Source organism: Pseudomonas sp. FW306-02-D09B (genome assembly GCF_058782685.1).
The window spans coordinates 1-43,613 of the sequence record NZ_JBYSXY010000029.1 but is presented as its reverse complement, the minus strand read 5'-3'; the positions used below and the strand labels follow the sequence as shown (position 1 = coordinate 43,613).

Here is a 43,613-nt window from a genome sequence, read left to right as displayed (position 1 = left end):
GCTTGCCGGCGATGGCGTCCGTGAGATCGCCATCGCCGGCAAGCCGTGCTCCTACAGCATCTGCGCAAGCCCTCGATCTCGATCCCCCGAAACCGGAACCGACTCCTACGGCGATTGGGTTTTTTACCAGTCGATCGAGTAGCTCATGCTCAACGTACGGCCTTCGGCGTTGGCGAACGGCGCTTTGGCGTTGGCCTGGGCGAACAGGTTGACGTAGGTACGGTCGGTCAGGTTGTACACCCCACCTTCGAGACGCCCGACCGGCAATCGCACCGAGCCCAGCAGGTCCACCAGCGTATAGCCCTTGATGTCGCGCCCGTTGTTGTCCTTGGCGGCGGCGTCGTAGCTGGCCAGGCGCATGCCTTGCAAGCGCAGGGTGTAGTCATCTTCGGTGTAGCCGACGAACAGCGTGGTCTTGGCCGGTGAGATGCGTGTCGCCGGCAGGTCGATCCATTTGCCGTTCTGCTCGGTCTCGCCTTTGGCCCACGCGTATGTGCCCCCCACCGACCAGTGATCGGTCGCGCGGTAGGTCAGGCTGTTTTCGATGCCGCGCACCCGTTCCTTCTGGTTGATCAGGCGCAGGACGCGATCATTGGCATCGTAGAACTGGGTCACGTCCGAGGTGTTTTCATACACGGTGACGTCGGCCTGCCACTGGTCCCAGTTACCGCGCCAGCCCAACTCGTAGCTGTCGACCTTGATGGCCTGGGCGTTGAGGCTCTGGATGTCGAAAGTGCTGTTGACGTCACGCAAGAAGCGCTGGATATCCGGCAGCGAAAAACCCTGGCTGTAATTGGCGAAGAGGTCCTGATTTTCACTCAGGTGATAGACCGCACCGAGGTTATAGAGCGTGGCGTCATATTTGAGGGTGTCGCCGGGCAGGGTGGCGCGGACACCGGTCTGGACGATCTGACCGTAGGCGATGCTGTCGGCGACCTCACTTTCGATCCACTCGCGACGCACACCGCCACGCAAGGTCCAGTCGCCAACGTCCCAGGACATTTGCCCGAACAGCGCCTTGGTGGTGGTTTCGAGATCCGGGCCCATCTCGTAGGTGGTGCCGGTCTTGGTGTAAGTCAGCCCTTTGAGGGTGTACTGGTCGCCACGTTGGCGCGAGCGCTCGTGATCGTAGTCGGCGCCCCAGACCAGATTGCCCGTAGCGCTGCCGATGGCCGGCAACGGCGTGTCGATGGCCGCGCGCAAGCCGTAGACATCCTGCACGCTGTTGTTGTCGGCGATCCCGGCCTTGCCCCGCGACAGGTCCGGGAAGAACAGCGCGTCGGCCCGGCGCCAGTAGCTTTCCAGTTGCAGGCCCTGACCGTAGAAGTCCTTGTCGGTGTAGTTGAGGTTGACCGCCTGGTTATGGGTGTAGGGCTGGTCGTCGAGTTTCAGCCCTTTGACCGCTACGGCTTGCTGCAGGTTTTTCGGGTCTTTGGTGAAGTCCGTGTCTTGCTGGTCCTTGTAGTCCTGCAGCGACAGGCTGAGTTTTTTATCGGCATCCAGTTCATAACCGAAACGACCTTGCAGGTCATAGGTTTCGGTGTCCATGTTGCTGCCCTGAGAGGTGTCCTGAGGGATGCGCTTGCCGTTGCCATCAAACTGATCGTTGCGCTGGGTCAGGTCGGCGGAGACGTACCAGTCCAGCGCGTCCTTGCGCCCGGTCGCACTCTGGAAAGCTTCATAGGCGAAACCTTTGCTGTTGAGGTTGTTGCCGCTGGTCAGGCCCAGTTTGCTGCTGTAGGCAATGTCCTGGCCCTGATTGCGCTTGGTGATGATGTTGATGATGCCGCCCGAAGCGCCGGCACCGTAGATGCTGCTGGCGCCGGAAATCACTTCGATGCGCTCGATGCTGGCCGGCGCGATGCTGTTGAGCTGGCGGAAGTTGTCGCGCGTAGCGTTCTGCGATACGCCGTCGATCAACACCAGCATGTTGCGCCCGCGCAGGGTCTGGCCGAAGTTGCTCATCCCGCCGCTGGACGGCGCAAGACCGGGCACCAATTGCCCAAGAATGTCGGAGACCCGGCGACCCGCGCCGCTTTGCTCGCGGACTTGCTGTTCGTCGATGACCTGGACCGAGCCTGGAATCGAGGCGATGCTCGCCTCGCTACGAGTTGCGGAGACGACGGTGGCTTGCATGTTCAGGGTGCCGGGTTGCTGCTCGGCCTCCTCGGCCCAGGTTTGGGCGCTGAAGGAGCCAAGCAGCGGAATCAACAGAGAAAGTTTGGTTCGGGTCATGACGTGGTCTTTTTTTAGTTTTGATAAGTGTGGGTGGATAAGGGTGTTGGGCCGGGTGTGGAGGTGAAGGACCGCACCCAGCGAATTCCGATGGCGGCCAGCGCATAAGTCAGCGCCACCAGCCAGAAACTGTGCGCCAGCCCGACCAGCCCCATGCCGATCCCGCCGAGTACGGCACCGAGCAAGGCGCCAGCCTTGGCCGCGCTGTTACCGAGGCCGAGGGCAAAACCCTGTTGGCTTGAAGCAACGGTGTTGGCGATCAGTGCATAGGCGACCGGCAGCAGGGCGCCTTGCCAGACACCCCAGACCAGCCGGCTGACGAGGAACCCCAGCCATTCGTTGGCCAGTGCCGTGGCCGCCAGTGTCAGGGCGCACAGCCAGGCGACGCCCTCGATGACGCGCAAGGTGTAGGCCGGTTGCCAGCGGTCGAACAGGCGTCCCCACAGCGGGGCGGAAATGGCCAGGGTCGCGGCGCTCGCCGCATAAGTGGCGCCGATCAGCCAGCTCGGTGCGTGCAGAATCTCGGCGACGTACAGCGCATAGAACGGCTGCGGCATCATCTTCGCGGCCTGAATCAACACGATCACCAGCAAAATTCCACCGAGCCAGCCTTTGGGCAGGGCCACTGGCGCGACTGGTTTTTTCGTCGAGGCCCGGGCCTTGTCGGCCGGCAGGAAAAAACTCCCCAGTGCGCACAGCAGGCAAATCGCCGTCGCGCCATAACAGAGCAGGGCGAATCCCGAGATATCCATCAACCAGCCGCCCAGCACCGGGCCGATCAGCGAGCCGACGGCGGTCGCCGATTGCAGGCGGGCCAGGGTGTGGCCGCGCCGGGAACTGTCGCAGCAGGCCAGGGCATAGGCTTGCGCGGCGGCGAGAAACCCGGCCAATGCGCCTTGCATCACGCGAATGCCCACCAGCAGCCACGGGTCGACGGTGATGGCCGCCAACCCTTGGCACAACGCCAATGCCAGCAACGCCCGAACGATCATCGGCTTGTGCCCGGTGCGATCACCCAACTGGCCCCACACGGGAGTCAGGAGCATGGCGGCGAGCATCGGGCCGGCATAGACCAGCGCCGATAACAGCGCGGTGTAGCCGGCGCCCTCTGGCCCGAGCAGATGGCGGATCTGCAAGGGCCAGAACGGGCCGCTCATTTCCATGGCACCCATGGAGACCAACTGGATGACGATCAGCAGTCGCAACGCGCGACTGTCAGCGAGCATGGGCGCTGGATCGCAGTGGGTTGCTCAAGCGTCCGACGATGTCGGCGTGGCTGTCGTGCAAGCGCATGCGCATGAACGATTTGGCCGGCCAGTCCTGTTCCAGCAAGGCCGCGCGCTCGCTGTCCCAGCGTGCCGGTTCGACGTGTTCGCGCAAGGCGTCGAAGCACTCTGCAACGTGCGCTGCCAATCGCTCCCACAGGAGGTTTTCCGATACGTTCCAGTGACGGGCGCAGAGCAACGTCAGCTCGCCGAGGTGGCACATGAACGTGGTGTGCAGGAGTTTGTCGCGGACAAAACCGGACTCGTCGTACAGGGTCATTTTCGGATCGTGCAGCTGGATATCCAGACCCTTGGCATGCAGGGTCTTGCGATCGATGCGGATGTCGCCGAAGTCACGCAGTAACAGCCGATTCAACTGCCCGTCAGCGCCCATCACCATGAAGCTGTTTTGCTGGTGCGCTTCGAACGCCACGCCATACATCAGGTAAATGCCCAACAGGCTCGGTACGGCAATCGACAGGTAGTCATCGAAGAACGCCAGCATGGCCTCGCTGTCGTCACGGCCCTGAGCCAGGCGTACCCAATCGCGCAGCAACGGTTGTTCGAATTCGTTGACGGCGAACAGGCTGCCGACCGGTATCGCCAACTCGCCTGCTTGCAGCAGGGTCAGCGGGTTGTCGCGGTACAGCACGGCGGCATGCCGGGACAGTTCGTCATTGGCCGGTTGTGGCGCGTAATGCACGCCGATGCGCTCCGGCACGATGTTCAGCAGACGCTGAATCTGCGGCTCCTGATCGAGAATATCCAGCAACAGCTGACTGATGCGCGGCCCCATCCGGGCCGAGCGCGGCGACACGGTGCGCTGCACGCTGGTCAGGCGCAAGGCCACCGGCAACTTGACCATCGGCGCAACGCGACTGGCCTCCGGTACGACCGTGCGGAACGACATGGTCGGATGGCCAGTGAAGGCCACGATGTCGGTGACGATCAGCAGGTTGTCGGCGATTTCGTTGGCGAACGATTTTGGCAGCTCTTCATCGGCTTGCCATGGGTGCGACGGGAGCGGGAGGTAGTCCGTTACTTCCAGGCCCAGTTGCTGCAAATGGCGCTGTAATTGTTCGGCGGCCTGCGGGAAGTGACCTTGCCACCACTCCCAGTAATCGGCGCTGCCGGCCAGCGTTTCGACGTGGGCGTATTGGCGGTGCAGGGCGCACAGCACAACAGGGAAGCTCGCTTCGAACTCCGGCGAGAAAGCGATGACCTGAGTGGCGCTCAAGCCCAGTTTGGTCTTGTAGTTGGGGTGCCACGGATGGCCGAGCGTGCCCCACTGTTCGAGCAACGACGTCGGGTTCCGCTGACCGGGGCTGGTTTTGAGCCAGGCGAGCAGGTTGTCGTCGTGTTCGGTGCCGATCTGCTCTCTCAGACGTTCGGTCCATCCATGGTGGAACGCCAGGCACAGGGTGTCGTTGCTGTAGCTGTCATCCAGCTCGCGGGCCAGACGTTCCAGTACTTGCGGGGAGGCGGGCGGGTTCAGCTGGGTGGAGAGATGGGCGAGCAGTTCGCTGGGCAGCTGGATCTTGTGCGGCAGTGCGTCGGGGGTGTGCAGGACGATGCTGCCGCGCACATCCCAACTGTTCATCCTGCCGCCGGACAGATGATCGAAGCACAGGTGTGCGCCGTTGCCCAGCGGCAACCAGCAGCGGCGGTTGTCATCGTATTCGCAGGTGTCGGGGTTGATCAGGTCTTCACGAAACAGCGCCTGGATCAGGCGTTGAAAACAGCGCTGGGCGGCGGGTTCCAGCGCATTGCTCAAATGATCGAGGGTGATGCGGTGGGACTGGAAAGCCTGGGTGCCAAGGGCTTCGCTCCAGTGTGCGAGCAGTTGCTGCTGTTGTTGCGTGTAGGCGCGCATCAGGTCCGACTCCTTCTGGACAGTTGTTTAGCTGAATGCGCGCTGAGAATACCGTCTAAAAATAATAATGCAAATGATAGTAATTCCTACTTGTGGTGTGGGAAAGCTCCTATTCAGAGGCCGGCTTAGTCTTTGCTCAAGACGATGTAGTGCTCACCGACCTTCTGCGCATAGCCCTCCACCACGTGCTGACACAACGCCACGATCTCCTCGACCCATTCCGCGCCGACCCGCCATGACACCACCACTTGCAGGTTGGGCGGGCGTTGGTCGATGGCCAGCAAGGTCAATTCGCCCCGGGCCAGTTCTTCACTGACCAGCACCGGCGGCAAGGCTCCAATGCCGAAACCGTCACGCAGCAATCGGGTAATCGCCGACACCGAGTTCACACAATTGAGCTTTGGCGCGAGTACGCCATTGGCCTGCATCAGGCTGAGCACGTCCTGATGCGGGTGAGAGTTTTTCGAGTAGGTGATGATCCGTTCACGGGCCAGTTCAGCGACGCTCGCATAGTTGCGGTTGTAGATCGAATGGCTGGCGACGATCCAGCCCATCGGGTGGCTGGCCAGTTCCAGGCTGCGCACGCTTTCCTGGCGCAGCAGGTCAGTTTGCAGAATCAGGTCGAGAAAACCTTTTTGCAGCTGATCGCAGAGATTCAGCGAGGTATCGGCGACCAACTCGATTTCTACCAGCGGATAGTGATCGGTCATTTGCGCCACCAGCGGGCTGAGCCAGGTGTGAATGACCGTGTCCATCACGCCGATGCGAACCCGTCCGACCTTGCTTGAGCGGGTTTCCAGCGACTGCTTGAGCGCTTGCATGGTGTCGATCATTTGCTCGGCGTAATCGAGCACCTTCACGCCTTCGGGCGTCAGCTTCACGCCGCGTGAATCACGCAGGAACAGCTTCACCCCAAGCTCGCTTTCAAGCACCGCGATGCGGCTGGAAATCGAGGCCTGGGTGGTGAAGAGCTTGTCGGCAGTCAGGCGAAAGCTTTTCAGCCGGGCGACCCAAACGAAGGTTTCGAGAAATTTGAGGTTCATGCGATCAACTTTTTCTTATGCCTTGGCAGGGTTTTTATTAGTTGGACGAGCAGGGCGCCGTCGTCGAAAAATGCGCCGAACCCACGATAGGCGTCGTCGGTGTTCAGAACAATACCAATAAAATTCAGTTGGAGATTTGCCATGAGTGCGCCCGACACGCTCGATGTCGCCAAACCCAAGATCGAGAGCCGCCCCGGCCCGTTCGACTGGTACCGCAACATCAATCAGCAGGAACGCCGAACCTTCTGGAGCTGCAAGGTCGGCTATGGCCTGGACGGCATGGACACCCAAATGCTGAGCTTTGTGGTGCCGACACTGATCGCCATGTGGGGCATCACCACTGGCCAAGCGGGGCTGATCCACACCAGCACGCTGATCGCTTCGGCGATTGGCGGTTGGGTCGCCGGGATTCTCTCTGACCGCATCGGTCGCGTGCGCACCTTGCAACTGACGGTGCTGTGGTTCGCCTTCTTCACCTTCCTCTGCGGGTTCGCGCAAAACTACGAACAACTGTTGATTGCCCGAACCTTGATGGGCTTCGGTTTCGGTGGCGAATGGACCGCCGGCGCGGTACTGATGGGCGAGGTGATCCGCGCCAAGGACCGCGGCAAGGCGGTGGGCATGGTGCAATCCGGTTGGGCCCTGGGCTGGGGCCTGACGGCGATTCTCTATGCGCTGCTGTTCTCGGTCCTGCCGCCGGAGGATGCCTGGCGTGCGCTGTTCATCCTCGGCATTGTGCCGGCAATTTTCGTGATCTTCGTCCGCCGGTTGGTCAAGGACCCGGAAATCTACCGCCAGGCCAAGGCCCGGCAGGAACCGAGCAACCCGTCGAAGTTCTACGAGATCTTCGCCCCCGGCATGCTCAGCACCACGCTTCGCGCATCCTTGCTGACCACTGGCGCCCTGGGCGGTTACTACGCGATCACTTCCTGGCTGCCGACCTTCCTGAAAAACGAGCGCGGACTGAGCGTGCTCGGCACCGGCGGTTATCTGGCGATGGTGATTCTCGGGTCTTACGCTGGCTATGTGATCAGCGCCTACCTGACCGACATTCTGGGTCGCAAGAAGAACTTCATTCTGTTCGCGGTCGGCTCGTTCACCATTGTGCTGCTCTACACCCAACTGCCGGTCAGCAACGGCGTGATGCTCTGGCTGGGTTTTCCGCTGGGGTTCTTCGCCTCGGGGATTTTCAGTGGCATGGGCGCGTTTCTCACCGAGCTGTTTCCAACGCGGATTCGCGGTTCGGGCCAGGGCTTTTGCTACAACATTGGCCGGGCACTGGCGGCGCTGTTTCCGCTGCTGATCGGTTTGCTCAGCCAGAAAGTACCGCTGAGTGTCGGAATCGGCGCGTTTGCGGCGGTGTCCTACGGTGTAGTGATCCTGGCGGCGTTGAGCCTGCCGGAAACCCGTGGCAAGCAACTCGACGCGCAGTAACTGATAATCTGGAGACCGCTCGAACGTCCCCGGTTAAAACGATAAAACCCTCAGGAGTACTCACCGTGAGCCGCCTGCTATTGAACTGCGATATCGGCGAAAGCTTTGGTCACTGGACCATGGGGCTGGATGCCGAAGTGATGCCGTACATCGATTGCGCCAACATTGCCTGCGGTTTCCATGCCGGTGACCCGAGCATCATGCGCAAGACCGTCAGCCTGGCGCTGAGCCATGGCGTGCAGATCGGTGCGCATCCGGCCTATCAGGATCTGGTGGGGTTTGGCCGCCGTTCCATGGCCTACACTGCGCAGGAACTTCAGGATCTGCTGCACTACCAGATCGGTGCGCTGGACGGCATTTGCCGGGCGCAGGGAACTCGCGTCAGTTATGTCAAACCCCACGGTGCGATGTACAACGACATGATGGCCAACCCGGCGCAACTGCGGGCGGTGATTCAGGCTGTCGCGGCGTATGACCCTCAACTGCCGTTGATGCTGATGGCCACCCGTGACAACCACGCGGCTCAACTGATGGGCGACGAGTACGGGGTGACGCTGTGGTTCGAAGCGTTCGCCGACCGCGCCTATGACAGCGCCGGGCATCTGGTTTCGCGGCAGTTGCCGGGTTCGGTGCATCACGATCCCGAGATAATCATTCAACAGGCACTGACCATCGCTCGCGGTGACAACCTTGTCGCCAGCGACGGCAGCGCTTTGCATTTGCAGGCCAACACCCTCTGCGTACACGGCGACAACGCCAGTTCGGTGGCAGCTGTGCAGCGGATCCGTGAAGCGTTGAATCAGCAGAGCGCGCCATGAAGCCACGGGTTGAAGTGGTGGCCATCGATTGCCTGATGGTGCGGCTATTCGATGAAATCGCCGAAGCCAACATGCCGTGGATGCTCGCCGCCAGCGAGCGACTGCGTGCAGGATTCGCCGGGCATTTGATCGATCTGGTACCGTCTTATACAACCCTGATGGTGCATTACGACCTGCTCGCCTTGAGTCCGGCTCAGGCGCGGGAGCTGATCGCCGAAGCCTTGACCGATCTGAGCCCCAACGCACGGGCCAGTGGTCAATGCCATGTGTTGCCGGTCTGGTATGACCTCAGTGTCGGGCCTGAGCTGAGCCTGCTTTCGCAGCGCAGCGGGCTGGCCATGGAGGAGGTGATTCGTCGCCACAGCGAGCGTGAGTATCAAGTGTTCGCGCTGGGGTTTGCGCCGGGGTTTGCCTTTATGGGACTGGTTGAAGAAGTGCTGGCCGCGCCCCGATTGAATACCCCGCGCAAGCGCGTGGCGGCCGGCAGCGTGGGGATTGCCGAGCGGCAGACCGCGGCTTATCCGGTGGTGTCGCCGGGTGGCTGGAACCTGATCGGTCGCACCCCGGCCAAACTGTTTGACCGCGAATGTGAGGGCTACAGCCTGATGCAACCGGGCGATACGGTGCGTTTTGCAGCGGTCAGTCATGCCGAATTCGTCAATCTGGGCGGCGACGATACGCCGCTGGAGGTGCTGGCATGAGCCGTTTGACGATCGAAGCCAGCACGCCGTTGTGCCTGCTGCAGGATGCCGGCCGGTTTGGTGTGCGGCATCTGGGCGTGACCCAGGGCGGTGCGGCGGATTGGCTGTCGATGTCCTGGGCCAACTGGCTGCTGGGCAATTCGCTGGAGGCCGCGGTGATTGAAGTCACCCTCGGCGGTTTGACCCTGGAGGCGCGAGACGATTGTTGTCTGGCGCTGGCGGGGGCGGACCTCGGTGCGCTACTCGACGGCCAGCCGCTGGCGCCGTGGCGCAGTTTTCAGCTGAAAAAAGGCCAGCGTTTGCAATTTACCCAACCGGTGCACGGTGCCCGCGCCTATCTGGCGGCGCCTGGCGGTTTCAACGCGCCCAAGGTGTTGGGCAGTTGTGCGACGGTGGTGCGTGAGGAACTCGGTGGTCTCGACGGTTTTGGCCGCCCCCTGGCACGCGCTGCCGAATTGGGTTATTCGGGGCCGGCGCAGGCTCTGCGGGAGGTACCGCGCGCGCAGCGACCGGACTTCACGCTGAATCAGCCGCTGGATCTGGTGCTCGGTGCGCAACATGGCGAGTTCAGCGGGCAAAGCCTGTTCGACGCCTTCAACCGTGTCTGGACCCTCGACAGTCGTGCCGACCGCATGGGCATCCGTTTGCTGGGGACGGCGTTGCAGTACCAAGGCAAACCGATGATTTCCGAAGGCATCCCGCTGGGCGCGGTTCAAGTGCCACCGGACGGGCAGCCGATCGTGCTGCTCAATGATCGGCAGACCATTGGCGGTTATCCACGGTTAGGCGCGTTGACGCCGTTGGCGTTGGCACGACTGGCGCAGTGTTTGCCGGGGCAGCAGATTCGATTGGCGCCGATGGTGCAGGAAACGGCGCATCGGCAGCAGGTCGAGTATTTGCGCAGGTTTCTTTAAGCACAGCCGAGCATTGTGGCGAGGGGGCTTGCCCCCGTTGGGTCGCAAAGCGACCCTAAAACCTGTGGCGTGGTTCTATCGGGTAAACGCATGCAGCCGATTTGCGACTGCTGCGCAGCCGAACGGGGCGCTGCGGCGTTCCGACAAGCCCCCTCGCCACAGAGAACGCAGTTATTTGGAGAGAAATCGCATCCCTTCTTCCAGCCCGCGCAAGGTTAGCGGGAACATCTGGTCCTCGATCAGATCGCGCACGATCTTGGTCGAGGAGGTGTAGCCCCAGGTGTCTTTCGGGTACGGATTGATCCAGATGAGCTTCTTGTACTTCTCCATGAAGCGCTGCATCCACACGTAACCGGCTTCTTCGTTCCAGTGCTCGACGCTGCCGCCGGCCTGGGTGATTTCGTAAGGCGCCATGGCGGCATCGCCGACGAAGATCACTTTGTAGTCGGCGCCGTACTTATGCAGCAGGTCCATGGTGGCCGTGCGTTCCGAGCCACGGCGCATGTTGTTCTTCCACACCGATTCATAAATGAAGTTGTGGAAGTAGAAGTACTCCAGGTGCTTGAACTCGGTCTTGCAGGCCGAGAACAGCTCCTCGCAGATCTTCACATGGGCGTCCATCGAGCCGCCGATGTCGAACAGCAGCAACAGCTTGATGTTGTTGCGGCGTTCCGGGCGCATTTGAATATTCAGCAACCCTGCGTCACGCGCGGTGTGGTCGATGGTGCCGTCGATGTCCAGCTCGTCCGCCGCACCCTGGCGGGCGAATTTGCGTAGCCTGCGCAGCGCCACCTTGATGTTGCGCGTGCCCAACTCGACCTGATCGTCGAGGTTCTTGTACTCGCGCTGGTCCCAGACCTTGACCGCTTTGCCCTGGCGTTTTCCGGCATCGCCGACCCGGATGCCTTCCGGGTTGAAACCGCCGGAACCGAACGGGCTGGTACCACCGGTGCCGATCCACTTGTTGCCGCCGGCATGACGTTCTTTCTGTTCTTCGAGACGCTTCTTGAATTCTTCGATCAGCTTGTCGAGGCCACCGAGGGACTGGATCTGCGCGCGTTCTTCATCGGTCAGCGAACGTTCGAATTCCTTGCGCAACCAGTCTTCGGGAATCAGCGCCTGAAGGTGATCGTCGAGTTTTTCCAGGCCATTGAAGTAGGCACTGAACGCTCGGTCAAACTTGTCGAAATGCCGTTCGTCCTTCACCAGAATCGCCCGCGACAAGTAATAAAACTCGTCCATGTCGGCGAAGGTCACGCGCTGTTTCAGCGCGTTGATCAGGTCCAGCAACTCACGCACCGAGACCGGTACCTTGGCTGCACGCATTTCATTGAACAGGTTGAGCAGCATGGCTTTCGCCCTTGATCTTGTAAGAAGAGTATCAGCGGGTGCCGCGACGGCTCATGAACGCCAGACGCTCAAGCAACTGCACGTCCTGTTCGTTCTTCACCAGGGCGCCGGCCAGTGGCGGGATGGCCTTGGTCGGATCGCGTTCGCGCAGTACCGCTTCGCCGATGTTGTCGGCCATCAGCAATTTGAGCCAGTCGACCAGTTCGGACGTCGATGGCTTCTTCTTCAGGCCAGGGACCTTGCGCACATCGAAGAACACGTCCAGCGCCTCGCTGACCAGGTCTTTCTTGATGTCCGGGTAGTGCACGTCGACGATTTTTTGCAGGGTGACGCGGTCCGGGAAGGCGATGTAGTGGAAGAAGCAACGGCGCAGGAAGGCGTCCGGCAGCTCTTTCTCGTTGTTGGAGGTAATGATGATGATCGGACGCTGCTTGGCCTTGATGGTCTCGTCGATCTCGTAAACGTAGAACTCCATCTTGTCGAGTTCTTGCAGCAGGTCGTTCGGGAACTCGATGTCGGCCTTGTCGATTTCATCGATCAGCAGAATCACCCGCTCTTCGGACTCAAAGGCCTCCCACAGCTTGCCCTTTTTCAGGTAGTTGCGGATGTCATGGACCTTGTCCACACCCAACTGCGAGTCACGCAGGCGGCTGACCGCGTCGTACTCGTACAGGCCCTGGTGAGCCTTGGTGGTGGACTTGATGTGCCAGGTGATCAAGCGTGCACCGAAGGATTCGGCCAGTTGCTCGGCGAGCATGGTCTTGCCGGTGCCGGGTTCGCCCTTGACCAGCAAGGGCCGCTCCAGGGTGATGGCGGCGTTGACCGCCAGCTTCAGGTCATCGGTGGCGACATATGCGCGGGTGCCTTCGAACTTCATCGGTAATTCCTCGAACGGTAACGCCGATCTGCGCCGGGCAGGGCGGGCGAAATAAAAGTATGCCCGACTATAACGCGGCGCCCGGTCGACTGTGAACGCAGACGGCTTATTCAGTCTCTGAATGGGGCGTCACATGGTGACTCGGTCAGTTCCACGATTGCCTGCATATGCAGGCCACTCACGCGTCGCGACTGGACGCACGAGGGGTGCGAGGCATACCCTTGAAGGCTTCTCCAACGCTGTACAAGGACCCAGCCATGAGCCGCATTTTTGCTGATAACGCGCATTCCATTGGCAATACGCCATTGGTTCAGATCAACCGCATTGCGCCTCGCGGCGTGACCATTCTGGCGAAGATTGAAGGGCGCAATCCGGGCTATTCAGTCAAATGCCGGATCGGCGCGAACATGATCTGGGATGCCGAAAGCAGCGGCAAACTCAAGCCGGGCATGACCATCATCGAACCGACCTCCGGCAACACTGGCATCGGCCTGGCGTTCGTCGCCGCCGCGCGTGGCTACAAGCTGATGCTGACCATGCCAGCGTCGATGAGCATCGAACGGCGCAAGGTGCTCAAGGCCCTGGGCGCCGAACTGGTACTGACCGAGCCGGCCAAAGGTATGAACGGTGCCATTGCAAAGGCTACCGAGATTCTGGCCAGTGATCCGGCCCGCTACTACATGCCGCAGCAGTTCGAGAACCCGGCCAACCCGGCGATCCACGAAAAAACCACCGGTCCGGAAATCTGGAACGACACCGACGGCGCCATTGATGTGTTGGTTGCGGGAGTCGGCACGGGCGGGACCATCACCGGTATTTCGCGCTATATCAAGAACACCAAGGGCAAGCCGATTCTGTCGGTGGCGGTAGAGCCGCTGGTCTCGCCGGTGATTACCCAGGCCATGGCCGGTGAGGAAATCAAGCCAAGCCCGCACAAGATCCAGGGCATCGGTGCTGGTTTTGTGCCGAAAAACCTTGATCTGTCGATGGTTGACCGGGTCGAGCTGGTCAGCGATGAAGAATCCAAGGCCATGGCCCTGCGCCTGATGCAGGAGGAGGGGATTCTCTCCGGGATTTCCTGCGGTGCGGCCATGGCGGTTGCCGTGCGTCTGGCCGAAACCCCGGAAATGCAGGGCAAGACCATCGTGGTGATCCTGCCGGACTCTGGTGAGCGTTATCTGTCGAGCATGTTGTTCAGCGATTTGTTTACTGAGCAAGAGTTGCAGCAGTAACGTCTGTGTTGACGTTGTGGCGAGGGAGCTTGCTCGCGCTGGAGTGCGAAGCACTCCTTAACCCTGCGGGAGTGTTTCGTCAGACTGATGTCACAAGTAAATAAACCTTGTCACGGTTGCTTCCCTACGTCGAGGTAGCAACCGCAATCATTAATCAGGTTCACAATCTTTTGTGAGGTTGTGATGCTATGCATCCTGCGCTGCGATTCGACAGCATGAGTTCCCCCTCTCTACCAGCAATGCTCCTTTTGGAGCGTTGCCACGTCATTCAGGTAGTCCGGTTAGCCAGATGAGCCAGGTTAAATTGTCACCTTGCAAACCAGTGCGCTCGAAGGTCGTTTTACACAGGGAAAGATAGATAAACGGATAGCCGCCGGCGATGGCCAAGGGGGTCAGAGAAGAATACATTCCCTGGATCAAGGTGCGGGCATTTGTATCGCGTGGTACTTCTCACATCGTGCCAGGAGTGAAAGTCCATTGAGCTCACCACCTGCTTTCGAATGCTGAGTACCACTACCACGTGATGCTTGAGCATGACCGGTCAATCATTGATATTCGTGAGCAGTTCCCCTGCTGCCTGCAGCTGAAACCCATGCAATTGCTTCGAGCTTGAACGTCCGGCCAGCGGTTTACCCTGGGACTTCCGTTTCTCTAGTGCTAACGACCGATTTTCTAATCACGCAGGTGGACAGTACGGGTAAGGAACGACTGGTCGCGAGATCAATGAAGTATGCAAAAGAGATCGAAGACGCCCCGAAAGCCGAGCAGGGCAGATGGCTCAAAAAACTCGGGATTGAGCGACTTTTCTGGGCCAGAAGAGATATCGAGTGGAAGCTGGTTAACTACGAAAGACTTTCGCAAGTCAGAATTAGGAATCTGCTGATTCTTAGAAGCTACGCGCTTATCTCTCCAGCGCTTGTGAGTGAAAAAATATAAGTCGGATGTTAGAGGTTATCTCCACGGCAAGAACAGATGAGATACCGCTGAATACCCTCCTGCTCAAAATCACGAAATCTCTATACATGGAACACATGGGAGTGAAGTGCCTATTTTTCCACCTGATTTGGGTCGGAAGGCTGAGAGTGACCTGAAATCAAAGATTACCGAGCTGTCAAAGCCTTTGCATGTAGAGGTGATGAGCTTGAGTGAATTCTCATCGGTTGAGGATTCCCGTCATGCTTAATTTCACAATCCTAAATGTTGAACTGCCTCTTAATTTTATGATTCGCCGTGAAGATGAACTGAATGATCGAGAAAAAAGCAGTCGTGAGAAGACCTGGAGTTTGATCAAGGATATGGTCGAGGGTAAGTCACCTCTGGATTTTCTGACCGTTAATTTCTGTGCAGATGTAAAAGAACATGCCGAGGTGATGGGCGTTGATAGAAAGCAAATCTATCGGCTGTTGTTTAGGTATTGGAGTATGGGACAGATTAAAAATGCTTTTCTGTGGAATACATCCAGATGCGGTGGAAGGGGTAAACCTAAAAGTAGAGAGTCCGGCATCAACCCTGGGCGCCGACCAACGTATCACGGCGTCAGTCAGTCAGTGAGTGAACAGCATTGCGGCCTTGCCGCGCATTTTTATTCGTGCAGATAAGTGACGTTTAAGAATCGTCTTATGGACTGGGTGCTTGTGCCGGTAAATCATTGATTCACCTGCTGCGGCGAGCCGTGGAACAGGGAAGTTAAATGATTAAATCGCACATCGACTACAGCTAAGGGTAACTTTCATGGTTAAGAATTTCTGTAAATGCACCGCCCTGTGTGGCTCCTCATTGTTGATCCTGATGGCCGCCGCCAGCGCGCGGGCATCGGATGGTCAAGTTGAATTTACTGGTTCGATCAATGACAACGCTTGTACCATCAGCAGCGAAAATGTGAAGAAGTCGGTGGATATGGGGCAGGTCCGCTTGGCTGACTTCGCCAACACGGTCGGCGCCACCGCTGGATCCGTTCCGTTTTCCATCTCGCTGGAAAACTGCAGCAGTGCCACGTTGAAAAATGCGGCGATCACCTTCCGCGGACAGCAGTCGTCTTCAGATCCAACGATCCTGGGCATGACCGGTGCCAATCAGGTAGCGGGAGTCGGCATTCAAATCAACGATGCCCGCACCGGAACCAAGCTACCACTCAACACCGCCAGCACGGATTACGTGTTGCGCCCGCAGTCCAATACCTTCGATTTCACCGCATCCTATGTGCGCCTGGTTGCAGACACAGACGGTGCTGATGGCAAGCCTGGCGTTCGCGGTATCGGTACCGGCCAGGTGAATGCGCTGGCCAGTTTCGATGTGACCTACAAGTAATCATGATATTAACGCCAGGGGTCGAATTCACCAGCGAGTCCTGATGTTAACCGAGGAAAACTTATTATGCGCTTAAAAGTTGCGGCTTTTACGGCTTTGGCGGCGTGTCTTTGGCTTCCCCAACTTCAGGCGGGCGTCAACGTGGGCACCACACGAGTGGTTTACCAAGGTAAAGACAAAGAGGCGAATCTTTCCCTGGCCAACACCGATGATGACTCGCCTTATCTGATTCAGTCCTGGGTAAGTCCCTATGACAATCGCGACGCCAGCGCCGATGAGTTCATTATTACTCCGCCGCTGTTTAGACTCGATGCGAAAAGTCAGAACATTCTGCGGATAATCGCGACCAACGTACAGAGCTTGCCCAACGACAGGGAAAGCCTGTTCTTTGTCAACGTCAAGGCCATCCCGGCGGTGAGCGCCGAGCAGCATAGTCAGAACGTACTGCAGATTGCGTTAAAAACGACTATCAAACTTTTTTATCGTCCGGAAAACTTGAAGGGATCACTGAAGGAAGCTGTTGATCAGCTGGAGTGGAGCGTTGACGATGGCAAGCTGAGTGTTCGTAATCTCTCAGGCTTCAATGTGGTGGTTAGTGAGTTATTGGTCAATAACGCTATTAACAAGGATTTGCCTGAGGTCATTAAGCCTGTTAGTACGCTAAAATCCGTACAAGCACTTAAAGCTGGCGACAAGATTGTACTAAGTTACATAAATGAATACGGCAGCACCGTCAAGACAGATCCCATAAAAGTTCACTAAGCATTAAGTTGTAAGTCTTAAAGAAAGGACTCTCTCATGCCCCCTTTGCGCATGTGTGTCTATGCGCGCCTATCTAAGTATTGGAGTTGTTTTGCCCTGATCACTTCAGGTTTGACAACCACTGCGGTTTACGCTGATTACAGCTTTGATGCTTCATTCCTGGAAATTGGCGGAGGTAACACTTCGGCCGAAGTGGCCGAGCAAGTCAAAACGATGAGCCAGGGGCAACTGCCGGGTATCTATCGAGTCAATGTGACGGTCGATAACCGCATGATCGAACAGCGGGACGTGCGCTTTGTGCGTGAGACGGCTCAGCAGAAACCCACCCTCACCGGGCTGTTTCCTTGTTTGAGCATTGATCAGCTCACGGCATTGGGGGTCGACCCTGCGCGGCTGGCGCATGCCGATATCAGTACCGAACAGTGTGTGTATTTCAATCGTGACCTGGCGGGTGTGACGTACACCTACGACTTCCACAAACAGCGCCTGGATTTGCAGATCCCGCAAGCCTTCGTCGGCAGTGTGCCGTTTGCCACCCGACGCAAACGCTGGAGTGATGGCGAGCAAGTTGCCTTCGCTAACTACAGTTTTTCCGGCAGTCAGTACCAGACGGACTACAACAACCGTCAATCGCAGTTCGGTAGCGTGCGCAGCGGGATTAATACAGGCGCCTGGCGCTTGCGCAATTTCTCGAACTGGCAAAAAAGCACCAACGTCGAAGGCCAGTGGAAGTCGCTGGACACCTATGTCCAGCGTGACATGGGCAACATGATGGCAATCGCCACCATCGGCGAAAGCTCAACCGACAGCGACCTGTTCGACTCCATCTCCTATCGTGGTATCGGCATCGAGTCCGACTTGGACATGCTGCCCGAAGAGTCGCGTAACTTTGCCCCGGTGGTGCGCGGCGTCGCCAATGGCCGTTCGTTGGTGACCCTGCGCCAGCGCGGCTATGTGATCAGTGAACAGTGGGTGCCTTCAGGGCCGTTCGCACTCAAGGACCTGTATTCCACGCCCAGCAACGGCGACATCGAAGTCACGGTTCAGGGCCCCAACGGCGAGCGTCAGGTGTACACGCAATCGTTCTCGTCGGTGCCGTATATGATGCGCGAAGGTCAACAGAGCTATTCGCTGACAGCGGGGCAGTATCGTCCGGCGGACGGCGCCCGTGATCAGGCTAAGCCGGCGTTCGTCCTGGGCACCCTGCGCCGTGGTTTGAGCGACGGCACTACGCTGTTTGGCGGGGCGCTCGTCAGCGATCAATACAAATCCTCACTGTTGGGTTTCGCTCACGATTATGCCGGTTTCGGCGCCATCTCCCTTGATGTGACGCATGCGGTCAGCGACGACCTGGGCCCGGAACGCAAAACCCTGGCCGGGCAGTCATACCGTTTCCGGTATTCCAAGACATTGAGCCTGACCGACACCAACTTCAGCCTGATCGGCTACCGCTACTCCACCAGTGGTTATTACAGTTTCAGTGAGGCGAACAACGCGCGTGCCAACCGGTCCCTGGCCCCCTATGTCGATGAATCGCTATCGAATGGCGAACACTTTTCGCCTTACTTGCAAGGTCATATGAAGAGCAGTTTTACCGCCAATGTGTCGCAGCAATTCGGCAACTACGGCGGCCTGTACGCCAACCTGACCAAGACGGCTTATTGGAACATGGCCAAGAGCAATACGTCGATTCAACTGGGCTACAGCTTCAGTGTGGGGCGCGCTTCTTACAACCTGGGCCTGGCGCAGAATGGCGGCAGTGATGATGACATTCGCAGCCTGTCGTTGAGCGTGAGCCTTCCGCTTGGCGATCCGGGCAGCAGCAGTCGCATCGGCTTGAGCAACAACCAGGACTCCAATGGCAATGCAACGCGCGCAGCCACATTCAGCGGCTCAAGCTTCAAGGATGACGCGCTGTCCTACAGCCTCGGCGTCAACCAGCAGCTGAGTGATGAGGATCGCATATTGGGCGGCTCGGTTGCCGCACGCTACAACGCCGCCAATGCGATCTGGCATGGCTCGTACAACCAAGATCGAAATACTCGGCAAATGGATTACGGCGTCGAGGGCGGCGTGGTCGCCATGCGCGACACCCTGATGTTTACCCAGCCGCTGGGGGAAACCAACATCATCGTTGCCACCCCAGGCGCTGCCGATGTGGGGGTATTGACCCGCAGCGGGGTCAGGACCAACAACAGTGGCTATACGATCATCTCGTCGGCGCAGCCTTACCGGGATAACCGCGTATCGCTCGACACGGATTCATTGTCCGACAACGTCGATATCGCCGGGCTGGTACAGGAAGTCACGCCCAAGCGTGGGGCCTTTGTGATGGCCCGCTTCAAGACCCAAAACGGTCGCCGCCTGTTGGTGACCGTTGAAACGGCGCAGGGGATGGCCGCGCCATTCGCGGCAAACGTCCAGCTCTTCGATTCGACCGGTGCCGTGCTCAGCGAGGCCATGGTTGCCGATAAAGGACGGGTATTTATCACCGGTGTACCGGAGCAGTCTCGATTGGCTATCAAGGTCAACGGTAAGACTTGGTGCCGTCAGGACCTGGACTTGAGTCATTACACCTTGCCTCAAGCCGGCATTGGACAATTCAAGTTGACCTGTAACCCCACTACTGGCGCTAGTGATAATTAAGGAAGCGTACTGATGTACTGTTTTGCGAACCTAAAATATTTAATCAGAAGACGAGTAAGCTGTTTAGTGGTTGCACTATTGTGCGGTGTCGTTGGGCCGTCGGCGAGTGCTTATGTTGATCCCTCCGTAACGTGTTCAGGTAGCCCGGTCTCATCAAGCGTTTTACTCGGGGCGGTACGTCCGGGCACTATGTTTCAATTACCCTTTGCTTCAGGCACCTGTAGAACGGATGGCTGGTACCCGTTGGGCGGCTATTACACCCAGACCCAAAGTCCGGTAAGCCCTAGCGGGAATCTGACATTTATAGTTGTAGCGAAGGATACGAGAGTCGTGGTTCCATCAGACGCCAGTGGGTCACAAACGGCATGCTTCGTGCCGAGCAATTGCCGTGGCGAACTTCTTGAAGGCAGTGTGTTTCCCTATGATTTTTTTGTGGTGTTCAATGCTGAGCGTGCGACAGGTATCTACAGCACTGTCGTTACCGTTTACGGTTATTCGCCCATAGATAATGTTAAGCGTAAGGCCAAGATCGCGGAGGTCACCTATACCTACATCGTCGTAGAACCGGCCTGCTCTATTGGTTCAGCAACCAGTCTGGCGCTTCAGTTCGGTACGCTGTCCCCCAATGATGTTGGCGCCCAACGCACCGCCGATATCACCGTCAACTGCCTGTCTGGCGTCACCGCCAGGGCCAGGCTCGTGCCTACACAAAGCGCGGTCGGTACCGGATTATCTGCAACCAGCCTTGAGGGTTTGTCCATGGCGGCGACCTGGGCCGATAACGGTCAGGCGGTTGACTTCAATGTGACGCGAAGTTTCAGCCTGAGTACCGGTAGTAACCTGATAAGCCTCAACTTTCGCCCCGTGGTTAACGCCGGTGCTTTACCGACCGGAGCGTTCTCCAGCCAATACACACTCAACCTCACTTATCCATGATTCCCGCAGGAGCACACTCATGAAATTACTGGGATCCGCTACCGTCTTACTCGTCGCCGGCATAACCTGCCAGTCCGCCTTTGCAATCACCGATACGGTCACGATCAACGTGAGCGGCACCTTGACACGCCCACCGTGCAACGTGACAAGCAGCAAGACACTGAGCGTCGACTTCGGCAGCTTGCGCTACGACCAAGTAGAGTCCGCCCCAGTCGTTCCAGTGCCCATCACCCTGATATGCCCTGCCAATTCATCCCTGAGTGTTAGTATCAAGGCGTCCGGTGCCGTTTCAGGTTCGACAACCCAGGCCACTACGGACAAAGCCAACCTGGCCTATACACTGACGCTCAGCAGCGACAACTCGGCCGTGGATATCACGGGCGCGAAGCGCACCCTCACCAAGCAAAACGGTAACGTCGACCTGAGCATGAAGGCAAAACTGCTAAAGAACGGCGAGTTGACCGAGGGCAAGTTCAGTGCCTCGACAGTGATCAATATCGAGTACCTGTGAGGTGCCTATGGCGATCAGGCTGACGCTGTGGGGAGCGCTTTTGACCGTTGCGGTGTTGTGTTCGGCTCAAGTGTGCCAGGCGGCGCCAACGGCCCGGCTGGATATCCGCGGAACCTTGATACAGCCGCCTTGCTCAGCCAATTTTCCGTCCACGCAAAACGTTGAAATTCCCAAGGTCAATCTGAACGCTTTGGGTTCTGGAATGACCGACTGGACTGACGTAGCGTTTGATTTTCAATGCACGAAAGGCAGTAAATTGCAATTGCGCTTCACTGCCGGCAACGGCGCCTACGACACCGCTACGTTGCGTACCACGTTGGACAAACTGGGATTGAAAACCCGTCTGAGCGACGTGACAGGCACTGTCCGCGATGTACATTTCAACCTTGGCGAGCAATTTACGTTCTTCGTGGAGGCGACAGCGCTGAATCTCAAACTCTCGGTCAGACCGGTACTCGGCGCACAAGAGTTACCTGCCATTGGTAGCTATAACGCAACCCTGATGATGGAGATCGTCTATCTGTAGCGATGGACGCTCGTTTTGAACCTGATTGTCTGGTCGTTTTGTCCAACAAACTGCCACCTCTTCCCTCCATTAAAGATCGCTACGCCATTGTCGACGTAGATCTTAACTACTTCAGTTAGGGTTATTCACATGGACAGTAAGTACTTGGCGGCGGGAGTGACGCTATTAGTTACCTGAACGAGCCCCGTCAGCGATTCAGCCTCGATTTCTATACGCGCCAGGTTCGCCATACTGCTCAGTTGCCCACGATCAACGTTGGTCACCTCATGGGTAATGATCAGATGGTGTTTGTCGTCGACAGCTGTTTGTACGTTGTAGCTGGCCGTTATGGTGCCTCGGCCGCTCGTGGCCATTGAACGTGCATCTTGGGCTGTGAGGGAGATCTGCTGTTCTGGACTTTCGTGGAGCTGCGTTGCGCCTCGATTTCCTTAATTTTCTGCATCTGCTTTTTCAGTTTTCTATCTTTTCTTTCAGCCGCTCGCCTTGGCCTCGGCCACTTCGGGCGTTGTCCTATCCGCCGAATCCATTGCCGTCAGATATCGATCAATACTCTGCTCGATCTGCTGCATGCGTGCCTTCAGCTTGCCCTGAATAAAATTGCGGTCGCGGTTATTGATGGCTTTGAATTTGCGGCCGTCGATGGCGATGATCAGCTGAGAAAAGAGATTGAGGTTGCGGCAAAGAACTGCAAGCTGGCGGCATACGCTGCGAACGGCTTTGCCGTTGTCTTTGCGAAAGTCGGCAATGGTTTTGAAGTCTGGAGCCAAACGCTTCGCCAGCTTGCCTGCAACAAGACAGAAATGACCCTTGCCAAAAGCCTTATCGGTAAAATCGATAAGACTTGTCGATAATACGGTAAAAAACCGATAAGAAAATGACTTAGACTGCGTACATGGTCACTCACACATATTAGGAAGATTGCCATAACGCATAGGTATCTTGCTGGTTAAACATTTGACCATATGAGCGGACCATTGGGTGGTACGCCAATTCATTCTGGCGACCAGGGGCTAGCAGCTTTTCATTGATCTTGACTGATTTTCATGGATCTCCAAGTTCGCGCTCCATTTCTGAAGGGTATTGAACATCGTTCTGTTTTTCATACTGTAGTGTTTGTACACGGTTCGGTGGGACTTGTTTTTGATGAGATAAGCAGATTTCAGGATGCGCTTTAGCGCGGCTGACTAATTTAGGGTTTTGGCTGATTCTAAATAAAAAGCGCTGGATCACTTCTTGTAAAGGAGTGGCGGCAATGTATATGTTCTTGCCGTTCTTAATCGCTCTGCTGAGCTCCGTTTCTATATTTTTCTGGAAAAAGCGAACTGGCTTCGGAATGTGGGGTGTTATTAATTATCAGTCTCGTGTGGTTTAACTCTCACTCAACTGATCTTCTTGACTTGCACTTTTGAAAGGTGTTAGGGAGTGGGTAATTGCAGTTCGCGGCCTTGATGGGGGAGAGTGCTTCTCAGCTCTCCAAGCTCAGTAGTGGTGATGCGTTAAATATTCTTGGTCTTCTGGGCGTCAGTTTGTCGCTGGTAATTGCATTTTATTACCAGTTGTTTTGGCATGAGCTGCCATGCCCGGTATGCGTGCTACAACGATTGAGTATGATTATCATAGGTTCTGGATTTTTAATGAATGTGCGTTTCGGTGTGCGCTACTAGGGAGTTTGCTAGCCGGAGCTATCGCCTCACGCCAGATGTTTCTGCATGTTCTTCCAGAGGATCCGGGCTATGGGGTGACGCTTTTGGACGCACATTTCTATACGGGGGGGCGTAGTGTCTACCCTTGCACCCATGGGGTTTATCTCGGGGCTTCTACTGCTTAAGAACTGGGAGCAACCATCACCTATCAGGCAACAGGCGCATGTTCTTGGGAAGTTGGCCATGGTCGTATTTATTTTCCTGATAGCTGCAAACCTGGTATCTACAGTCCTGGAGTGTGGCATTGGAGAGTGTGAGACTAATTCCGTGGTTTATCAGCTACTGACAAACTAGTACTGCTCAGGTATGACTTTTCTTCGAGGTGTTAGGTAATGAGCTCAACGCTCGCCGTACTCCAATGACTCGCTTCTTGTATTTCAATCCTGGTGGTTAAAGTTCGGTCTTTTACTGATTGAAAAAAATTTGAGCCGGCTTGCCGTCTGTGATTCTGCATGCCATCCCGGCAGAGAAAGTATGTCGGTCATGTAGAACCTCAGTAGCTAACTTGAAAGCACTGTTGCAGTCACGCTTTATCCGTATATAAGAGGGCAGTTATGTTTAATCTACAGGCATTAGACTTGGCGCGAATGCAGTTCGCATTTACGGTCTCGTTCCATATTCTGTTCCCGGCTATCACAGTCGGTTTGGCCGGTTACCTGGCAGTTCTTGAGGGTTTGTGGCTGAAGACCCGTAACGACATCTATCGTGATCTGTACCACTTCTGGTCGAAGATCTTTGCTGTCAACTTCGGCATGGGCGTGGTGTCCGGTGTTGTTATGGCCTATCAGTTCGGTACCAACTGGAGCCGTTTTTCGGACTTCGCCGGCCCCATCACCGGTACTCTGCTTACCTATGAGGTACTCACCGCCTTCTTTCTTGAGGCGGGTTTTCTGGGAGTGATGTTGTTCGGCTGGAACCGGGTCGGGCGAGGACTGCATTTTTTTTCTACCGTTATGGTGTCTCTTGGAACGCTGATATCGTCCTTTTGGATCTTGGCGTCCAATAGCTGGATGCAGACCCCTCAGGGCTTCGAAATCGTTAACGGCCAGGTGATTCCGACGGACTGGCTGGCGGTAATTTTCAGCCCTTCGTTTCCCTACCGCCTCGCACACATGTCAATTGCTGCGTTCGTTGCCACCGCCTTCTTCGTCGGCTCATCGGCTGCCTGGCATCTGTTGCGCGGCCGTGACAACCCTGCGATCCGCACCATGCTGTCGATGGCCATGTGGATGGCCCTGATCGTCATGCCCATTCAGATCATGGTCGGTGATATGCACGGCCTGAATACCCTGAAACATCAACCGGCGAAAATCGCTGCGATTGAAGGTCATTGGCAAGACCATGGTAATGAAGCGACTCCGCTGATTCTGTTCGGCTGGCCGGACATGAAAGCCGAGAAGACTAAATTCACCGTCGAAATTCCGTACCTGGGCAGCCTGATCCTGACCCATAGCCTGGACAAACAGGTGCCCGCACTGAAATCGTTTCCCCCTGAAGACCGCCCCAACTCGACCATCGTGTTCTGGTCGTTCCGGGTCATGGCCGGCCTCGGTATGTTGATGGTCTTCACCGGATTGTGGAGCTTGTGGTTGCGCAAGCGCGGAACGCTTTACCAGTGCCGCCCGTTTCTGTACTTGGCGATGTTCATGGGGCCGTCCGGTCTGATCGCGATTCTCGCCGGTTGGTTCACCACTGAAATCGGTCGTCAACCGTGGGTGGTGTATGGCCTGCTGCGTACTACCGATGCCTCGTCGAACCATAGCGTGGCACAGATGAGCCTTACCCTGGGTCTGTTTGTCGTGGTGTATTTCGCGCTGTTCGGGACCGGTTTCGGCTACATGATGCGCCTGGTGCGCAAAGGTCCAAAGACCAACGAAGGCGCAGAAATCAGCCACGGAGGTCCTGGTCAGCAACGTACGCCGGCTCGTCCACTTTCTGCTGCCGACGACAACGGTGAAGGTGATCACAGCCTTAGCCTGAACAAGGGGAATTGAGTCATGGGTATTGATCTTCCATTGATTTGGGCCGTGATCATCATCTTCGGGATCATGATGTACGTGGTCATGGATGGTTTTGACCTGGGAATCGGCATTCTCTTTCCCTTCATCAAGGGTCACCGTGACCGCGATGTGATGATGAACACTGTCGCGCCCGTCTGGGACGGTAACGAAACCTGGCTGGTATTGGGCGGTGCGGCGTTATTTGGCGCCTTCCCGCTGGCGTATTCGGTGGTGCTGTCGGCGCTGTATCTGCCACTGATTCTGATGCTGTTCGGGCTGATCTTCCGGGGCGTGGCCTTCGAGTTCCGCTTCAAGGCCAAAGAAGACAAGCGCCATATATGGGACAAAGCCTTCATCGGTGGTTCGCTGGTCGCCACATTCTTCCAGGGCGTGGCGCTGGGGGCGTTTATCGACGGCATACCGGTGGTCAATCGGCAGTTCGCTGGCGGTGGGCTGGACTGGTTGACACCCTTCAGCCTGTTCTGTGGCGTGGCGCTGATCGTCGCGTATGCCTTGCTGGGTTGTACCTGGCTGATCATGAAAACCGAAGGCAAGTTGCAGGAGTTGATGCATGACCTGGCGCGGCCGCTGGTCCTCGTGCTACTGGTGGTAATCGCTATCGTCAGTATCTGGACCCCAATAACTCATCCCGAGATTGCCTCACGTTGGTTCACCTTGTCGAACCTGTTCTGGTTTCTGCCGGTGCCGATCCTGGTGCTGGTAACAACCTGGGGTCTGTTCAAGGCGGTGGCGCGTAACGCGCACTACACGCCGTTCCTGCTGACCCTGCTGCTGGTCTTCCTCGGCTACAGCGGTTTGGGCATCAGTCTGTGGCCGAACATCGTGCCGCCGTCGATCTCGATCTGGGACGCCGCCGCACCACCGCAAAGCCAGGGCTTTCTCCTGGTTGGCACCTTGTTCATTATCCCGTTCATCCTGGGTTACACCTTCTGGAGCTACTACGTGTTCCGCGGCAAGGTCACCCACGAGGACGGTTACCACTAGCAGAGGAGCGCTCCAATGGACAGTAAGACAATTGTTGAACCGGCCGGACATAAGCCACTACTGCGGCAGCGGCTGGGCTGGATGCTGGTGATTTATGCGGGCAGCGTGGCGGCACTGGGTGTGTTTGCCATGCTGATCCGACTGTTCATGCAGGCGGCGGGGATGAAGTCGCACTGACCAACTTTCCGATGCTGGATACAGCCTCTTCAGGAAATGGACCCTGGGTCGAGGAGGCTGTTCTTTGCTATCAGCTCATACTCATTCATGGGGGTATCTATCGATATCACCATTGCCAAGTACTTTGTCTGTACCAGCATTAACCAATCGAAGTTAAGGGGGGGATGTTGTCATCCAGTACAGCACTGGTGAGCAACCTTTGTCTTTAGGCGATAAGGTTACTTCTTCTGCTCAAGTAACGCTCGGTGATACCCCTGTTATTTAGGCAAATGATGCACAAATCAGCACTCACTATTGCCCAATCTGTCTATTCGTTGCTCACAGTCTGCTCTGGCACAATTGCCGGTTTGGCTCGCACATATCACGTAGCACGTCATCGTAGAAAATTCCTTATCGGTAAAGTCGATAAGCTATGACGATAATACGGCGAAAAGCCGATAAGAAAATCACCTAGAATGAGCACACGATCATTACACACTCATCAGGAAGATTGTCATGTCGCTTAGAGATCTCGCAACTATCAATGCGGGAGCCAAACCCCTTAGCCATTTGAGCCGACCACGGGAGGCGATACGCCAATTCACGCCGAACTGGTTCGCCGCGACCATGGGCACCGGCATCCTTGCCTTGGCCCTGGCTCAGTTTCCTCTAGCCATCCCTGGCTTGAGATCCATTGCTGAAGGGCTCTGGATGTTGAACATCGTTCTGTTCTGCACCTTCAGTGTCCTGTACATGGCTCGGTGGATCATGTTTTTTGATGAGGCCAAGCAGATCTTCGGGCACTCCACGGTCTCGATGTTCTTCGGCACTATTCCGATGGGGCTTGCGACCATTATCAATGGTCTTCTGGTGTTCGGCGTTCCTCGTTGGGGCACAGGTGTCATACCGCTGGCTGAAGCCCTGTGGTGGATCGATGTCGTCATGGCGCTCGCCTGCGGTGTGCTGATTCCTTACATGATGTTCACCCGTCAACAACACAGTATCGATCAAATGACGGCCGTCTGGTTGCTGCCAGTAGTAGCCGCGGAAGTAGCGGCTGCAAGTGGTGGGTCGCTGGCTCCGCACCTGCTCGATACCGGCGCGCAATTCGTTATGTTGATTACCAGCTATGTACTGTGGGCCTATTCGGTTCCTGTCGCGCTGAGCATTCTGGTCATCCTGCTGTTGCGCATGGCGTTGCACAAACTTCCCCACGAAAGCATGGCCGCATCCAGCTGGTTATCGCTGGGTCCTATTGGTACAGGCGCACTGGGCATGCTGGTCATAGGCGGCGAGGCCCCCGCAATCTTTTCGGCGCAGGGACTGCAAGGGATTGGCGAGGTTGCTCAAGGCATTGGACTGATTTCCGGCATTCTTTTCTGGGGCCTGGGGTTGTGGTGGATGGCAATGGCCGCCCTAATCACGATCCGCTACTTTAAGGCGGGTGTTCCTTTTAACCTGGGGTGGTGGGGGTTTACTTTTCCTATCGGCGTCTATGCCGTCACGACTCTCAAGTTGGGCTCTGTTCTGCATTCCAGCTTCTTCAGTATTTTTGGTGGATGCCTGGTGTTGGTGTTGGCGGTCCTGTGGTTGATCGTGGCTTTCAGGACGATTGCTGGTGCGTATCGAGGAAATCTTTTCGTCTCGCCATGCATCGCTTCTTTGGCTAAATAGTCAACTCATCAATAGCTGCCTCAGGCTTGCAAGTCTGAGGTCAGCGACCAACTTGGCCTACTGTATTACCTATCTGACGAACAACAGGCGCGTAGAGCAGGCCATTGGTAGCGCTTGGGAAAAATAAAGTAAAGAGTCTGATCTTCGATCCTTATTCGTGTTGAGAGTGTAGAACTTATGTCTATTGATAACAGAAACACTATTAAGCGCCGTGTCTTTCTCCAGGGGGCAAGTCTGGTAGCTGCGGGGCTTGCATTTAAACCGTTGCATAGTCGAGCGGCAGAAACTGAGGCTCAGGACTTTGCCAATGGAACCCGGGAGTTGGTGGCTTATCCGCAGAAAAGACCGCTGATGCGTGTCACGGCTCGTCCACCGCATCTGGAAACACCGTTTTCGGTGTTCAACGAGTCGATACTGACGCCCAATGATGCTTTTTTTGTTCGCTACCACCTCGCTAATCTTCCTACCTCGATTGATGCGGACAACTATCAGCTACAGATCAAAGGCCTGGTGGACAAACCGCTCAGCTTGAGCCTCGCGGAACTCAAGGCGTTGGGAAAGACCGTCGAGGTAGTGGCTGTCAACCAGTGTTCCGGTAACAGCCGAGGTTATGGATCGCCGCGGGTATTTGGTGCGCAGCTGGGTAACGGCTCGGTAGGTAACGCGCGGTGGACGGGCATCCCGTTAAAAGCAGTGCTTGAACAGGCTGGGGTGCAGGCGGGGGCTAAACAAGTGACCTTTCGCGGCCTGGACCACCCGGTATTGCCGACAACACCAGAGTTCATCAAGGCACTGGGTATCGATCTGGCGCTTAGCGATGAGCCGATGATTGCCTGGGCCATGAACGGCACCGATATCCCTTTCCTTAATGGTTACCCCATCAAACTGATCGTTCCTGGCTACTTCGGTACCTATTGGGTCAAGCATTTAAGTGAAATTGAGGTCATCGACCATACCTTCGAAGGCTACTTTATGGAAAAGGCCTACCGCGTTCCTGACAATGATTGCCAATGCGTACCGCCAGGAACGGTACCAGACAAAACCCGTCCGATCGGTAGGCTGAAAGTACGATCCTTTATTACCAGTTTGCAGCCTGGTGCCAAGGTGAAGCTTAACGAGCCCATTACCTTGAAAGGCTTTGCATTTGATGGTGGGCACGGCATCCAGTCAGTTGAATTGTCTGAAGATGGCGGCAGAAATTGGCAGTTGGCTGTATTGGGCGAGAACCTGGGCAATTACTCATTTCGCGAATGGACACTGCAGTGGGTACCTCGAGAAAAGGGCAAAGTAGGTTTGCAAGTTCGTGCCACGAACGGGCAGGGCGAACAACAACCGGTGAGAGCCTTGTGGAACCCCGCTATCTATGTAAAGAACAATATTGAAACCACCCCGATCACGGTTGTATAGGACTCCAGGATGAAAAGTGTATTTGAGCACTACAAAGCGTTGCTGTTTGCATTTTGTACCTTTCCGATTTGCGCAGTAGCTTCTCCATTAACAATTAATCTGCCTGCCGAGACTATCAGCCTGCGCCCCTCGGACTTGCCGGGTTACTCCGTTGCTCAGCAGAAGTGCGGAATATGTCATTCGGCCGATTATATTGAGTATCAACCACCCGGCTTCAGCCAGAAACAGTGGACAGGGCTGGCCAGAAAAATGAAAGAGTCTTATGGCGCCCCACTTTCAGAGAGTGAAGTAGGGCTGGTGGGTGAATACCTGGCCGCTACTTATTCAGGTCAACCTGCTCTCGAGAGTAAATCTGCGATCAAGACCATCGAACGTGTGGCTCATACAGTGGATAACCCTAAAGTTGCCGATGCGAAGGCGCTTCTGGAGCAGAATGGCTGTCTCGGCTGCCATGCGATTGATCGAAAGATTGTTGGCCCCGCGTACCACGATGTTGCTGTGCACTACAAAGGTGATGCCCAGGCCATTTCGCAAGTTATCGATCACATCAGTCACGGTGGCGCTGGACGTTGGGGGGCGATACCTATGCCACCATTCCCAGGTTTACAGCCGGCCGAGCTGAAACAGTTGGCGGACTTTGTTCTGGCGCAGTGATCGTCACAAATACACTTCGATTCATAAAATGAGTGAGATACTTTGATGCGTAAGTTCTGCTTGGCTTTGATTATGCCTGCGATATTTTATATTCCAATAGGGATGGCGGCCCCGGTTATTTCATTACAGGCTGGAAAGAATTATACAGTGACGGATGAGCCAGTAAGCCAAACGCCAAAAGTGCTCGAGTTTTTTTCGTATGTCTGCTCTCACTGTCGGCAACTCGATCCGAGCATGACCCAATGGGCTGCCAAGGCTGGAAATGACGTGGTCCTGACTCGGGTTCCTGTCACTTTTGGCAGCAAACAATGGGAAGGCTACGCTAAAGCCTTTTATGTTGGTGAAGTCCTTGATATTCAAGTCGTCACGAATCACGCGCTATTTGAACTAGCGCATCGCGGCGGGAAGCTGGAGACTGCTGAGGAGATTGCTAACTTTTTCGTTGGGCTCGGCGTAGAAAGAAAAGTTGCCGAGCAACAAATCAACTCATTCGCAGTTAAAAGTCGGATGGCTCAAGGCGATAAACTTGCCCAACGCTATAAAATCCAGGCGGTGCCCAGTTTTGTGGTGAATGACAAATACTTCACCGACGCCAGCATGGTGGGTTCCCCCGAGGCAGTGCCTGCCGCTCTCACGCAGTTGGTAAAGTTGCACGATTAGAGTGTACAGCCTCCAGCATCGTTTGTTCTTTGTTGGGGGCTATCGATTGACGTGGCCGACATAAAACGATTATTCATGACTACCGGTGAGGCCGTTAGTCTGCTTCCGGCTGGAGCTCTTTCAGCAAGAGGTTCGATTGCAGTCTACACGGAACAGTTTGCGTAGTTCCGTCAGAGCCATGGACAGGTTCTGGAGACGCTACGGCAGCAGCATCCCGATCTGGAATCGCTCACGCCTGATGTCGAGTTGCACGCATCCGCGCAGCAGATAGTGGATTGGTGTGGCTGATCCTTTAACTCTACAGCTATCGGCGCTGGTACAGCTTAGTCATGGTTTGTGAACCAAACTTGGGCCCGGTCTATCCACCAAATCCGGGACAGACAAGGCGGGCTTACGTTACGTCCTCGAGAAGTAATGTCGTAAACAGCGTATGGTGCTAGCCACTGAGACCATTGCGCCAAAGCTTTTCACCAGTTTGTCGTGGCGTGCACCGATCTGATGTCCAGGGAGTAGCGGATAGGATAATATCATGCAGTTGTTTGACTTGCTTAGCCATGGTGCCAAGTCAGCGCTGTTCACTTAGCGCTGACTGCATCGTCCAGATCCTGGATAGACTGAGTACCCGCTAGCATTCGCTCATGGCCATTCTTTCTTCCCTTATATGAACCTTCATCATCTCTTAGTCTTTCATACGATTACCAAAACAGGCAGTGTTACTGCCTGCGCAAAAGCGTTGCACATCTCGCAACCGGCTTTGTCTCGCGAATTGCGCAAACTGGAGGAGCGCTTCGGTCTAACACTTTTTGAACGACAACCGCGTGGTATGCGTTTGACGCACGCCGGCGAAGTTCTTGCCGAATATGCCGATCGACTCTTTGATATTGCCAGAACGGCTGACCTGGCGATGAAGGAACTCGCAAGTGCCAAGATTGGGCACTTATCCATAGCGGCGAGCAGCACCATCGGTACATATGTATTGCCGCGCGTTCTTGCACGTTTTCGCAATAACAATCCAGGTGTAAAGGTAAGTCTTTTCGTGAATAACACTGAACAGGTTTCTCAGGCCGTTGCAGATATGCGCTACTCGCTGGGGTTCATTGAAGGTCCTTTGCATATAAATGGTTTGACCGCGACCAGTTTTCGCGAGGACGATTTGTTGCCGGTAGTAGCCGCGTGGCACCGGTTGGCCGATGCTACCGCCATTAAACCCCAGGATATCAATGACGAGCCATTACTGATGCGCGAGGTGGGATCGGGCACGCGCGAATTGGTTGCGGCAGTACTCGAAGATCTTGGTGTGCAGCAAGGATCAATCATGGAGTTTGGCAACACTGAGGCCATCAAGCAGGCTACCATTCATGGCGGCGGCATTGCCTGGCTGCCCTCCATCAGTATCACCGATGAATTGGCCAATGACGTACTCATCCCTCTACCTTGCGCGCAGCTCACGCTTCGCCGAACGTTGAGTATTGTGCGTCGCGCTGCCGTACCTGATGGGCCGGCCGAGCGCGAATTACTTTCCTTGCTCGAGCAGTAACTGCAAACGACGGGCAAATAGAGGTTCTACATGAAAAAGACTCGCTATCCCGCTAACCATAAGCCATCCGCTTGATCACTTGATTCGATTGTTTATCCCTTCCAACTGCCTTGTGTGCATCGTCAGCGACTCCGACTTAGGTTGTCTTGCCAGTAAGTCTTTAGCCGTTTGGCGAACTGGATGAGAACGCCTTTTTTCAGATGTGTTTGCTCGCACGAACACCATCAATCAAATCGGCGTTCTCGTTTCTGTGTCTTCTGGAACTTTGTGAAGATACAAAAAAAGGGCTGAGCAACGAACTCAGCCCAAAGCTATTCAAACGGAACTCTCAGAACCCGGCTTGGGTTTAGCTGTTACCCGTCGTCGGTCGTTGATGGACATACCTGGCGACATTGACCACGCGGCTACGTAGCGCGTCCTAAATTGAATCGAACCGCTACGCTGGCCGTATGGTCACTTCGGCCAACGCGGGAAGACCTTGGCCAGCCAATGGTCTGCGCTGACATAGCGACCTGCGCCATAGAAGAACAGCACCATAATCATGACGGCATAGGTCACCGTGAATTCGATGCCGTTGTTGAGGATTATTGGGTCACCCAATTCCGTAACATAGTTGAAGCGGCCCGGAAAGGAATGCTGCAGCCAAGTCATGAGACCACTGAGGCGCATACTGGCTTCGGTGGTTTTGTCGGCAATCGCGGCCCAGCCGTGCGACCAGTGCACGGACAAACCGGCGACGGTCATCAATATCGCCAGCGGAATGGTGACAATGCGGGTGAACAGACCCAGAGCGATGCAGATGAGCCCTGCTACTTCGGTTCCCGTAGCAAGCGTGGCCATCAGAGTGGGCAAAGGCATGCCGAGACCGCCTTGGGCCACCGGAGTGGCGAACCACTCGACCAGGCCACTGAAGCCGGTGACTTTGGCGTGGGCGCCCTCGTAGAGGGTGGGTAGCAGATACAGACGGATGGAAAGTAGCGCTACGAAATCCAGCTTTTTGGACTTTTCGAGGCCTCGATTGAGAAGTGCGATCAGTTTATCCATGGCGATGCCTTACTATTCGTGGTGTAAAGTAATGAGTTCGTGCCGAAGCGCGTGCGTGAACCAGTGTGCTGACTCTGTTGGAGATACGAGCCGCTCGCCGCCCGTGAAGGTGGACAGTTCTGCAATGTCGTGGTTTGAAAGCCGTTGCGTCACGACCCTATGGTCGAATGTGCGAAAGACGGCATAGACATAAGGCGCGTCGTGGTTTAGCGGCGCTTGCGCCGCATGTTGGTCGTCCTCGTGCAGATCAAACGGAGTGGCCAGCCATCGCACGGTGGGGTTGAGGTAAATGCGGGTAGGGCGACGAGCGTCCTCCCCATGGGGGCGGGGAACTGGGGTCTTATCGACCTCAACGTCAAACAACATCCATTCGTACTCGATAAGGGGGCGCCCGATACCCGGTGGCAGGCGCGGCTGTATGAAGCGGACAAACTCGGTCGCGAGGTGAATGAATTCGGCCCGCGTTGCGCCAAAGCATTTGTAGAATGCGTCGATATCCTGGCGCAGACGCTCGGCACCGCGATGTTGGGTAAACCGTGGGAACATCGTGGTGACTAGCTCTTGCGCGTTCGCCCGGACCAATTCTCCATACGGGCCGAGATCACCGCTGCGTACGGCCTGACACCGACGCTCTGCTTCGCTGGCGACATCTGGTGCGATGCGAAGGTTCATTGCAGCTTCCCTGTCGAGCCGGTCATGGCCTGGTGGATGCCGCGCAGTTCCTCACATAGCTCGTCGAGGCTGGGTATATTGTTGTCGCGCTCTAGCACAATGGGCTGCTCGCCGAACCGATGAACCGCATAAGCACCCAGGTTCAGCACGGCGGCCGAAACATCGGTTCCATGCGTATCCAGGACCCGCTCTTGAGGTCCATTATCTAGATGACCGGCCACGTGAAAGTAGGTCACCGCGTCCGTCGGCAATGCATCTATGAATGCGCGCGGATCGAATCCGTGGTTGCGCGCGTTCACATACGCATTATTGACATCCAATAGCAGCCCGCAGCCCGAGGTGTCGACCAGCCGAGCGATGAATTCGGTTTCGGCCATCTGTCCCTCCTCATCGTAGTAGTAGGAGATGTTCTCCAACGCGATACGCCGGGACAGGTAATCCTGCACTGCCTTGATCTTATCGACCATAAGCTGCAGGCTTGCCTGCGTGCGACGCACAGGAATCAGCTCGTAAAGGTAGCCGCAGCTATCGCGTGACATGCTGACGTGATCGCTATAGATCGCAATGTCGTAGTTGTCTAAGAAGGTCTTCACTGCGCTCAAGTAATCCATATCCAGCGGTTGTGCGTCGCCGATGGACAGGCTCAAGCTGTGTGCCACCATTGGATATTTATCCGCGATGGCGTCGAGTTGTTCCATGCTCTCTCCACCCAACCCCATCCAGTTGTCCGGTACGACTTCTAGAAAGTCGAAGTCATTCCGAATAGGGCCGTTGGCGAGAGACAAGGCAAACTCACGTCGGAGCCCAAGCCCTCGTCCTTGGATGATCATTGGCCACAAACCCCTTCTGCGAGCTTCTTCAGGGGCGTTTCGGCGACGTCGTAACCTTGAGCAGTCAGACCACATTTACCGTCACGTGTGCGGACCAATCGATCCTGTGGGTCCTGATTGATCTTGGCCTTGCCGTAGATCTTCTCGGTGCCGCACTTACCGCTGGCACACTTGCCGCCACCCTTGGTGGTCTTGGCAATGGCCGGTGGTGGGGTTTCACTGGCGTGAGCTGGCTGGCTGATGACGGCGAGCGAGGCGAGCGAGGCAACGGCGATGGATAGCGCGAGTGTGTGTTTCATTGGGTGCTCCTGGGTAATGGCATTTCGAAGCGCGAGAGATCACGACCTGCGTAGACCGGGCCGTGGTAGTAGCGTTTGATGATTGCGACGTTGCTATCCTTGTTCTTCAGGGATCTGCCCATGAAGTGATTGAGGACAAGCATTTTGGGATTGACGGCTGCGGCAATCTTGCCAACGACCGTGGGCGTTGCATGGAGGAATTTAGAGGTGGCGTCGGCATCGTCATCGATGGCAGCCGGCATGACCAAAATGTCTGCGCCCTTGGCAAAGTCGACGAATCCAGCGCGGCTGCCGTTCTGATCCGCTGAGATCACGATCGTGCCGCACTTGCCTTCGATGCGAAACGCCAGGGTCGGCACATCACCGTGCGGAATGCCGTAGGCATATACCTTAACCTCGGCGTCTTGATATACGAGGGACGCTTTCTCGGCGTGACGATCCACGTTGATAATCGGGCTGACCTTTAGATTCAACCCATCACTGCCATCATGCAGACCCTCGAGGTAGGCAAACGAGCCAGTCTTGGCGCCGAACGTGTCATGGAAGAATTCCGTCATGCTCGGGAATGAGTCAGATCCGTCCGGACCGACCAGTGCGGTCGTGTTGCCCGAGGCCATAAAGTACGCGCCCTTCAAGATGGCGGGTAAATCGGCACTATGGTCCGTGTGGAAGTGCGAAATACCGATGAAGTGCAGGTCTTCCAACCGGGCATGCGCCTGGCCAAAGCGCAGGTATGTACCGCCGCCGGCGTCGATGAGCAGCCGCGACTTGCCATCGATCCAGACAATCTCGCCCGATGAAGCACGGGCGTCGTCAGAGATGGGGCCACCAGAGCCGAGCAGTTGGATGCCCATGGAGTGCGTTGTGTCAGCACTGGTCGTAGCGGCGAATGTGCCGGTGGAGAGTGCCGCGAAGCCGAGAGCGGTGGCGATTCGCAAGATTTTTTTCACAGTGAGGCTCCAAGCGGACTGAAGTGGAATGTGCGAGTCACCGAGTGGTGCCAAGCAGCACCAATGAGGTGTTACACATCGTCACCTACTGCTGACGTATGCACCATTGCTTGTTTTTAATAGGTGGCATGCCTTTTTGGTATGCATTGGCGCGATGCTGCCGTGTGGGTGGATTTGACCCTCTCGTTGGGCTGGGGAACGTAAGCCATGCCGTTAGGGCATGGCGTACATGCGAAAAATGTCATCGTGCATATCGGGTGAGAGTGGAAGGATGAAATCGAATCATTCACCGGCTCATCCCGCATTACCTGCTAATGGACACCACCATGGTTATTTCTCATCCCTTTTTCCGCGCTGAACTCGTCCCGCGAGGTCGTTCACCCGTTCACCCCGAACTGATGAGCCACCACTATAGGAACAGCTGTCCTAGCGCTGTGCTCACCAATGCCCTCTGGGGCACCACTGTCCTTTTTCACAGAGGCAATATTCTGTTTTGCCAGATGGGGAATCAGGCTTTTCTAGGCGGTATCCCAATTGTGAGTGTCCGGCTCATTAGTCCTATACACATCTCATGCAGTTACGCCTCATGAGTCTTAAGGGTGGGCGAGTTTGCACTACAACTTTGCCATTGTTCTGTTTGTAGAATGTTTGAGTCGGATTAGTTGCTGTAGGCTAATTATCAGCTAGCAAGAAACTTACCAGTAGAGAGATAGTTTAATGAAATTGTTTATGCTTGGATTTGCTACCTTGCTCACCTGCGGTTCAGTTTTTGCCGATACTACCGAGAAGTCACCGGTGATTCATGACAAGACCGGCTTCTATGTTCATATGGATGTTGCAAAAATCATATCAATTACTGATATCTCGGACCAGTGCGGTGTGATTCCCGCGCGTCTCGATTACCTGGATCATCAGGGGCGGGAGCATGTTTTGGACTATCTGGTTCAAGGACGTTGTACGAACGAAAACTGATGAGCACTTAACGCTCTGTTAATAATGACACTTCCTAAAGTGCTATCCATAAATTTCATATAGCCCAAGCGGCACTCTTCTTTATCACCTCAGGAAATTTATTCTATGAAACTGTCCACCCTTGTCATTGCCGGCCTATTGTCCGTTATCTCTGTCGCCGTCTTTGCCGAAGATGGTTCTGACCGGGCCCGCGCCCGATGGGAGGCGTTTCAGGCCAGCCAGGTGGAAGCCCACGCTGAAGCCGCACAAAAGACCCTGACAGCCCAGACCAAAAACAACGGTTCTTCCGCAGCAGACACTATCGAACAGAAGCAACAACCCGATATCTGATTATTCGAAGCGTTCCCGATATTCACTTCTTTTATACTCGGCTCACTTGGGATTGGTGTTTGATTTAGCGCCCGATAATACGGGCGTTTTTTTGCTTTTTAGTATCTGGGTCTAGCCAATCGATTGCGTTGAGTTGTTGAAGGCAAAAACACTCGTAATCACTTCGGCGCCATCATCACCGCTAGGGTCATCTTGATGAACTCTTCGTTTCGGTAAAGTGCAGCCAGGCGCCGCGAACGTTGTCCGCAACTTCAGCCGATCCGCGCTTCTCTTCCCCATTTGAAAGTTCCATGATGGCAGCTTACAGCGCGAACTGGTTTTCGTTGATTTTGAACAGCAGTTGTGTACCTGTAAGCGTGAGCCATTCGGCAGTGCGGTAGCATCGACGCAGGGAGTGAAAAAAACCGTGCCAATTTCAACACCGGTAGGTGTGTCATGCCGCAGGATTAGATGGGCAGATTCAGCAAGGGAGAACATTCCATTGACTCAGGGCCATGAGATGATTCCTAAACGCCGCAAGGAGGGGCTCTTTACCGTACCCTCGGTCAGTAACTTGACCCCACTACTTGGGTTTATTGATACGTCATGGTGAACCTGATACTTGTGTTCGCCGTGCCTGCTTGAATATCACCCGGAACTCGGACGTAAGCGGCGTTGAAATTGGCTTCTGCGGTTTTATTGCCGGTTACATAACTCCCCAGTTTATAGGTCTTATTCATTGTGACGGCACCGCCCAGTGTGTCAGTTAGCTTTAACCCTATGCCTCTGGACGTGGATTGCTTGTCCAATGACACAATACCGCTGCTCTCTTCTTCGATTCCATTGACCGCCTCGAATGACAGCTGGATTTTGTTGATACCTTCATCGCAGTCATTCAAACGGATCTTGAAAGGTATCGGTGGCGTACTATCGCCAGGATGTTCAAGTTCATACAATTGGTAGCTGTCACCCATCTGCACATTGACGTCGCTGACCGAACATGACGCAGCTACCACTTGGATGGGGTTCAGCAAATTGAAGCGAGCGACCTCGAAACCGCCGGTTGTAACCCATGTTCCGAGTAGGCCCGCCGGAATAGTCACGCCTGGTTTGATTGGGCCGTTTTTGATCAAGAACAGCCTGTAGGGCCCGTCTTTGAAAGTTTCATTTGTGCCCACCGTGAAAGTACTGTTTTTTTCAGTTAGAGAATGGAACGGGCTGAGCCCCTCGATCCTGAGCCTCATATCAAGTCCGCTTTCCCTTAAAGGGAATACAGTGCCAGTGGCGGGCTGCGCACCGAGAGAGGGGTTCAGTAAAAAGCCGGAATCCTCCCTTGGAGAGCAAGTCAATACAATGTATGAAGCCGGACCTGCGGTTTGTACGTCCACCACCGTCAATGCGGTACCGTCCACCGGGACGTTGATTGTACTGGGCGCGGTAAAATTTATGACGCGGGGCTTGTCATTGTTTTTGAAAGAACAACTGGCCATTGCGTCATTCATGCAGCCGACCAGTGCTATTGAGGTGAGGCATAACAGTTTTTTCATCGCTGGATTTCGGTCAATGTGATCTTTTATAGAATGCATGGAGACACCGATAGCCTTGGGTGATTGAAGAAGGTTTCTGAACAGACTTCAGGGCGAGCAAACCAACGGTACGCGCTCATAGTTCAGTGCCTTATCGCGCTCTGGCAGTGAATAGGTCGCCTGGCATTGCCGGTCCGCCCATTTGATAGTGAGCAGGGCGCGCGGGTCTTGAACCAGTGCCAGGGCCTTGCCATTGGGGTCGGCAATGGCGATCTGTTTACCGCTTGCATCTTCCAGGGCTGCACCAAACGGCAAGCGTCGGTGTGCGCTGTCGAATAACTCGAATTGCACGCGACGCCCGGTCTCGGAGAGATAGCGCACCAGCACCGCGGCGCCACGGCGAGGCACGACTTGCTGGGTGGCGTTTTCGATTTCGACGTCGGCGCCAAGGTCGCGCGTGTCCAGGCTGATCCAATTGACCCGGTAGGGCTGGGTGTTGGGGATCACGGCAAAGCCATTCGAGCCGGTTTTCGTGCCGCTGAAGCTATTGATCTTGACCCCGCCTGGTACACCAGGCACTTCGGCCAGGGCGAAGGTCTCGCCGAGGGTCTGCCCCAGATTGATGCCACCTGCATGTGCGACGATCGAGCCTGCCAGGTTGAGGTTTTGTGAGTTGTAGCCGCGCCCTTGGCTGTAACCAACGTTGGCATCTACAAACGCGCTGTGTGTGCTGATGCTTGCCGAACCCGTATTTCCGCCATTGCTGCTATTGCCTGCTTGCAGGGAATAGTAGGTGTCGCTGTCTTCGGACACATAGCCGTTTACGCCCAACTGGGTACTGTTACCGGATTTTTGCGTACTGCTCGAGATGAACGCTCTCGGTGCCCGAGGCGTGGAGCCCAGTGGGAAAGACAGCGACAGATTGACCTGAGTGTCGTTATTCGCGGAGCCGCGATTGCCCACATCCTTGGTATGGGTCACACCCAGGTTATAAGTCAGGTCGCGCCAGCTATTGCTGTAGCCAGCGGACAGGCTTTGTGAGCCGCCACTGCCCCAATAACGCTGGTCAGTGGCATTGAGGTAGACACTGCCCAACTGTTGATTGCGACCCAGGCTTTGATTGATGGTCAAATCTGTCCGAGTCTTGGAGTTACCGCGCCGTTGATCGGTATAGCTCTGATCTTCGATATGCTCGGACAGCGTGCGGTAGCCTTCGGTGGAGTAACGATAGGCGGCCAGCGTGAAGTTGGTATCGGTACCGGTGAAGGTTTTTGCATACAGCATGCGCAGGCTGTTGCCCTTGCTCGAGCTATCTCGTACCTGACTGGAGGAGTGGGTCAGGTCGAATGAAAAAGCGCCGAAGGTTGTATTGCGGCCCATACCCAGCGACATCGCACTGAAGTTGTCCGAAGACTGCATGCCGACAATGCCGGTGAGATTACTGCTGATGCCGTAGGCCAGCGTACCGCTGAAGAGCTTCGGCGAGGCCAGCCCTTCGGAGTTGCTGTTGTATTTGCCTGCCGATGCGCTGTATTTGATCTGGCCCTTGCGCACCATGATCGGCAAGCTTGAGAAGGCCTGGCGGGTTTCGCGGCGACGACCGTCGGCCTCGATGACTGTGACCTGCAAGTCGCCGTTGGAGCCGCTGGGGTAAATATCGTTGATCTCGAACGGGCCCGGCGGCACGCTGGTGGTGTAGATAATGTAGTTGTCCTGACGAATCTCGACGGTGGCATTGGTTTGCGCCACGCCTCGGACAACCGGGGCATAGCCGCGTTCGCTGTCGGCGCGCATCCCCTCATCCGAACTCAGTTTTACGCCGCGATAACGCACGCTGTCGTAAAGCTGCGAGTCGGAAAAAATATCACCTGCGCTGAACTGCCCCTTCAAGGCAGTCACGTCATGCTCCACGTAGCTGCGATTGCTGGTGAACGAATTCGATTCGCCGGTACGGCTGCTGAAGTTCGATTCATTGCGCAAACGCCACGCGCCAAGGTTGATGCCGTTACGCAACCCGAGACTATTGGAGATCGACGTGGAATAGTCCGTGTCGTTGCGATTGCCGCTCAACTGGTAATTGATGAAGGCCGCCGATATGCCGGCGTCCCATAGGGCCGGGTCGACGTAGCCGCGCATTCCGCGTTGCAGGGCAACCTGCGGTATCGTGATGGAGAGCCGCAGGCGGCCGGGGTCGTAGTTCACGGTAGCTTTGTCGATCAGGCTCGGCAGATCGTAACAGGTGCCCGGCGCGTCGGGATTGAGCTGACCGCCGGTTTCGAGCTTGCTCATGTCGATGCCCAGTTGACGAATGATATCCAGGGTTAGGCATGCTTGGACTTTATTGGACGTCGACATCAGTCGAAAGTCGATATCGCGGCGCCCTACCATTACCTCGTTGCTGTACACGTCGACCCGGTAAGTGCCAGGTATCACGCTGTTTGGCACGAGCAACAGGTCAAGGTCCACGTCGGACCCGGCACCTTGCAAAAACGAAGTGTTGAACCGTGAAACTTGAGCAGGCTCGGCGAGAGAGGGGGCGTCGGCTTTGGCCATTAGAGGCACGCCGAGGGCAATGGCTAGCGACAGCGCATTTAGCCCTGCATTAGCCAAACTATCCTGTTTTTTTACGTCGTTGGAATTGCCGCGTGGGTATAAATACATGCCCAGCCCTATAAAGCGATAAAAGACAGAATACATTCATGTTTGAATTACAAAACGTTCGAGATGTACGGTAAGTGAATACCGTAAGCTAGTGCTTGGCGGTGGCGCTGACAGCAGTCCCGCGTGACAAATCGGCAACGTAACGATCTTGCGCGCCGTAATCATTGATACTGAGAAAGTCCAACTTGATGGGGTGTGAACTGTTCAACTTTTCAAGTGGAAAATTTTTGTGTTGACCGGGTGCAATCATGGTCGAGTCGAAGGGCTGCTCGGTTATAACGCCTGATTTAAGCGTCAGCTCCGCCAGTGAAACATGATAAAGTCCTGGATTGGTGACCTGTAATATTGCATGTCCATTTTGCTCGGCTACTTGCCACATTAACTGTGTCGGCGCCAAGTAAGCTTTGGCCGTCAGTCCGGCGGGGCGGAAAAAAACTTTAATGCGCTGACGGACCGCCAATTGTAAGGTGTTCTTTGTCGTTGAGGTTTGAGGGATCTCCTGCACGTTGAGCCATACGACAGATTCTTTATCGGCCGGCATACCGGTGCCCTCATAGATCACTCGAAGTAACTGTTGTTGCTTGCCAAGGATTTTTGCCAGCGGTGGCGTGACGGCAAACGGCGCCGAACCGACGTTAGAATCGCTGTCGATCCATGACTGAATTAACAAATCATCGCCGTTGTTGCGCACTTTGATACTGACTTCTTTGTGTTCGCCGTCAAACACCAGGCGAGTGGCGCTCAGCGAAATACCCGCGCTGGCGTGCGTGGCCAGGAATGCACAGTGCAAGCCCATGCAGAGGGAGATGAAACGACGGTTGAACATGTGCAAGGCCCTTTAGGTGAATAAAGGCGGGACATGCAGCCCCGCGCAATGTAGCCCTGGTGGTTATTACTCGTATTGCAAGGTGAACGGCAGGGTGGCATCGCCACGGCCGGCCACAGCGGTTTTGACATCACCGGTGGTGACGTAGGCAGCGGAGAACTTCAGAGTTGCGTTACCGTCTTGCAGGGTGTTTTCAATCTTTGCGGCAGTCGGCGAACTCAGGTCGATCTGATCGCCATTGGCGTCGAGCAGAGCGATACCGATACCTCTCGCCGCACCGACACCATCAATCAACTTCAACACCTTGGTACCAGTCACCAAGCCTGTACCCGCACCCGTAGTGGGCTGGAAGATCATGGCCACCTTAGTACCGGCATTGCAGTTGATTTTCATATCAAAGTTTTCAGCGCTCAGTTTGCCGCTGCCTTTCGGCGCGGAAGCGGTGCCCATATCTTTAATGGAAACGTCGCCCATGGGCACGGAGATGGTTTTACCGATTCCGGCATCTTCGATCGAGCAGGCGTCATTGTTGATAACACCACTGAAATTGATGGTGCCGCTACCTGCCTTGGTCGGTACTACAGGGTCGGCTGCAAAAGACTGGCCTGCGGCAGCAAGCATTGAAAGTGTCAACAAGGTCAGCGAAAGCTTTTTCATCGGGTTGTCCACAAAAGTAAGGCGAAAGTAGTGTGTCCTTCGGGCACAGGCCAAATGTTAAGTGCGGATGTGAGTGGCGGCCATGGGACGATTCTGATAGTGCAAAGTTGATAGTCTAGGGGGGGTATTTTATTTAACCGTGTGCACGTCGCGAGGGTGGATTGAATTAATGGATTTTTAAGAATCGTCTAATGGGGCGCGTTACAGTGGACCGGGGTGCTGCTCAAGGATGTATTGGCGCGTGCCGGGGTCAAGGCCGGTGCGGTGGAAATGTAGTGGTCAACTAATCCCGGACACGACGTTAAGTTTTTTCTCGGCCTGAGCTGGCGCCAGCCCACCGTTGAATTGATGGGGCCGAATCCAGTTGTACCGATGCTTCAGGTAATGGCTGATGTCTCGGTGTGCTTCTTGAGCCGTCGTGTAGCCCACGGTCGGTATCCATTCAGTTTTCAAGCTGCGAAACCCGTGCTCCATCGGGGCATTGTCCCAGCAGTTTCCACGACGGCTCATGCTCTGGCGCATGCGGGGTAACGCCAGAGTCGTTGGCGAAACTGACGGCTGCCATATTGGGCGGATTCAACCGGTCGTCGCAACACTGGATTGTTGAATTGATTTTAGATACTTGTTTAGTGCTTCGGCAG

General features: G+C 55.7%; 40 protein-coding genes and 3 pseudogenes. 24 read left to right on the top strand and 19 right to left on the bottom strand.

The annotated features are described in order from the left end of the window. Positions 1–123 precede the first annotated feature (123 nt). The 5 genes from AC3WK5_RS28115 to AC3WK5_RS28095 all read right to left on the bottom strand — a co-directional run bounded on the left by AC3WK5_RS28115 (position 124) and on the right by AC3WK5_RS28095 (position 6,559). On the bottom strand, positions 124–2,235 hold the full coding sequence (locus tag AC3WK5_RS28115) for a TonB-dependent receptor (protein WP_103316227.1): 2,112 nt from the start codon (positions 2,233–2,235) through the stop codon (positions 124–126). 14 nt (positions 2,236–2,249) lie between these two features. After that, positions 2,250–3,461, bottom strand: a complete 1,212-nt coding sequence (locus tag AC3WK5_RS28110; RefSeq protein WP_103316228.1) for an MFS transporter — start codon at positions 3,459–3,461, stop codon at positions 2,250–2,252. Further along, a complete protein-coding gene (locus tag AC3WK5_RS28105) occupies positions 3,451–5,373 on the bottom strand; it encodes an IucA/IucC family protein (RefSeq protein WP_103316229.1) in 1,923 nt (640 codons plus the stop codon). Before AC3WK5_RS28105 ends, AC3WK5_RS28110 begins: the two co-directional genes overlap by 11 nt. 125 nt (positions 5,374–5,498) lie before the next feature. After that, the gene (locus AC3WK5_RS28100; RefSeq protein ID WP_103316230.1) at positions 5,499–6,416 is read right to left on the bottom strand and encodes a LysR family transcriptional regulator; all 918 of its coding nucleotides are present in this window, start codon (positions 6,414–6,416) and stop codon (positions 5,499–5,501) included. Next, positions 6,413–6,559: a hypothetical protein gene (locus tag AC3WK5_RS28095; protein ID WP_158246521.1), complete on the bottom strand. Its 147-nt coding sequence runs from the start codon at positions 6,557–6,559 to the stop codon at positions 6,413–6,415. Before AC3WK5_RS28095 ends, AC3WK5_RS28100 begins: the two co-directional genes overlap by 4 nt. Here AC3WK5_RS28095 and AC3WK5_RS28090 point away from each other — a divergent pair. The 4 genes from AC3WK5_RS28090 to AC3WK5_RS28075 all read left to right on the top strand — a co-directional run bounded on the left by AC3WK5_RS28090 (position 6,558) and on the right by AC3WK5_RS28075 (position 10,283). Next, positions 6,558–7,850 (top strand): MFS transporter, encoded by a 1,293-nt coding sequence (locus AC3WK5_RS28090; RefSeq protein ID WP_103316231.1) that lies wholly within the window; start codon positions 6,558–6,560, stop codon positions 7,848–7,850. The genes AC3WK5_RS28095 and AC3WK5_RS28090 overlap by 2 nt on opposite strands. A gap of 65 nt (positions 7,851–7,915) precedes the next feature. Continuing rightward, positions 7,916–8,668, top strand: coding sequence for a 5-oxoprolinase subunit PxpA (locus AC3WK5_RS28085; RefSeq protein ID WP_103316232.1), 753 nt, complete (start codon positions 7,916–7,918; stop codon positions 8,666–8,668). Next, positions 8,665–9,369 (top strand): 5-oxoprolinase subunit B family protein, encoded by a 705-nt coding sequence (locus AC3WK5_RS28080; protein WP_103316233.1) that lies wholly within the window; start codon positions 8,665–8,667, stop codon positions 9,367–9,369. The genes AC3WK5_RS28085 and AC3WK5_RS28080 overlap by 4 nt, the downstream gene beginning before the upstream one ends. Beyond that, positions 9,366–10,283 carry a 5-oxoprolinase subunit C family protein gene (locus AC3WK5_RS28075; protein ID WP_103316234.1) on the top strand — a complete coding sequence of 306 codons (918 nt, stop codon included), beginning with the start codon at positions 9,366–9,368 and terminating at the stop codon, positions 10,281–10,283. Before AC3WK5_RS28080 ends, AC3WK5_RS28075 begins: the two co-directional genes overlap by 4 nt. A gap of 171 nt (positions 10,284–10,454) precedes the next feature. Here the strand turns inward: AC3WK5_RS28075 and AC3WK5_RS28070 are convergent, their stop codons facing one another. Both AC3WK5_RS28070 and AC3WK5_RS28065 read right to left on the bottom strand, forming a co-directional pair. Next, positions 10,455–11,633: a vWA domain-containing protein gene (locus AC3WK5_RS28070; RefSeq protein WP_054596171.1), complete on the bottom strand. Its 1,179-nt coding sequence runs from the start codon at positions 11,631–11,633 to the stop codon at positions 10,455–10,457. A gap of 31 nt (positions 11,634–11,664) precedes the next feature. After that, positions 11,665–12,510: an AAA family ATPase gene (locus tag AC3WK5_RS28065; RefSeq protein ID WP_103316235.1), complete on the bottom strand. Its 846-nt coding sequence runs from the start codon at positions 12,508–12,510 to the stop codon at positions 11,665–11,667. 257 nt (positions 12,511–12,767) lie between these two features. On the opposite strand from AC3WK5_RS28065, the gene cysK reads away from it, so the two are divergent. From cysK to AC3WK5_RS28020, 9 genes are all read left to right on the top strand, one after another. Beyond that, complete coding sequence (cysK, locus tag AC3WK5_RS28060; RefSeq protein ID WP_103316236.1) at positions 12,768–13,742, top strand: cysteine synthase A; 975 nt, start codon at positions 12,768–12,770, stop codon at positions 13,740–13,742. A 654-nt stretch (positions 13,743–14,396) separates the two neighbouring features. Continuing rightward, positions 14,397–14,678 (top strand): TnsA endonuclease N-terminal domain-containing protein, encoded by a 282-nt coding sequence (locus AC3WK5_RS28055; protein WP_306460894.1) that lies wholly within the window; start codon positions 14,397–14,399, stop codon positions 14,676–14,678. Positions 14,679–14,917: 239 nt separating this feature from the next. After that, the gene (locus AC3WK5_RS28050) at positions 14,918–15,340 is read left to right on the top strand and encodes a hypothetical protein (protein ID WP_103316237.1); all 423 of its coding nucleotides are present in this window, start codon (positions 14,918–14,920) and stop codon (positions 15,338–15,340) included. Between the two features lie 133 nt (positions 15,341–15,473). Beyond that, positions 15,474–16,049, top strand: a complete 576-nt coding sequence (locus AC3WK5_RS28045) for a fimbrial protein (protein WP_054596174.1) — start codon at positions 15,474–15,476, stop codon at positions 16,047–16,049. A gap of 66 nt (positions 16,050–16,115) precedes the next feature. Further along, positions 16,116–16,811, top strand: a complete 696-nt coding sequence (locus tag AC3WK5_RS28040) for a fimbrial biogenesis chaperone (protein ID WP_054596175.1) — start codon at positions 16,116–16,118, stop codon at positions 16,809–16,811. Between the two features lie 36 nt (positions 16,812–16,847). Further along, positions 16,848–19,457, top strand: a complete 2,610-nt coding sequence (locus tag AC3WK5_RS28035) for a fimbria/pilus outer membrane usher protein (protein WP_103316238.1) — start codon at positions 16,848–16,850, stop codon at positions 19,455–19,457. A gap of 330 nt (positions 19,458–19,787) precedes the next feature. Further along, on the top strand, positions 19,788–20,393 hold the full coding sequence (locus tag AC3WK5_RS28030; protein WP_146039810.1) for a fimbrial protein: 606 nt from the start codon (positions 19,788–19,790) through the stop codon (positions 20,391–20,393). Between the two features lie 19 nt (positions 20,394–20,412). Continuing rightward, a complete protein-coding gene (locus tag AC3WK5_RS28025) occupies positions 20,413–20,904 on the top strand; it encodes a fimbrial protein (protein ID WP_054596178.1) in 492 nt (163 codons plus the stop codon). 7 nt (positions 20,905–20,911) lie between these two features. Beyond that, the gene (locus tag AC3WK5_RS28020; RefSeq protein ID WP_054596179.1) at positions 20,912–21,430 is read left to right on the top strand and encodes a fimbrial protein; all 519 of its coding nucleotides are present in this window, start codon (positions 20,912–20,914) and stop codon (positions 21,428–21,430) included. A 185-nt stretch (positions 21,431–21,615) separates the two neighbouring features. Here AC3WK5_RS28020 and AC3WK5_RS28015 read toward each other — a convergent pair. Continuing rightward, a pseudogene (locus AC3WK5_RS28015) lies at positions 21,616–22,209 on the bottom strand (transposase); the annotation flags it as partial. Positions 22,210–22,860: 651 nt separating this feature from the next. Between AC3WK5_RS28015 and AC3WK5_RS28010 the strand changes: the two are divergent. From AC3WK5_RS28010 to AC3WK5_RS27970, 9 genes are all read left to right on the top strand, one after another. Continuing rightward, on the top strand, positions 22,861–23,094 hold the full coding sequence (locus AC3WK5_RS28010; RefSeq protein ID WP_203226128.1) for a disulfide bond formation protein B: 234 nt from the start codon (positions 22,861–22,863) through the stop codon (positions 23,092–23,094). Positions 23,095–23,687: 593 nt separating this feature from the next. After that, a complete protein-coding gene (locus AC3WK5_RS28005) occupies positions 23,688–25,127 on the top strand; it encodes a cytochrome ubiquinol oxidase subunit I (protein WP_054596180.1) in 1,440 nt (479 codons plus the stop codon). A gap of 3 nt (positions 25,128–25,130) precedes the next feature. Then, complete coding sequence (gene cydB / locus AC3WK5_RS28000) at positions 25,131–26,138, top strand: cytochrome d ubiquinol oxidase subunit II (protein ID WP_103316239.1); 1,008 nt, start codon at positions 25,131–25,133, stop codon at positions 26,136–26,138. Between the two features lie 15 nt (positions 26,139–26,153). Continuing rightward, entirely contained in the window at positions 26,154–26,315 is a 162-nt protein-coding gene (locus tag AC3WK5_RS27995; RefSeq protein ID WP_081013757.1) for a DUF2474 domain-containing protein, read from the top strand. Positions 26,316–26,810: 495 nt separating this feature from the next. Continuing rightward, entirely contained in the window at positions 26,811–27,968 is a 1,158-nt protein-coding gene (locus AC3WK5_RS27990; RefSeq protein WP_054596182.1) for a TDT family transporter, read from the top strand. Positions 27,969–28,145: 177 nt separating this feature from the next. Next, entirely contained in the window at positions 28,146–29,375 is a 1,230-nt protein-coding gene (gene sorA, locus AC3WK5_RS27985) for a SorA family sulfite dehydrogenase catalytic subunit (RefSeq protein WP_103316240.1), read from the top strand. A 9-nt stretch (positions 29,376–29,384) separates the two neighbouring features. Further along, on the top strand, positions 29,385–30,029 hold the full coding sequence (locus tag AC3WK5_RS27980) for a c-type cytochrome (RefSeq protein WP_103316241.1): 645 nt from the start codon (positions 29,385–29,387) through the stop codon (positions 30,027–30,029). A gap of 45 nt (positions 30,030–30,074) precedes the next feature. Further along, positions 30,075–30,689 (top strand): thiol:disulfide interchange protein DsbA/DsbL, encoded by a 615-nt coding sequence (locus AC3WK5_RS27975; protein ID WP_103316242.1) that lies wholly within the window; start codon positions 30,075–30,077, stop codon positions 30,687–30,689. Positions 30,690–31,350: 661 nt separating this feature from the next. After that, complete coding sequence (locus tag AC3WK5_RS27970) at positions 31,351–32,226, top strand: LysR substrate-binding domain-containing protein (protein WP_081013758.1); 876 nt, start codon at positions 31,351–31,353, stop codon at positions 32,224–32,226. A 453-nt stretch (positions 32,227–32,679) separates the two neighbouring features. Here AC3WK5_RS27970 and AC3WK5_RS27965 read toward each other — a convergent pair whose 3' ends face one another. The 5 genes from AC3WK5_RS27965 to AC3WK5_RS27945 are packed head-to-tail and all read right to left on the bottom strand — an operon-like array spanning position 32,680 to position 36,021. After that, positions 32,680–33,270: an HvfX family Cu-binding RiPP maturation protein gene (locus AC3WK5_RS27965; protein ID WP_054596185.1), complete on the bottom strand. Its 591-nt coding sequence runs from the start codon at positions 33,268–33,270 to the stop codon at positions 32,680–32,682. Between the two features lie 12 nt (positions 33,271–33,282). Continuing rightward, a complete protein-coding gene (locus AC3WK5_RS27960; RefSeq protein WP_054596186.1) occupies positions 33,283–33,942 on the bottom strand; it encodes a putative DNA-binding domain-containing protein in 660 nt (219 codons plus the stop codon). After that, the gene (locus tag AC3WK5_RS27955; protein WP_103316243.1) at positions 33,939–34,772 is read right to left on the bottom strand and encodes an MbnB/TglH/ChrH family RiPP precursor modification enzyme; all 834 of its coding nucleotides are present in this window, start codon (positions 34,770–34,772) and stop codon (positions 33,939–33,941) included. The genes AC3WK5_RS27960 and AC3WK5_RS27955 overlap by 4 nt, the downstream gene beginning before the upstream one ends. After that, complete coding sequence (locus tag AC3WK5_RS27950; protein WP_103316244.1) at positions 34,769–35,071, bottom strand: hypothetical protein; 303 nt, start codon at positions 35,069–35,071, stop codon at positions 34,769–34,771. Before AC3WK5_RS27950 ends, AC3WK5_RS27955 begins: the two co-directional genes overlap by 4 nt. Then, positions 35,068–36,021 carry an MBL fold metallo-hydrolase gene (locus tag AC3WK5_RS27945; RefSeq protein ID WP_054596189.1) on the bottom strand — a complete coding sequence of 318 codons (954 nt, stop codon included), beginning with the start codon at positions 36,019–36,021 and terminating at the stop codon, positions 35,068–35,070. Before AC3WK5_RS27945 ends, AC3WK5_RS27950 begins: the two co-directional genes overlap by 4 nt. A 717-nt stretch (positions 36,022–36,738) precedes the next feature. Between AC3WK5_RS27945 and AC3WK5_RS27940 the strand changes: the two genes are divergently transcribed. Together AC3WK5_RS27940 and AC3WK5_RS27935 are read left to right on the top strand one after the other, a co-directional pair. Further along, positions 36,739–36,993, top strand: a complete 255-nt coding sequence (locus tag AC3WK5_RS27940) for a DUF2790 domain-containing protein (RefSeq protein ID WP_054596190.1) — start codon at positions 36,739–36,741, stop codon at positions 36,991–36,993. A 105-nt stretch (positions 36,994–37,098) separates the two neighbouring features. Then, positions 37,099–37,323 carry a hypothetical protein gene (locus tag AC3WK5_RS27935; RefSeq protein WP_103316245.1) on the top strand — a complete coding sequence of 75 codons (225 nt, stop codon included), beginning with the start codon at positions 37,099–37,101 and terminating at the stop codon, positions 37,321–37,323. Positions 37,324–37,481: 158 nt separating this feature from the next. On the opposite strand, the pseudogene AC3WK5_RS27930 reads toward AC3WK5_RS27935, so the two are convergent. The 6 genes and pseudogenes from AC3WK5_RS27930 to AC3WK5_RS27905 all read right to left on the bottom strand — a co-directional run. Beyond that, positions 37,482–37,663: pseudogene (locus AC3WK5_RS27930) on the bottom strand (hypothetical protein). Between the two features lie 232 nt (positions 37,664–37,895). After that, positions 37,896–38,849 carry a fimbrial protein gene (locus tag AC3WK5_RS27925; protein WP_158246520.1) on the bottom strand — a complete coding sequence of 318 codons (954 nt, stop codon included), beginning with the start codon at positions 38,847–38,849 and terminating at the stop codon, positions 37,896–37,898. Positions 38,850–38,936: 87 nt separating this feature from the next. Next, the gene (locus AC3WK5_RS27920; RefSeq protein WP_103316246.1) at positions 38,937–41,381 is read right to left on the bottom strand and encodes a fimbria/pilus outer membrane usher protein; all 2,445 of its coding nucleotides are present in this window, start codon (positions 41,379–41,381) and stop codon (positions 38,937–38,939) included. Between the two features lie 196 nt (positions 41,382–41,577). After that, the gene (locus AC3WK5_RS27915) at positions 41,578–42,315 is read right to left on the bottom strand and encodes a fimbrial biogenesis chaperone (RefSeq protein WP_054596194.1); all 738 of its coding nucleotides are present in this window, start codon (positions 42,313–42,315) and stop codon (positions 41,578–41,580) included. Between the two features lie 66 nt (positions 42,316–42,381). Continuing rightward, complete coding sequence (locus AC3WK5_RS27910; protein ID WP_054596195.1) at positions 42,382–42,972, bottom strand: fimbrial protein; 591 nt, start codon at positions 42,970–42,972, stop codon at positions 42,382–42,384. A gap of 279 nt (positions 42,973–43,251) precedes the next feature. After that, positions 43,252–43,568 (bottom strand): annotated as a pseudogene (locus tag AC3WK5_RS27905) (integrase core domain-containing protein); the annotation flags it as partial. Positions 43,569–43,613: the final 45 nt, after the last annotated feature.

What these genes read in the sequence shown, in the direction of transcription:
- AC3WK5_RS28115 (WP_103316227.1), bottom strand. Translation starts at nt 2,235, where the DNA reads ATGACCCGAACCAAACTTTCTCTGTTGATTCCGCTGCTTGGCTCCTTC.
- AC3WK5_RS27980 (WP_103316241.1), top strand. Translation starts at nt 29,385, where the DNA reads ATGAAAAGTGTATTTGAGCACTACAAAGCGTTGCTGTTTGCATTTTGT.
- AC3WK5_RS28050 (WP_103316237.1), top strand. Translation starts at nt 14,918, where the DNA reads ATGCTTAATTTCACAATCCTAAATGTTGAACTGCCTCTTAATTTTATG.
- AC3WK5_RS27950 (WP_103316244.1), bottom strand. Translation starts at nt 35,071, where the DNA reads ATGAAACACACACTCGCGCTATCCATCGCCGTTGCCTCGCTCGCCTCG.
- AC3WK5_RS27995 (WP_081013757.1), top strand. Translation starts at nt 26,154, where the DNA reads ATGGACAGTAAGACAATTGTTGAACCGGCCGGACATAAGCCACTACTG.
- AC3WK5_RS28005 (WP_054596180.1), top strand. Translation starts at nt 23,688, where the DNA reads ATGTTTAATCTACAGGCATTAGACTTGGCGCGAATGCAGTTCGCATTT.
- AC3WK5_RS27955 (WP_103316243.1), bottom strand. Translation starts at nt 34,772, where the DNA reads ATGATCATCCAAGGACGAGGGCTTGGGCTCCGACGTGAGTTTGCCTTG.
- AC3WK5_RS28075 (WP_103316234.1), top strand. Translation starts at nt 9,366, where the DNA reads ATGAGCCGTTTGACGATCGAAGCCAGCACGCCGTTGTGCCTGCTGCAG.
- AC3WK5_RS27970 (WP_081013758.1), top strand. Translation starts at nt 31,351, where the DNA reads ATGAACCTTCATCATCTCTTAGTCTTTCATACGATTACCAAAACAGGC.
- cysK (WP_103316236.1), top strand. Translation starts at nt 12,768, where the DNA reads ATGAGCCGCATTTTTGCTGATAACGCGCATTCCATTGGCAATACGCCA.
- AC3WK5_RS27965 (WP_054596185.1), bottom strand. Translation starts at nt 33,270, where the DNA reads ATGGATAAACTGATCGCACTTCTCAATCGAGGCCTCGAAAAGTCCAAA.
- AC3WK5_RS28095 (WP_158246521.1), bottom strand. Translation starts at nt 6,559, where the DNA reads ATGGCAAATCTCCAACTGAATTTTATTGGTATTGTTCTGAACACCGAC.
- AC3WK5_RS27975 (WP_103316242.1), top strand. Translation starts at nt 30,075, where the DNA reads ATGCGTAAGTTCTGCTTGGCTTTGATTATGCCTGCGATATTTTATATT.
- AC3WK5_RS27940 (WP_054596190.1), top strand. Translation starts at nt 36,739, where the DNA reads ATGAAATTGTTTATGCTTGGATTTGCTACCTTGCTCACCTGCGGTTCA.
- AC3WK5_RS28080 (WP_103316233.1), top strand. Translation starts at nt 8,665, where the DNA reads ATGAAGCCACGGGTTGAAGTGGTGGCCATCGATTGCCTGATGGTGCGG.
- AC3WK5_RS28040 (WP_054596175.1), top strand. Translation starts at nt 16,116, where the DNA reads ATGCGCTTAAAAGTTGCGGCTTTTACGGCTTTGGCGGCGTGTCTTTGG.
- AC3WK5_RS28105 (WP_103316229.1), bottom strand. Translation starts at nt 5,373, where the DNA reads ATGCGCGCCTACACGCAACAACAGCAGCAACTGCTCGCACACTGGAGC.
- AC3WK5_RS27960 (WP_054596186.1), bottom strand. Translation starts at nt 33,942, where the DNA reads ATGAACCTTCGCATCGCACCAGATGTCGCCAGCGAAGCAGAGCGTCGG.
- AC3WK5_RS27925 (WP_158246520.1), bottom strand. Translation starts at nt 38,849, where the DNA reads ATGAAAAAACTGTTATGCCTCACCTCAATAGCACTGGTCGGCTGCATG.
- AC3WK5_RS28035 (WP_103316238.1), top strand. Translation starts at nt 16,848, where the DNA reads ATGCCCCCTTTGCGCATGTGTGTCTATGCGCGCCTATCTAAGTATTGG.
- AC3WK5_RS28110 (WP_103316228.1), bottom strand. Translation starts at nt 3,461, where the DNA reads ATGCTCGCTGACAGTCGCGCGTTGCGACTGCTGATCGTCATCCAGTTG.
- AC3WK5_RS27935 (WP_103316245.1), top strand. Translation starts at nt 37,099, where the DNA reads ATGAAACTGTCCACCCTTGTCATTGCCGGCCTATTGTCCGTTATCTCT.
- AC3WK5_RS28025 (WP_054596178.1), top strand. Translation starts at nt 20,413, where the DNA reads ATGAAATTACTGGGATCCGCTACCGTCTTACTCGTCGCCGGCATAACC.
- AC3WK5_RS27990 (WP_054596182.1), top strand. Translation starts at nt 26,811, where the DNA reads ATGTCGCTTAGAGATCTCGCAACTATCAATGCGGGAGCCAAACCCCTT.
- AC3WK5_RS27910 (WP_054596195.1), bottom strand. Translation starts at nt 42,972, where the DNA reads ATGAAAAAGCTTTCGCTGACCTTGTTGACACTTTCAATGCTTGCTGCC.
- AC3WK5_RS27920 (WP_103316246.1), bottom strand. Translation starts at nt 41,381, where the DNA reads ATGGCCAAAGCCGACGCCCCCTCTCTCGCCGAGCCTGCTCAAGTTTCA.
- AC3WK5_RS28090 (WP_103316231.1), top strand. Translation starts at nt 6,558, where the DNA reads ATGAGTGCGCCCGACACGCTCGATGTCGCCAAACCCAAGATCGAGAGC.
- cydB (WP_103316239.1), top strand. Translation starts at nt 25,131, where the DNA reads ATGGGTATTGATCTTCCATTGATTTGGGCCGTGATCATCATCTTCGGG.
- AC3WK5_RS28020 (WP_054596179.1), top strand. Translation starts at nt 20,912, where the DNA reads ATGGCGATCAGGCTGACGCTGTGGGGAGCGCTTTTGACCGTTGCGGTG.
- AC3WK5_RS27915 (WP_054596194.1), bottom strand. Translation starts at nt 42,315, where the DNA reads ATGTTCAACCGTCGTTTCATCTCCCTCTGCATGGGCTTGCACTGTGCA.
- AC3WK5_RS28100 (WP_103316230.1), bottom strand. Translation starts at nt 6,416, where the DNA reads ATGAACCTCAAATTTCTCGAAACCTTCGTTTGGGTCGCCCGGCTGAAA.
- AC3WK5_RS28065 (WP_103316235.1), bottom strand. Translation starts at nt 12,510, where the DNA reads ATGAAGTTCGAAGGCACCCGCGCATATGTCGCCACCGATGACCTGAAG.
- sorA (WP_103316240.1), top strand. Translation starts at nt 28,146, where the DNA reads ATGTCTATTGATAACAGAAACACTATTAAGCGCCGTGTCTTTCTCCAG.
- AC3WK5_RS28045 (WP_054596174.1), top strand. Translation starts at nt 15,474, where the DNA reads ATGGTTAAGAATTTCTGTAAATGCACCGCCCTGTGTGGCTCCTCATTG.
- AC3WK5_RS28070 (WP_054596171.1), bottom strand. Translation starts at nt 11,633, where the DNA reads ATGCTGCTCAACCTGTTCAATGAAATGCGTGCAGCCAAGGTACCGGTC.